Source organism: Persicimonas caeni (assembly GCF_006517175.1).
Lineage (GTDB): Bacteria > Myxococcota_A > Bradymonadia > Bradymonadales > Bradymonadaceae > Persicimonas > Persicimonas caeni.
Genome location: NZ_CP041186.1, coordinates 4,953,373 through 5,010,542 on the forward strand (window position 1 = coordinate 4,953,373; position 57,170 = coordinate 5,010,542).

A 57,170-nucleotide genomic window follows, 5' to 3' on the forward strand; every position below is an offset into this window, starting at 1 on the left:
GCGCCTACGGCCCCATCTTCGAGACCTACCGCGAGGGCTTCGACCGTGCGCTGTCGGTCGTGCCGATCATCTGGATGCCCCATCCGGCCGACAGCTTCGGCGGCAAGCACCCGTTGGCGAACCGCTGCGAAGAGGCGGCGATCATCGAGTCGATCCAGGGGATTCGCCGCTGGGTCGAGAGCGTGCCGCGCGGCAAGCGCTGCATCCCGCAGGTGATGATCAACAGTCGGGTGACCGACAACGCGGTGTTGAGCGTGTGGGACTCGGTGCGTCAGACGCGCGACTTCCTGAATTTCCAGATGCGAAACGATCTGTCGGGCGACCCGTGGCTGCGTCGCACGGCCACTGGCACCAAGGGCGACGACTTTTTCGCCTCGTTTTCGTGCCACGAGATCGAGTTTCCCGCCGAGCGCGCCCGCGAGTACCTGGCGAACCGCTACGCGCGCCACAGCATGAAGCGCATCCGGGACGGCGAGCACGGCCCGCTGCCCGACGTCTCCAACGAGCCCATCGAGCCGCCGCGCATCGACGAGTTGGTCGCCGAGCCCGCCGAGCGCTTGGGCGAAGAGACCGGCCGCGCCGCCGAGCAGATGGAGCGCCAGGTCTTGGGGCGCCTGGAGGCGTCTTCCAAGACGACCGTCGACGAGGTCGAGTCGCTCTTCGACGAAGCCTTCGAAGAACGGCTCCTCGAGCGCATCCACGGGCAGTGGCAGAACTTCACGCGCCGCCGCGGCGAGATGGACGACATGGTCGACGCGCTCCGGCGAGATACCTCGCAGAACCTGAGCGAGACCCTCGGCGTGGTCAAAAAGGCGGGCGACAAGCTCATCGAGGACTACGCGAGCAAAGGGGGGCTCAAGCGCGCCTACGCGGGCTTTGGCGAGCTGCATCACGTCGCGCGCGACCACCTTCGCGGCCGCGAGGGCGAGCGGCGCTCCAAAGAGAGCTTGTGCCTCGACCACAATATCCCCAAGACCAAGAGCGTCGGCAGCACGCGCTCGAGCGTGGTCGCCGAGGGGCAGAAGAAGCCCGACTACTCGGCGATGGTCACCGGCCTGGTGATCTGGGGGCTGATGGCGCCTGCGATGGGCGCGCCGATCGCTTGGGCGATCGCCAAGGCGCTCGACTTGCACCTCGACCCGAACGCGTTCGAGGTCATCTTGGGCCCGCTCGGGCCGTACGTAGGCGGGCTGGTGCTCTTCTTGCCCGTCTTCTTTTTGCTGCGCTGGTATATGCGAAAGCATGTCGAGCAACTCCAGGCAGCCATCGACAGCATGGCCGACGCGGTGCGTCGGGTGGTCGACGGCGGCCAGGCCGCCCTGCAGAGCACCCCGTCGATTCGCTCGTTCATGGAGGCGCGTCTGGTCCACACCGCCGCGCTCGCTACGCGCAGCTACGCACGGCAGGTCTACGAGCGGGTGTTGCAGGACCTGGAGCTCGCCAGTCGCCTCGGCCGCAGCATCGACCTGCAACAAGATGTCTTGATGCGCCACGCCGAGGACCTCGGCGTACAGCTCAAGATGACCGACCTCGACTCCGAAGAGGGCGACGACGACTTGAGCCGGCTCTTCGACTCGCGCTCGCGGGCTCCCATCGACAAGCTCATCGAGCCGGATCGTCTCGTCGATTACTACGAGCGGCGCATCGGCGGTGACCACGAGGTCGACGAGATGCTCGAGCGGTTCATCGAAGAGGTCGGCGGGTTTGCCAACTGGCGGCGCGTCGCGTCGATGTCGGACACGCCCTTGATCTTACGTTACGCGCGCACCCAATTCGACGCGTTGGTCAACCAGCCGGTCAGCGATCAATTCGTCTTCGAGGACGAGGTGCGCGAGCGGCTCATGGACTTCGTGATGGCCAACTTCTCGAATATCGGCTTCGGCGCGAAGTTTGCGGGTTACGAAGGGCTCGACCCCGACGGCATCGACGTGCTGGCGCGCACCGCGCTGGTGATTCATCCCGGGCTCGAGACGGTCTTCAACGAGGCGCGCAACGCGCCGGACGCGCCGGCGCGGCTGCGCACCCTCGATGTGAGGACCGCCTCCATCGAGCCGAACTCGGCGTATATGCTGTCGCTCGTGCAGGGCATTCGCCCGCACAGCGTGCGCAACCTGCGCCGGTTCGAGTCGTTCCACCATCGCGCGCAGATGCCCGACGACCGCACTTTCCCGCTCTCCGGCGAGAGTCACCACGGCGTGTCGAGCGCGCCGATCAACCACCTGACCGGCTACGATTCGCTGCGCCAGAGCATCAACCGCGGCGTCTTCCACATCGCACGCCAGGTCGAGGCCCAGGCCGACGAGGCGGCTGCAGCAGCCGGCGAAGGAGGTAGCGATGAATGATATCGGCTACTTCGAGATGATCGTTCGGCTCATCGAAATGCTCATCGACCAGATGTGGCAGTTCACCGCCGGCGTCTTCGACCTCGCTCGCCATATCGGGCCGCTCGGAAGCGGCATGATCGTCGTGGGCGTCTGCTCGGTGGCGATGGGCGTGGCCTGGGCGATGCAGCGTCGGCTGAACAAGAAGCTCGAGAAGGACCCCAAGGAATCGGTGTCGATGCTCGGCCAGGAGGTGGCGTTTTCGCTGCCTGCGGTGGCTCTGTTCATCGTCATGCTGCCGTTTTTGATCATCCGCTGGGTGGTCGGCGCGGCCGGCAAGTTCATCATGTCGTTGGTCTCGTCGAGCGACGACAAGGCCAAGGGCGAAGAAGAGGAAGAAGAGATTTCGGTCGTCGTCGCCACGATCGGCCCGTCGTTTATGTGGGCGGGGCTGATCGTCGCCGGGCTCTACGTGTTCGGGCGGGTGAGCGAGCCGCTGCTCCGCTACCAATTCGATCTGAGCGACGGCTACCCGGCCTGGCAGTACCTGATCATGGGCGATCGCCCCGAGCTCGAGTGGTACCTGCCGCTGGAGCGTTTCCCGTATTTGGGCGCGCTGGTGGCGACCGGATTGTGGATGACGATCTGGTGGTGGGCCGGGCGAATCGTGCGCATCGTGCTGGGAAGCGAGCTCGGCTCGAACCTGGCGGAGAAGATCGAGAACCGACAGGTCTTGAAGAGCTGGCGCACCTGGTTTGGCAGCCGCATGCTCTTCGAGCCCGACACGTCGTATCGCGCCTGGGCGAAGTGGCTGCCGGTGGCGGCGGTGCCGTTTTTGATTTGGTCGTGGGGGACGCTGTCGACCGAGCCGTACCGCATGGGAAGCTCGATGTTTGCGGTGAGCCTTGTGCTGTGGCTGTCGTGGGTCATCCACGTCAACCTGATCGGCCACTGGCATATGGTCGAGGACGAAGCCGAGCCCGAGCCGGAGCCGGAGGCCCCCGAGGGGCGCGACTGGTCGAACGTGCTCGAGGATTTGCAGGTGCGCCTGCAGGTCGAGGAGCCGTTTGCCTTCGACGCGCCGCGCGTGGTCGAGCCGCTCGAGCCGGCGTCGCGTGCGCCCAAGCACGGGCTGATTTCGCCGCTGCTAGGCGAGGTTTTGCCCGACGAAGCCGGCCTGACGCACATGCAACAGGCGGTGCTCGAGACGCTCTCGCACCAGGCGTACGTGCACGTCGACCCGCCGACGGTCGCAGGTGAGCTCGAGCTCGGGCGCACCGGCGGCGCGGGCATCGAGGACGAGTCGGGCTTGAGGCACCGCAACCAGGTGGTCCTGGCGCCCGACGGCAGCGGTAAGACGACGCTGGCGATGCTGGCGGCGTGCAACCATGTGCTCGTGCACACCCGGGCGACGCTGGTAGTCACCCGCGACGAGGCGTCAGCCGAGCGGTTCTGCTCGATGCTTCGGAGCACGCTCGAGCCGTCGACGCTTCGCTGGACGGTGCGCGTGCGCCAGGCGGGCTCGACGTTGGTCAACGACTTGAGCCAGGGCATCATCCCCGACGTCATCGTCACGAGCCTTCGCCAACTCGTGGTCGGTATTTTGAACGAGCCGCGCACCTACGCCCCGTTTCTGAAGAATCTGGGGCTGATCGTCGTCGACGACGTCGAGTCGTTCTGCGGGCCGGTCGAGATCCACATGCAGCTCGCGTTTCGTCGGCTCACGCTCAGGGTGCGCGAGCTTCTGGGCACGCGCCAGCTCGGCGAAGAGAGCGCGCCGGTGACGCTGCTGTTGGGCGTCGACTCGATGCACGACACGCCCACGTGGGCCAAGACGCTGTGCGGGATCGACGCGGTCACGCGGGTCTTCGAGTACGGCCGCGCTCGTCGCTCCGTTCCCAGGGCTGGAAGCCCTGCCTCCAAAGCCGACGAAACCGCAAAATCGGAGGCAGGCCATCTTGGCCTGGATAGCGGCGGCCTCGCCGCCCTGACTGACGCCGAGCCGGGCCGCTACCACCTGTTCTACCAACTGTCGGACTTTGTGTCGGAGTCGGGCGAGTCGCTGTCGGTGCACGATCTCATCGAGTCGTGCGAGCGCCTCGGGATTCCGTGGCACTATCGCACGTGTGGCGACGCGCACCGGCGAAAGGGGCGGCAAAACCTGAAGCTCGAGCAGGAGCCGCAGCACGACGTGAGTTCGCCGCTGGACGCCGGTGTGGTCTTCTTGGCAGGGCACGTGAGCACGGTGCGCCGCGAGATCGACCATCTGTTGCACGCCGGGGTGCGGTTCCAGCCCGATGGGCAGACGAGTGGGCAGCAGGACGCCGCGAACGACCGGCCGGTGCCGATTGCGTTCGTGAGCGTGGTCGACCCGGATGAGCGCATGGCGCTGACCGAGCTCAACCCGAACTCGTCGCTGGCCGACGTGGTCGAGACCTTGCCGCGACCGGTGGTCCGCGCGCCGTTCGGACGAGCGGTCGAGGCGCACCTGTCGGCCGATTTGGTGGACACGTGGATGGAGGTCGCCGATATCCTCGACGTCTTCGGCAACACCACGGTCCACACGCTGGGTCGACTGGCCGACAGCGGCCTGTTGGTTCACGAGTCGCGCACGGACTTGGACGCCGAGGAGAACGATTACGAGAAGAACATGTACGTGAGGGTGCCGGCCAAGGCGGTGGCCTCGGAAGAGGGCGAGGAGGACCGGGGCAGAACGGACCGGGGCAGATCAGACCGGAGCGAGGGTGTGCTGCTGCCGCCGAAGGTCTCACAGGTCGAGCGCCCGTCGGGCGCCACGGTGGCCATCCGCGACCGCACGAACCTGACGATCGTGGAGGTCACCGACCGCATCAGCGCGCGGCATGTGTACTACCCGGGGCGCATCTTCGAGACCGCGCAGGGACGTTACGTGGTGGTCGGCGCGGCCGCCGACGCGGCCAAGCAGGCCGACGGAGGCGCGGTCAGCGAAAACGACATCTTGGTCGAGCCCTTCCTGAACGACGACGTGTCGAGTCCGCGGCGGCGAAGCTGGTTCCGCCCGCTGCGCGCCTCCGAAGCACTCCCCGGCGAGCGCCAAGAGGGCCGCGACGGCTCGGTCGAAGGCGCCGCCTCGGAGGGCCACGACGCCGAGCCGGTCTTCATCGGCGACTACCCGGTGTCGGTCTCCCTGGGACCGGTCGAGTGTCGCACGCGCCACCTGGCCACATTCCGCCTCGACCCGCACAACTTTGCGGTGCGCCAAAAGCTGCTCTACACCGCCTCCCAAGCGGCCCACACGGTGTCTGACACCATGTCCATGTCGGGCAAAAACACGGTGTCTGATACCATGTCTGCAGGGGCAAAAAACGCGGTGTCAGACACCGTGCGCACGGTCGCGCTGGGCATCATCGCCAACCCCCATCTCGACATCGTCGCCGACGCGGCATGCCCGAAACTCGAGTTGCGCGACGCGCGTCTCATCGCCGCGGCGATGCGCGCGGTGCTTCCCTCGATGTACCGCGGCTCCGACGTCGACATTCAGGTCGCGCTCCACATCGCCGCCGACAACCCGGACACGGAGTACGTGCTCGGCTCCGACGACGGTTTCTACCTGTACGACCCGCATCTTGGCGGCAACGGGGCGGCGCAGGCCATCCATCGCGACGGCGTCGAGCTTTTGCTCCGGCTGTGTCGCGTCTACCTCGAGCGCGTCCTGTACCACGACCGGCTGCGCGCTCGGTACGATTACTGGGCCAACGAAGACGAGCTCGTTGGGCGACGTCGACGCACGGATAAGGGGCCTCAGGATTCGGAGCGTGAGCGCGACCAGCAAGCGCGCAAGCGTGCGCTGACTTGGCTCGACAGCAGGCTTCGCCCTGAAGGCAGCGTCACCGGCGGGAAGCGTCGCGGCAGCTTCGGTGTGGGCTCGGAGGAGGGCGAGGGCGACGTCTTCGACATCGGTCGGTGTTGGTACAGCGAGGACGGCACGGTCACTGACCTCATCTGGACGAAGCATCGCTGGATGCTCGACGACGGCACCGAGGCGATGTGCGACGTGGGCATCGGTCGCAAGACGGCAGCTAAAGCGCGAACGTACACGGCCGAGCCCGACGCTGGCGAAGAGGCATTCGCCGAGCACCTCGCTTGGGTCTCCAAGCAGCTCGATAATCCGGCCTTCGAGCTCGACGACCAGACGATCTGGGGGCGCCCGGCTATGGTTTGGTCGCTCGAAGCGGGTGACGAGATCCCGAGCGGCTCGGACGCCAATCTCCTGCGCGACGAGGCGGTCATCGCCTACCAGAAACTCGCGCTGGCCGTCGCTTGCGATAATTACGCGGCCCTGGGCCCCTTGGCTGACCTCTTGGCACAAGAGAGCGACGCGGACCTGACGACCCCCGAAGGGCGCCTGACGCTCACGCGTTTTGTCACTGATTTCGTGCAGGGCATTCCGTTTGCGTCGAAGCGCCAGCCGCACGCCTTTGAGGGCCCGATTCGCACATTGCTCTATCGCCTGGGTAACCAAGAGTCACAGACTCTGTTACTCGCGCTGCTGTTGAAGCACGCCGGCGTCGACTCGGGACTCTTTTGGCACCCGGAGACCGGCCGGATGATGACGGCGGCCGCGCTCCCCAAAGCCAGCACGGTCGAGACCGGCGAGCAGATGCTCACCTGGCGCGAGCGCTTCGGCCGCGACGACCGTCGGTTGATCTGGGGCGAACTCGAGCCGCAACCGGGCTCGGGAGGCCAATATCCCCGCGTCTACTTGCCGATTGCGACCGACAAGCACGAAGAGATCGCAGGAGCGCTGGTCGAAAAGCCCGAGCAGTGGGTCTTCTTGCCGCTCGCCGCAGCTTGGCTGCGTCTGGGGATCGAGCAGACGGAAATCCCGGGGGGCGAGTGATGAAAGTCGGACTTCTTCACTACTTAGTTGCAACGAGTGTACTGCTCGCGTCGGCATGCGCCCCCGACGGCCCTCGCCAGTTGCCCTTTCCGACATTCGACGCCAGGGCTCCGTTTCCGGAACTCTCGGGGCCCACGGGGAATGAGAAGGGCGAATCCGAGGGAACTCCCGGTAACAGCAACTACGAAAAAGCGATCGCCGAGTCGATGGAGGCGGGTGAGGAAGAGGACGAGGCTGGTGGTGGTGAGGCGCAAACGGTCAAGCGCCAGGATGTGCCTTTGGCCGGCACGCTCGTCTCGTCGGTGCCGCTCGAATTCGACGAGTGGCAGTGGTCGTCGCAGGGCAACGTCACCATCATCACCCACCGCGAGCCCGGCGCGAGCCAGCCCGACGCGCTCGTGTACGTCGAGGGTTTCTCGCCGCTGATCCGCATGTTTCCGTCGGTCGAAATCCGGCGATTTCAGCAGACGGTCGACCCAAACCTGGTTCCGTCCTTGGCCTTGCCAGGTCTCACCGACGGGCTCATGGGCGAGCTGTCGGAGCAAACCGGCGTCGACGTGGGCCGACTGAGCGAGGTGCTCACCCGCGCGGCCAGCCACACCATGGGCATGGGGCTGAACTACCGGTCGGGTGAAGATACGTTCACTGGTTGGCAGTGGGTCGGCCACAACGAGGCTCGCGTCGAGCTACGCCTGGGGCGCACCGAAGGCGCGTGGAGTTCACGCCCCATCTATGACCGCGACATCTCCAGCGCGCTGTCTCAGGTCACCGAGCAAGTGTCCGGGCTGTCGGGCATGCAGACGCGCTACAACGAAGTGCTCGGCGAGCAGGCGTCGCGCAAAGCGTCCGGTTGGCCCGCGTGGATGCTTCTGGGAAGCGCCGTCGTCGAGCGCGACCGCGGCCTGCATATCGCCATGGTCTGCAAGACGACCCCCACCTGCCCGGTCGCGGGCGAACTCTCGGAGTTGCTCGCCAACATCCGACCGGCTGACGCCGCCACGGTCGACGTGCTGCGAGATCACGGCTCGAAGACGAGTCTTCCCGACTTTGCCAAGGAGCAAGGCTTACCATTCGTCGAAGGCGACCAGCTGTTGCAACCCGCCGAGATTGGCGAGCAGCTTCGCAAGGCGCTGGGCGAATGATCCATGTGAAACACGCCCCCACCCAATACGGTGTCAGACACCATGTTTTTTGTGGTCTTTTCGTGATTTAGGACGGTGTCAGACACCGTGTTGAGGGAGGAGCATGTCGCAAAAATTTACTGTTCGACGTGGTGATATTGCTCAATGCGACGCCGACGCAGTGGTCAATGCGTGGAATCGCAACTTCATCCCTCACTGGTTGCTGATTCCTCAGGGAGTTTCCAAGGCGCTGCGAAAGGCTGCGGGGCGCGAGCCGTTCCGCCAGGTCGGGCGAATGGGGTTGCTGCCGTTGGGTGGGGTGGCGGTGACTGGTGCCGGCGAACTTCCGGCCAAGTACATGCTGCATGCAGCCGCGCTGCACGCCTACTGGTCAGCGTCGGAGAAATCGGTGCGGCTTGCTGCCGAGAGCGTCTTCCTCCGTGCAGATGAACTCGACGTCGCTCGTGTCGCAATTCCGCTGCTGGGGGCGGGAACTGGCGGTGTAGATGCAGCAACGTCCTTTCGGCTCATCTTCGAAGCATGGGCCAAACACCCCCGCAAATATGCCTGCGAGTTGTACGTCTTCGACCAGCCCAGCTGGGACGCAGTGCACGGGCGGATCGACGCCGAATATGGGGGGCGCGTAGATCTCGAAATCCAGATTTAGATACCAGCTGCCCGCGCTGCTTCCATCCCCCGTTGGAGGAATCAGGAGGTCTTAGCTGGCGGCTCGCGCCGTATCTTCGTGCTCCCACCCACGCAGAACTGGTGGCCCGGCGGAATTGTGCCGTCGGGAAACTCGACTGTCGACTTTCCCTTTCGCCACTTGGCGATGGCCTCTCGGTAGCCGTTGACGAGCAGGCGTCTGCTTTCTCGATAGGCCTGGCGCTGCTTGCAGTCGCCGCCGTGACACAGCGGGCGGGGCGCTTTCTTGGGGTTCTTTGGGCGCTCGTTCCATTTTACATCGAGTACCTTCTGGGGGCTGGGAAGCGGTCTTTTTCGCTTTTTGGCCAGCTCACCGGCGTGCTCGTGGCACGTCTCGACGATCTTTTGGTGATAGGCCTCATCGTCGAGGTTTTTCCATTGCGGGAGCTTCGCCATCTCGAGCGGGTAGCGCTCGGTGGCCATCTCGATGAGCTCGGCTTCGGTCTTGTACTCGTTCTTGCGTTTGCGCTTTTCCGCCCAATAGGTCTTGCGGTTGACGACTTCTCCCACCATGGGCTCACCAGACTTGTGGATATCCCACGAGCACAGCCCCGGCCACTGCTCCGGGTGGCGCATAAGGCCTGACTCACATGGATTGCACACGATATAGCGCAGTCGGTCGACCATCGCCTCGTCGTCCATCACTTTGGTCGCGGTGTAGCGGCGCTCCCAGAAGGTGCCAGTGCGGTTGCGCAAAGCGTTGATTTTCTTGGCCAGCTGGCTCTGAAAGTCGCGCATGAACAGGTGCAGCTGCAGCTTCTTAGAGCGCGCCAGCATGTGGAAGTGGTTGGACATGAAGCAAAACGCGAAGATTTCGACGCTGTAGCGCCAGGCGTACTTTGCTAGCAACCCCAAGATGATGGCGTTGACCTGCTCCTCGGGCAAAAGCGCGTACATCTGGTGCAGGGTGCGATTGCTCAGCTCGTAGATGACGTCCTTTTCCTGATTTCGAAGCGGGTGTCCCATGTGCCGTTCTCCGTAACGTGGTGAAGGTTCATCAACAGCCCTCACTATGGTTTTCGGCAAAAAGGGGCGATTCGTTGCGTGATCGGGCGAAAAATTTTGGGAGGCGTGGTGATCGAGCGCGCACAAGATCGTGCTCAGACGCGCATAAATACTGGTCCACACGGTGTCTGACACCGTGTAGGGGGTGGGCGAGATCGGGGGGCATTCTCTGTTTGCGAGTGTGCTAAGCTGACCGGCATATTTCGCCATCCGAGCAGCTGCGCCCCCACCCGCCCAATGCGTCGGCGGTACCTGCAAGATTGCCTCGAGCGGCGACGTCTTTTCGCCGTTTTCAGCCCCATCCGCCGGCTGGCTTGTCAAGAAACCCCTTGAGTTTGCCCAGATCTCCCGATTACCATTCCTACAAGCCCTGCTCAGGGAGGAGCGGGCTGCTTTGTAGTTTGTAGCACCACCAGGGATGGCCATGACACGCGACGAGCGAGATCGCTTCGCCGATCTTTTCTGCAGGCTGATGCACGCCGACACGGCGGACTCGGACACCACGACGTCCGACCGCACCTCGGCGTTGCGCCTTCTGAGCCACTCTCTACTCAACTATTTGGGGACCACGGGCACCCACGCGACCGGCGACTTGGCCGAGGCGTTGGGATGGCTCGGTGCGTTTCTCGACTGGACCCGCGGCGATGCCGATGCCGCCCAGGTCGCCGAACGTCTGGCGCGTTCCCGCTCGGTCGACGCCCTCAGCCCGGCCATGATCGAGCGTCGCCTCGCTGCACAGCCGGTCGCCACCGAGCGTCCTGCCCCGCGCGAGCCCCAGCCACCTGTCTCCGACGACCCCGTCGTGGCTGCCATCGCCGAGGTGGTCGATATCGAGCATGCGCTGGCATCGCTCTTGGAGTTGGCCGAAGACAAGCTGCGAAGCCGCCTCATCGACGACTCCGTGGCCTTGGCGGCTTCCCTCGAGCTCTGCGAGGATGCCATTCCAACTCCCCTCGCCGAGCGCTTGTTGGTCACGTTTCCCTCCTGGAATTTCGAAGCACCGGTGCCGGTCGACTCGCGTCGCAGCAATGCCCTGTGGATGCTCGCGGCACTCGAGTCCACCGACGCTCCCAACCCGCTCGGGGAGGGCAGCTTTCGACTTTCGCAGCGCGATCGCGGCTTCGAGCGCGGCTTGGCCCAGAATATGGCTCGCCTCGAGCTCATTCCCGTGGTGCGTGCCGCACTTGCTTTTGGCGGCGACGAAACGCTGGCTACCTTCGAGGCGCGCGAGGCTTTCCTGCGCCAGTTCACCATCTTTCGCTCCCAACCCGCGCTCTTGCAGCTCGCTTCGGCGCTCATCGAGATTCGCGGCCGTTGCATCGACTATGTGTGCGGCGGCATGCCCTTTGCCAGCATGAGCCCTTGGATCGAGTACCTGCGCGGGCCCTGCGTCGAGCTGGCCGAGGTGCGCGAATGCACCCTCCGCGAGGCGATGAGCTACGCCCACTATTGCCTTCACCTGGTCAATGTGTGCGACTTTGCCTCCATGGGGCCCGAGGCTTTCAACCAGAAGACCCGCGACACGTTGACCAGCCTCGAAGAAGAGCTCAAAGAGTTCGCCCTCGCCGGGCAGCGCGAAGGGTTGTCGGACGGAGAGGCCGACCTGGGTCGTTTCGAGCGCGCCCGCTGGCGCCGCGCCGGCGACGCTTCTTACCTCGCCGATCGGCTCAGCCGACTCCGCGGCGCCTGGCGCAGGGGCACCACGCCGGGTCCGATGGGCGCGCCTCCCAGCCTCGAACCCGAGATCACTGCGCACAGTATGGCGCTCGTCGAAAGCTTGGTCGGTCAGTCTTGCGAGGCTGACATCGCCGCGCTCGCCCGGCTGGTCGAGAATGCCTGTCTGAAGAATTTTCACTGGCTCGAGTACCTCGAGCCGGCCCACATCCTCGAACTGCTCGCCATCACCGTCACCGCCGCGCGGGATCTCCCGGGCATCGACGTTAGCCGACGCTTCCAGATCGACCTGTCGCCGCTTGCTCGGTGGGCGACCGACGCCGATCGTGGCCAGCTCAACCGGCGCATTCTTTCCGCCTTGCTCGACCGGCGGCGCATGAGCGAGATCCTCAACGGCACTCGCGAGCCCAGCGCTCTGCGTCGTGGCATTGTCGGCCAAGTCGTGAGTGGCGAAACTCATCAGCCTCGGTTGATCATGCACTTTGTCGCCGATCCCGAGTTGCAGGCATTGCTCGAACTCTTGGGGACGACCACCAGCGACGACGACGGCTTTCACGCGGTGCTCGAGCGCCGACTCGAAGATATGCTGCAACGCCACCAAGCTCCGGCAGCGGAGACGCTCGACCACGCCGACCTCGACGCCGCCGAACTCTCCACCGGTGCGCGTGCTTCGGTGGGAGACGCCGGCGTCTGAGCCGTACCTTCCGTTCGCCCTTCATCATCGATGTCCGCGTAAGATCCGGGGTCGCGACTCTCCAACTTGAAGGCTAGGTGTGACAATCTGTCACGCGTGTCTGGTGGTGTCTTCCTTTGTGGGTGTCTCTCCTACATCCCCTCACAGAGTGTGCATATGTGCCTATAGCGGTTACCCTGTAGGTGGACATGCTCTTTCGTGGGATTTATTCGGAGGCTTTTCGCCCGTTGGCATGGCAGTTGCTCTTTATCCCCAGTGTCCGACGCAACCTGCACTCACGGGAGTTAGCCATGCGGAAAGTCGTCACCATTTTGATCGCTCTTGTCGCCTTCGTCGCTTCGACGCCGGCCTTCGCCGAGTACCTTCCCAACGGAGAGACCCAGCGAGATGTCGTCCCCAGCAGCGACATGTTGACCAAATACCTGGCCGGCAACGGCTTTGTCCTGAGCCGCCTCGAGCTCCGCGAGTACTCGGCCGACCCGGTCGAAGACCTCGTCGAAATCGCGACGACGAGTTCGGAGGTCCAGGTCGTGCGCTCCCGCGCCATTCAGTGCCTCGCGCTGTACCGAAGCGACGACCGCGCTCGGCAGGCGATCAGCGACTTGATGGGCCAGACCCGCACGAAGGACCCGCTCTTCTCGGTCGTGCTCGTCAGCTACGCCCAGGTCGAAGGAGAGCAGGGCGCCGAAAAAGTTGCCGAGTACCTCGATGTAAAGGATGCCGACATCCGCATGGCGGCGGTCGTCTCGTTGGGTCGCTTTGGCGGCTACGCTGGCTACGAGGCCTTGCTCGAGCGTCAAAAAGAGGAGGAAAACGCCCGCGTCCTCGAACGCATCTCGTCGTACGTGCAGTGAGAGGGCGAGAGCGCATAAACATAACGAGCAAGAAAGAGAAAAGCCCCGGCCGCTACTCCCACGGCCGGGGCTTTTGCTATTCCTCAATCGCTCGATTGCTCGATCATTCCGAGCGAAGCTCGACCAAGAGCTCCTTTGCGCGGCTCACCTTGATGTCGCCGCCTTCGATGAGGCGCTCGACGAGCTGGCTCATCTCGTCGCTCGTAGCGCCGGCGGTTGCCGCGACGCTGCGCGCGTGCAGTGACATGTGGCCACGCTGGATGCCCTCGGTCGCCAGCGCCTTGAGCGCACCCAAGTTCTGAGCCAATCCGACCGCGCCCATGACCTCGGCCAGTTCGCTGGCCGTCTCGACGCGAAGCACGCGATGAGCGAGCTGGACCGTCGGGTGCAGCCGAATCGGGCCGCCGACGGTGCCGACCTGCATGGGCACTTCGAGTTCGCCGACGAGGCACTCGTCTTCGATGTACCATACCGCCATGGGGCGATACTGACCGTCACGGCAACAATAGGCGTGGCAGCCGGCTTCGACCGCGCGCCAGTCGTTTCCGGTGGCGATGCACACCGAGCTGATGCCGTTCATGATCCCTTTGTTGTGGGTCGTCGCCCGGTACGGGTCGGTCTCGGCGAACTGGCTGGCGTAGGCGATGCCCTCGGCGACTTCGCGGCCGCTGTAGCCTTTCCAGGCCAACTCGCCGAATGGGATCTTGCAGCGCGATCGCACCAGGCGCTTGTCGGCCAAGTTCGAAAGAATCCGAAGGAAGACCTTGCCGCCCGTCAACTCCTCGACGCGCGGGGCGATGCCCTCGGCCATCGTGTTGATCAGGTTGGCGCCCATGGCGTCGACGGCGTCGATGAGTAGGTGGACCACCAGCATCTTGCGGTAGTCGCCGCCGTCGAGGATGCGCACCTCGATATCTTTGGCGCCGCCGCCGCGCGCCACCATGTTCGGCTCGAAGGAGTTGGCCAGCTCGACCAACTCGCTGCGATGGGCGAGGATCGCCTCCTGGGCCGCCTCGAAGTCGGTGCAGCCGACCACCTGGACCTGGCCGATCATCACGTTCGATTTGCACTCGGACTCGAACCCACCGCTTTGCCGCACAATCTTGGCGCAGTGGCTCACCGCCGCGATCACGCTGGGCTCCTCGACGGCCATCGGTACCACGTAGTCGTTGCCGTTGATCGTAAAGTTCAGTCCCAGGCCCAACGGCAACTCGAAGACGCCCACGCAGTTTTCGACCATCTTGTTGGCCGTCTCGCGGTCGAGGCCCCCGTCGCGCTCACGGAGAATGCTCGCGTCCTCTTCGTCGATGATCCCATGGTCGAGCAGACACTCGAGACGCTCGTCCATCGACATTCGGTAAAAGCCCGAGATGCGGCTAGACGGCCGCGACTCTTCGGTCGTCGAATCGATGTCGGGATCGACTTTGCTCATCGGTGAATCTGATCGCAACTGCAACATGTTAGTTGTCCTATTTTCAACGCTCGGGTAACCCGCCGGGCCGCTTGGGCCGTCGTTTTCAGAAGCTAAGATGCAGCCGGGTCACCGTCCGTGACACATTTGTTCCACGGTAGGAACTAGTGCACTGTCGCGCACTGTCTCAACGACTTTCCGACGAGTGGTCGATATCGGCCGATGAGTCGTCAATGCGCGTCACGAGTCGTCGAGACTCTGCAGGACAACGCAGTTCAAAAAAGGTTCGTTCCCGAACCAAATCAGCGTTTGAACCGCCGGATATACAATTGCGGATCAATCCCCTTCGACCAGCGTACCAGCACCTGAACCGCGCCTTGGTAGGGTTGTTTTTGGTCGAGGTTGACGTGGGTCCAGACGTCCTCGATCTCGCACACCTTGGTCTGGCCGCGCCATTTGACGAGGATATGCTCGCCGATTTGGGGCACGCGAAACTGGTGGTCCGAGCGGGCGCCGGGAACCGGGACTTCGGCGTTTTCGTCGACAATCACAATCTGATACATATTGACACCGAGAGATCGGCAAGATGGTAGCTTGAGCATGACTTGCGTGTCGCGTCGAGTATACGGCGTTTCACGCGCGCGCGGAAGTTTCCCGCAGATGACTGGCATTTGTAGGGATATTTGCGGCGCAGCATGCCTGATGGATGCCTGATAAGTGAGCGATACGGAGTCCTCGATGCGATGTCCGACATGTGTAGGAGGCTGTCTACTGGCGCTGTTCGCAGCGCTCGGTGTTCCGGCCTCGGGATTTGCTCAATCTGACGGGGCCGCTCCTGCGCCCGAGACACCCGAGTCTGTGGAGGCCGAACAGACCACCGACAAAGCTCGAAGTGACAAGCCAAAAGCAGACAGTGTTCCCGCTGGTGTCCGGCCCAATGTGTTTGTGTCGGGAAAACTCGCGACGACTCCCCGCGATCCCGACTTCGGGCGCCGAGGAGCCGCGAGCGCCGATCAGTTCTACACCGAGAATCTAGGTCTTGCTCCGGTCGACCAGCGCCGAAAGATCAGCGCGGTGGCTGACCGTAACGTGCTCGTGCCGATGGCACAGACCGTCTCCGAAGGGACGCTCTCGTACTCCAACTACAATTTTCTGGGCAACTTGATCACCTACGGGGCGAGCGACAGACTCGCCGTGACCGCGGGCGTGGTGCTGCCGGCCGGCGATGGCGATCTCATTACGTCGGTGTCGGGCAAATACAAACTGCACGAATCGAGAAACTGGATCGTTTCGGTGCTCCCCTTTGGCGTCGCGGCCAACGGTTCGATGAACCTCGACACCTACCAGTACGGATTGGGGAGCGGCGTGCTCGCCGACTTCCACGCCAGCGATACGGTGGTCTTGAGCGGCGGGCTGCTCGGATTTGCCACCCTGTTCGCCGGCTACGACCGCTACGGCGACGATTGCACGCGCTCGGAGTTCCAGGCAGAGAGCTGCCCGGTCGAAACGGTCGACCTCACCTTGCCGGCCGGTGGCCACTGGATCGCCGCCACGCTCGGCGCCAATTGGTTCGTGAGCGACCGCTTTTCGGTCAATCTCGAGTATATCCTCGGCGGTAGCTGGGGGACGTTTTTCGGCGTCGAAGACAACAGCGAGTGGAATGATCTGGAGTCGCGGCGCGCTCGCTTCGAGGATCCCGAGTTCGACTCGAGCTTTCCCCATGGGCAAGGCCCGACGATCTCGTTGGGAGGCACCTGGTCGAACGGGAGCAGCGCGCTGCAGTTCGCCTTGGTCTTCATTCGTCGCCAAGACGACCAAAATACCTTGGTGATCGACGAGAGCCGTGAGTTTACCCCGGTGCCGATGCTATCGGGGGCGTTCAACTTCTAAGCTTGTGCCCCACAGGCCTTCCTGTACCACGACTGGCCCCTCCTATGTCTGAGACAAGTTCCGCGTTCGGTGCACTGTTGCCGTCGCTGCAAACCGAGATCCCCGGCCCCAAATCGATCGAACTGGTCAGTGACCTCGCCCAGAGTGAGTGCCCGGCAATCACCGCCCGGCGAGCTCGCCGCGAGCGCGAGACCGGTGTTCCTCAGGACCCGATTGTCTGGGAGCGATCGCTGGGCGCCAATATCGAAGACGTCGACGGCAACGTCTATGTCGACCTGACCGCGGCCTTCGCGGTATGCGGGTTGGGCCACAATCCGCCCCAGGTCGTCGAAGCGGCCCGCGAGCAGGTCGGACGGCTCACCCACGCCATGGGCGATGTCTACCCGAGTCGCGTCAAAGTCGAACTGGGCAACTTGCTGGCCGAGATCGCCCCGGGCGATTTGCGCCAGTCGATCTTTGGCCTCTCGGGCGCCGATGCCGTGCAGGCAGCGCTCAAGACGGCGGTGATGCACACCGGAAAGCCGGGCGTGATCGCGTTTTGGGGCGGCTATCACGGCCTCTCGTACGGCGCGCTGAGCGCGACGGCCTATCGCAAAGAATTTCGTGAGCCGTTCCTCGATCAGTTGAGCCCGCACGTCCAGCACGTGCCCTTTCCCGATCCGTATCGGCCGCCCTTTGGGCTCGATCCCGAAACGCCGGCCGAGGAAGTCTCGTCGGCAGTTCTTACGCACCTGCGACAGATCCTCGCCCACCCGGCAAGTGGCGGCGAGGGGATTGGCGCCATCATCGTCGAGCCTTTGCAAGGCCGCGGCGGCGAGGTCGTTCCTCCGCCCGGGTTTCTGGCGGGGCTTCGCGAGCTGTGCGACGAGTTTGGTCTCGTGTTGATCTTCGACGAGATCTACACCGGCCTGGGACGCACGGGTGATCTGTTCGCCTGCGAGCACGTCGACGTGATTCCCGATATCATGTGCATTGGCAAGGCCATGGGCGGCGGCTTTCCTATCTCGGCGGCGATCGGCCGCCCGGAGGTCATGGGCTCGTGGGGCCTGAGTTCCGGAGAGGCGATTCACACATCGACCTTCCTGGGGAACCCACTCGGTTGCGCGATGGCGAAGGCGGCGATCGCCACGATCGTCGAAGAAGAGTGGCCGCGCAAAGTGCGCGAGCGTGGCGAAGCCTTGCTCGATCGATTGAATGGGTTGGCTAGGCGTTTTCCGACAGTCATCGGCGACGTGCGCGGGCGCGGATTGATGCTCGGTATCGATTTGGTCGAGGATGCGGCGACACGCGAGCCTAACGGAGCGCTGGCGTTGGCGCTGACCGACTATTGTCGCAAACACGGCTACCTCGTACTCCCCTCGGGGGTGTACGGCAACGTGCTCGCGCTGAGTCCGCCCTTCGTCATATCTGACGCGCAGTTGGACGGGTTCTTCGAGGTCTTCGAGCAGGGCCTATCGACGTTGGCACAATGAGACAAAACTTGACGTGTCGCTGACTTCGCCTTAATCAGAAGGGGTTGAAATAAGCTTCCACTCACCTGCATCCATCTTCCGAAGCAGCGCATGGCGACCAAGTCCTCATCCCAAAGCAACGAACAAGAACACTCCTCTGGGGGCGTCCTCGTTCGCCAAGTCGAAGGCGAAAACCTCGTGTGCCTGGTTCAGATCCCCACGCGCGGTGGAAATCCGAGCTGGCGGCTGCCGAAGGGATGCATTGAGGAAGGGGAGACGCCCGAAGAAGCTGCGATCCGTGAGACGCGTGAGGAGACCGGATGCAACGGCGACGTGCTCTCAGAGTTGAGCGACGTCGAGTACTGGTACACCCGCCGTGACGATGAGAGCGGCAACCGCATTCGCGTGCGCAAGACGGTCGATTTCTTCTTGATGAAGTACACCAGCGGCGATGTGGCCGACCACGACCACGAGGTCGACGAGGCGGTGTGGTATCCGTTCTCGGAGGCACTTCGCACCATCAGCTACGACGCCGAGCGTCGGGTGCTTCAAGAGGCCATCCACGCTTGGGATGCTTACCTGTACCGCAAAAGCTTCGAGGAAGAGGGTGTCGGCTCTAGTCTGTGACTCGGCCTGCGCAGCTCAACAGAGATGACGCCAATCCGGTCGGAAGCGCCTCATCGGTCGCCTCGAGGACCTCGTCATCCACCTTCGGGTACTCACTCGCCTCCCCGGCGGTGATCTTCGATTCCAAGACAAACCGGCCGTCGCGGCCGCTCACCACCAGCCAGACGGGCCAGGGCTGATCGCGCTTTCGCTCGTCGAGCTTCTCGTCGGGGACGGGCGTCGAGAAGAGCTCGAAGCGCGGCTCTTCGATCTTCACCAGTTCTTCATCGTCTTGTAACCACCGGAACCCCTCGTCGGTCACCTCGATGTCTCGGCGCACCTCGACGGTGCGGAGCGCCTGACGAGTGAAGAATCCTCGTAAAAAGTAGAACAGCACCATCCACACGATCACCACGATCGCCGAGATGATCAGCGCGTCGAACGGTGCGGATCGCACCCCCTCGAATGCACGCGCCACCGCAAACAGCACGGCGGCCAGTCCACCGACAAGTCCCGCTAGAATCGGGTGTTTTCCCATCCACCGCAAAGCCTCGCCCAACCACCCTGTGCGCGGCTCTTCGAGGACCGTCGTATATGCGATTCGAACTTCTGTCATACGTCTCCAAGGCGCGGTGCCCGAAGGGTATTTAGAATCTCTCTAACTCGTGCTTGACGCTAGTCGACTCGAGCATAGCTTGATGCCGCAACGATCTTTAACAAAGGTTTGACCACCAACGAAGCACACACTTGCAGTACGGAGGAAAAGATGGCGACCGAAAAGACGATTGAGCATCTGAACACGCTTCTGGCTGACTATATGGTGTACTATCAGAAGCTGCGCAACTACCACTGGAACGTAAAGGGCCACGAGTTCTTCAAGCTGCACGAGAAGTTCGAAGAGGGCTACCTGATGACGGCCGAATGGGCCGACGACATCGCCGAGCGCATTCTGGCGCTGGGCGGAAAGCCGCATTCGACGATGGGCGAGTTCGTCGAGAACGCGCGCCTCAACGAAGAGACCGGCACGCCTAACTGGCGTGAGATGGTCCAGAACCTTGTCGACGACATCCAAGCGCTCAACGAGAACAGCATCGACCTGATCGAGAGCGCCGAGGAAGATCGCGATCGCACCACTGCAAACGTGATCGACGGGATCGTCGATGCCCAGGAGGAGAACCTGTGGATGTATCGCACCTTCCTGAAAGACTAAACCCGAAGGGTTGAATCAGCCTCAGGTCGTACACGCCCGCCGTCGGTTTTGACGGCGGGCGTGCTGCGTTCTTGGTGATGTATCTGGGCGGCGCAGTTCTACAGGCGTAGAAGCGCCGTGCCCCACGTATAGCCGCTGCCGAAGGCGGCCATCGCCACCATTTGGCCCGAGCGGGCGCGTCCATCTCGCCGAGCGATATCGAGCGCCATCGGCAAGCTTGCGGCGGTGGTGTTGCCGAATTGATCGATCGTATGCACGACTTGATCGTCGCGCAGCCCCAGATTCTTGGCGACCATCTCGTTGATGCGCCGATTGGCTTGGTGGGGGACGAGCAAAATGTCATCGAGCGCGGTTGCAGCGTCATGCTCGCCGACCCCGTGCCGGTCGAAGAGTGCCGTGATCTCACGCTCGAGCGTGCGAACGGCGTCTCGGAAGACCGTGCGTCCCTTCATGTGGGGAAAGTGGCGACCGTCCTCGAGATCGTCCGACGAGATATGCGGCCGGCTCGTCGAGCCTGGCGCCTCGCACCACAACGCCTCGGCGCCCTTGCCGTCGGCGCCCAGCGACACCTCGATGACCCCGGCATCGCCGTCGTCTCGCCACTCGAGTACGGCGGCGCCTGCGCCGTCCCCGAACAGAAGCGAGACGGAACGTCCTTCCGGGCTCAAGTCGAGCCCCGGCGAGTGTGCCTCGCTGCCGACGACGAGCACCCGTTCGTAGGTGTGGGTCGCCAGCCAGGCGTTCGCCACCGAAAGGGCGTACAGAAAGCCCGAGCATTGGTTGCGCACATCGAGCGCAGGGATCGGTGCGAGTCCCAATTTTCGTTGTAAGAAGACGCCGCTGCCAGGGAAGGTGACATCGGGAGAGAGCGTAGCGAAGATGATCGCGTCGATGCTCTGCGAAGAGCACCCCGCGTTCTCGAGCGCCGCACGAGCAGCGTGCTCGCCCATTGTCGAGGCCGATTCGCGAGCGCCCAGATAGCGGCGCTCGCGAATGCCGGTGCGTTCTTCGATCCAGTCGGCTGTCGTACCCAACAGCGGGGCGAGCTCTTCATTGGTCACCACACGCTCGGGCACGTAGTGTCCGGTACCGGCGATCACAGTGGGCATGACGCTCCGTGGGCAAAGGCGTGACTGCAGGTTTCCAGTCTAACCACCTCCGCCCACCCTCGGCAACCAGAGCTCAATCGCTCGGCCACGGGTTGGGCGGCTGCCCGACCTCTTCCTCGCCGCCAATCTCCTCGATGTTTTCGATGAGCTGGTACATCAACGCGAGATCGGCCTCGATGTCGGCATCGGCCTCTTCCTGGGCGGCAAGCCACGCTTCGACGTTGGCGGCCAGTGGCACCAACACGTTGAGCGCCGCATTCGGCGCACCGTGGGAGGCGCGATCGGTCGCCATCTTGAAGCCGGCGTAGATGTTGAGCGTCACAAAGGCCTTTTCGACGGTGAAATTCTCGAACTCACCTTCGGCCGGCGTCTCGCCCGGAGCCAGCGGGTTCGACAACGAGATCGTCTGCTCGACGAAGTCTTCGGTGCCCGGCTTGCGGTAAGTCAGGGTGAGATCTCCCACCGGCGCGCCAGCCGGTGTCTGGGCGAGCATGTCCGGATCGTTGGTCGGCACGAGTTCGAGCAAGATCACACCACCACCGCCGCGTCGTCCGCCGCCCGGGCCGATGTCGTCGATGCTCTGGCGACTCGCCATGAACATGGCCGGGATATAGATGCTGGCGTCATGATCGTCGCCCATCCAGTCGCGGGTGCCGTAGGCGGCGCGGAAACGATAGGCCTCGGCGCCATCGAAGGTGACGCTGACATCCTCAGCCAGCGGGACCATAAAGGAGCTGATCTCCTCGACGAACACCTCCTCGACGGTGGTGAGGTCTTCGATGAAGTAGAAGTTACCCGCGCCCGCCTCGCTGAGCTTGCGCATCAGCTCGAGGTCGAACTCGCGGCCCACACCGATGGTGGTCAGCCCAACGCCATTTTGAGCGTAAGAGGCGCCCAGGTTGATGATGCGATCGGTGTGGGTGATCCCGGCGGTGGCCAAACCGTCGGACAGCAGGATGACCCGGTTTTGGCGGTCGCCGGCAGCGTGAGTGGTGACCTGCTCGGCGGCCTTCTTGAGCCCGTCGTAGATGTTGGTAGAGCCACCCACCGACAAGTTGGCGATCTGTGTCTTGAGCTCGGCGCGATCAGGATCGTTTTCGGGCGTCGACCGGAAAACGAGCTGCGCGTTGTTCGAGTAGGTGACCAGCGCCACTTCGTCCTTGGGCGCGAGCTCGTCAGCCATCAGCTGCAAGCCCTGGCGCACCGAATCGATGGAAGCGCCGTGCATCGAGCCGCTGGTGTCGATGGCGATCGCCATGTTGAGCGGCGGGCGCTGGAAGTCATCGGGCTGGTGCGGGGTGTTGAACCCGATCGCAACGGTGGTGCAGTTCGACCCGTTGATCATGTTGCCCTGCACGCCGAACATGCCGTGCAGGCAGATGTCATCGCCGCAGTCAGCCGGCGGCAACTCGAATTTGTGCTCGTTGAAAAAGCCCACGGCGTCGAGCGTGCTCGGCGCAGGAATCTCGCCCTGCTCGACGAGCGTGCGGAAGCGGCCGAAATCCTGTGCGCCCGACTGGCCCACGCCGGTCGAGCCGCCGGAGTTATTGGCCGGTGCCATCGCACGGCTGTCGAATCCGGCGCTGGAGTCATCGGCGCAGCCGGCGGCGCAGAGCAGGGCGATGGCGACCAAGATCGCCGACAGGCGGCCAACGGGGAGCTTGGGTATGGGTGCACGCATGGTTCTTCTCCAACTTCGGTGAGCGTTCATCATCCAATCAGTAACGGATCACTGAGACTGCTTCGATATAGCCATAGCCGCGGACGCCGAGGCGCTGCGAGACTTCGTCTGTGGTGCATTGCGGGTCGAGCACGGGGCGCTCGAGCGCGCGTACCAGGTGCAGGGTGCGTCTTCCGTCGTCGAACGCGAGGGACTCGCCGGGAGCGAGCACCTCGGTACCCTGTCCGGTCTCGGCGAGGCGCAAATCGGCGGGCAGATCGATCTGGCCGCACTGTGTTTCGATCGGCTCGCACCCAGTTCGAAGAGCGGTGCGCGCATCGACGCCCATGTCCGACGGGATAGCGGTGCCACGGGTCAGAAACAGATGGGCGCTGCCGTCGACGAACCCTTCGGGGCTGACGTAGTCGGCGCGGATCGACAAGCCATCGAAGCCGCCCTGGCGCGACAAGGCGCGCAACTCGAGGACGACGTCGTGTTGCTGGCGTAGTTCGATGGCCGACAGCGCCTCCAGCGGCGCGCAGAGCAGATAGCTCTGGCGCGCTTCGGCGTCATAGCGTCGCTCGAGTTCGAGGGTATGGCATCCATCGATGCCGGCGTCGATGTGCCGCAGGGCCCACTCTCCATTGGGAGGCTCCTCCCAGACCATCGACTTGCCTGCGCCGGGCATCTTGCACTCGTCGGGAATCTGTTGGGGCTCGTCCGGCCGCCAGGCGCGCTCGAAGTGCAGCTTCTGTGCGCCCACCGACTCCCAGGAGTACGTAGCGCCCGGCGGAATCTCGGCCGCTTCGGCTTCACCTTCGGCACCGCACACCTGCGATTCGCCGCAGGGTCGAAACCGGTACGATTTGATCTGGTCGGGATCCACGTCCTCGTAGTCACCGCGCAGTACCACGGTCTGAGGATCGGGCTTGATGTACTCGGGGATATTCGGGTCGAACGCGAAAGTCTTGGGCTGCAGGCTATCGTCCCAAAAGACGATGATATCGTCGACGGTGTCGCTCTCAATCAGACTCGCCGCACATGGCCGGCCGCCCAGATCATCGACGCCGCGCCAAGGATCGGTGTTGTCGATCCCCATGCCGAGTTCCTGGTCGGAGTAAAGCGGCCAGCGCACCGGCGCCCCGAACGCATCGTCAGGAAGAAAGCGATCGGGCGACTCGGCGACGCGCTCGCAGTCGAGTTGGACCTCGGGGCGCAGGTTTCGCACCCGAAGCACATGCATCTCACGCGACTTGTTGAGCACGGAGACCCGCGACTGCAGTTCGGCCGAGATCAACGGCGGCGTGGGGTTGGGCCCGCAGGAGCCCACCGCCATCGCCAGCGCGACGACGGAGGTGAGACGAGTGCCGGTTGAAAGATGTCGATTTGTACGATGCATACGCGCTTTCTTGGCTCTCATCGTGCTCACTCTCTCGGGCGGCCCCGAGGCGGACGGTGGTTGGGTGTGCAAGCTTTGGGCCACAGTGTAATCGACACGCGAGCGTGCGCAAACGGGCGTGTGAGACGGGCCGGGTCGGACATTCAGATCACGAGGCTGACGTCGATGTCATAGGTGCCACGCGATGGGCACAAAAAAGCCCGGGGCCGAAAGCCCCGGGCTCGTTACTCACGACAAGCAGCTACCGTCAGCCGATCCACCGGCGACGGCGCCACAGCGCCGCACCACCGAGCAACGCGGCTCCAAGGAGCCACACAGGCGCCGTCGGCTCTTCATGCTGCACGTTGGTGCACGCACAGCTCGAGCCGGACAGGTCGCCCGCGTTGTTGTCGATGGGCTGGCCGACGTCTTCGAAGCCGATATCATCGCCGGCGTCGGGGCCGGCGTCGGGGCCAGCATCAGGGCCAGCATCAGGGCCGACATCGTCGCCACTACCCGGCTGTACGGTTACGTCATGTAGCACGGGAGCGCTGTTCGCGCTGCCGTCGTTGACCACGAGTCGGAAGGTGTAGGTGGTCTCCTCAGTGATCCCGTTGCGGAAGCGGACTTCGAATTCCTCGCCCGTCGTATCACCGAGGTCCGGTGTCGGCTGGCCAGAAGCAACACTCCAACTGTAGGTCAGCGAATCGCCGTCGGGATCGGAGCTTCCCGTTCCACTTAACGTGATCGTCTCACCGGCGACCGCCTCGGTCGGTCCGTCGATGGCTGCCGTGGGTGCCTCGTTGGGCTGATTTTGCACGAGCACGGTGACCGTGTCCGGTGCGCTGCTCGACTCACCGTCATTGACCACCAGTTGGAAGGTAATCAGGTTGTTGCCGGGTGCGGGCTCGGGAGCCGTAAATGACGGCGTGGCCGTGTCGCCGTCGGTAAGGGTGACCGGTTCGCCACCTTCATGCGACCAGACGTACGTAAGGTCGTCACCATCCGGATCGCTGCTTGCCGTACCATCCAGAATCACGGTGTCGCCGGCGGTCGTGACTTGGTCACTGCCAGCGTCGGCTTCAGGCGCGCGGTTATCCGTGCTGCACTGGTTAGACATCGGGTCACACCATGCACCGTCGGCGCAATGGCCATCATTGGTGCATGAGGTGCGACAAGCGCCTTGGCCGCTGTGGCACTTAAACGGCGCACAGTCCTCGACGGTCGGCACCAGGCACATGCCTGCGCCGTCTTCGTCGGGATCGCCGTCACAGTAACCCGCAGCCACGGCCTCGGTGTCCGACACGCAAGTCGCTGCCGCACATTCGGTCGTGGCGGCGAGTCCTCGCGTCTTGCACAGGCCATCAGCGGGGTCGCAGAAGCCCTCGGTGCACGCTTCGGGGGTCGTGAGCGAACAATCCTTGGTCGTACCGGTACAGACACCGCCGACGCAGACATCGCTTTCGGTGCAGAGGTCTTCGTCGTTGCACGACTTCATCAATGAGTCGGCCACGTTTGTCCAGCCGGTGGTGCTGCCTTGCGAGGCATCGCAGACTTGGCAGGGGTTGTTCGGGTTCTCGGCGCCGTCGCTCCAGAATTGACCGTCGGCATAGCAGGTGGGGGCGCCGGAGTAGACGAAGGCCTTGCCGGCTTGTGTGATCGTGCCGCCTTGGCCGTCTGGAATTGCAGCACGGTTCGCGCCGACAAAGAAATCGTCATAGCCGTCGTTGTTCGTATCACCCATGCCATTGACGGCCAGTCCGTACTCGTTAAAGCTATTCAGTCCTTCACTACCACCAGTCTGCTTCCACGTGTAGTTGCTGGGCGTGATGCCCGAGGCCGAGCCCAAAAACAAATATGCGGCCCCCTCGCGGGTGACTGTGTCCGTGTGTCGGTAGGCACCGACCAAGAGGTCGTCATAGCCGTCTGCGTTAACATCGCCCACATTTGCCGTCGATACGCCGAATCGTTCGGCAGCGGAGAACGCCGAAATGATCGCGGAGGGGGTACTGGCCAGCGAACTTCCGGTGGACGAGACTCCGTCAAAAATCAGCACCCGCCCTTCGTCGAGTGACAGGTTTCCATCGTAGAGGCTGGCGCCAATGATGACTTCGTCGGATCCGTCTCCATTGAGGTCAGCAGCGGCGAGAGCGGTGCCGTTACGGCTTCCGGCTTGGGCTCCATTGTACTCCCAATCAGGTTGTGAAAAGGTGCGCGTCGAATTGCCCAAAAATAAGAGCACTCGTCCCAAATCATCATTTGGAGAACTGTCAAATTGTGGCGCACCAACCAAGATGTCGTCACACGAGCCGGAGGCTTCGGAGTCTCCGTTGAAGTTGCCGGCAGCCAATGTCGTTCCGAGTCGCTCTCCCGAGCCAGTCGGGCTCGAATAGACGGTCGGAGTTGCATCAAAGCCATTCGCGTTTCCGAAATAAATTGCCACTTCACCCGAGAAGTTGTCCGCGGCGATGCCTGATGTTGCAAGGTCGGTGTGTCCATCACAATCGAAGTCGCCTGAGGCAAGACTCCAGCCGTAGGCCACGACTCCAGTGCCGTCGAACTCTGCATACGGCGTGGGAATAACCGCCTGAGGCGAAGATGAAGTAGTGGCGGAGCCGAGAAAGATTTGAGCTTTGCCGGCATATGAATTGGCGTATGGCGAGCCGACTGCAAAGTCGGCCATGCCATCGCCGTTGATGTCGCCGACAGGCTCGATGCTCCAGCCCATGCGTCCAGGGTTCTGGTCGCTCTCAATGGCCATGTTCGCCGTGGCCTGCACGCCATTGGCGCTTCCCAGAAAGATGAGAATCCTTCCTTCCTCGGTTTCGGGGTTCGTATAGTACGGCTCGCTGACGACGAGATCGTCAAATCCGTCATTGTTCAAGTCGCCGACGATCGCACCGTTGTAGCCGAAGTTGGCCTCCGCGTTTGCGTCGGCGCCAGCGTCAAGTTGAACGGATGATCCGACCAGCAGGGGATCGACGTACAAAGGATATTCGGCACCACTGGCGTCGATTTGGATCCCGTACGAGTCTTCGTCTAAATAGAAACTCGAATCGATCGGGTCATCGTTTGCGTCGAAGACGTGTAACTCGTCCCACGAAAAGCCGTGGCCATTCTCATCAATGAATGTGACGCTCTTACCGTCGCTGCCAAGCTCAGCGTGAAAAGGATTCGGGTTGCGAAATTGCAGTCGAATCGTGTCCGGTGAACTCGATGGCTTGTCAATGTAGAAGCCCTGTTTGAGGCCGCGTGGGGTCCTCTCGTAGAATGCGCTTACTCCCTGGGTATACTCGTGCTCAACACGCACCCCGCGGAAATCCACGTGCTGCAGTTCCAACGGGATCGTGCGAGCGCCGACCTGGAGAGCCGGCACAGGAATTTCGAAGCGTACGTCCTCGCGCTTGGCTACTCCGTCGGTCGAGTAGGTCGGAGTCGCGTTAAGATGGACCAGTCCAGTTGAGGAAAAATGCGCGTCGAAGCTAGTTCCGAGCAGCGTTGCCGACGCACGGCCCGCTTCGAAGTCGAAGCCCTCGAATATTCCGTGACCAAATTTTGGCGTTGCCGGTCGAGTGTCCCCGATGACTGGCTTCGTCACTTCGGATGGTGGATCCACCTCGATCTTCGACTTGCGTGTGGTCGTCTCCGGTGTGTCTTGGTTTCCGCAACTTGCGGCCAAGAGGAGCGCCAGAGCGCCCACTGAGAGCGATGCAATCTCCCACCGATGGTTTGTGAGTTTCATTCAGGTACTCTCCACTGGTATCGCCAGATCTACGACTCAGCACGCATCGTACAACCGACATGTTGTCACGTTTTGTCACGTTGCGTACGTGATTAGCTGTGTTTTCAAAAAAAGGGACCGTCGCTCAGGCAGCTTGACGAGACGCTCATCTCGGCGTCGTGTTTCGTCGTGAAGCAATGTGAATGATTGTGCCTCGCCGCGCTCTCATCGGGACTGGTCGACTCTTCAATCATTTTATGAAAAGCTAGCATAGGTGGGCGTGCCGTTACAAGAATTCGTCACGAGCGGCCCATTCGAGGCCCGTGCTATTTTCAACATCACTCTTTCGTTGGCTGCAGAGCTGCCCGCACGGTGAGTCGACTCACGGAAGTTTTCACAGATGCTTGGTGTTGATTTGCATGCAGGCACCGAAGAGATGTGAGCTACAACAGAATGACGCAGCTAGACGTTTACATTGAGCCGATTGGGGCGACTGAGAGAGCTTCGGGGGCGTGGCTCTACGGGGCGTCACGAGGGAAATCGGAGGGAAGAGGCGCGCATTGCATCATCGGTGGCTTTGCCGTGGAACTACGCGCTGGCGGCAGTTCAAGCAGCAGTGTTGGAGCGTGGAGTGGCGGAGCATTTGGGTGGGTCGGTTCGGCTCACAATATCGACGAACTCGCCGGCGCCTGCGGACTCGATGGTGAGGCATGCCTGGGCCAGGTGCTGAAGGCGGGGATTGAGCAGTTTGGAGGCCGCTTTCTTGAGCGTTTGGAGGGGCCGATTGCTGCGGTTGTGGCCGACCAGCGTCTGCGTCTTGTGCGGTGGCGGCGCGATCGCTTTGGCCACGTGCCGACGCAGTATCGTCTAACCGAAAGGCAAGGGCTTTGGATTGGCACAGAACTGCTGGATTTGTACGACTCTCGACAGAGGCAACTGGAGCAAAATCCATCGAGGCTAGCATCGCATTTGGCGTTTGCTTGGGATGATGCCGGCGAAGAAGATTTCCTGGTGGGGGTCAGTCGCCTCAAGCCAGCACATGAACTAAGGGTCCATGTGGGCCGTAGACTCGAGACGACCGCCTCTCGTTACTGGAATCCGACACACGAGGACACGGCTAAGAGTGGCAAGACATGGCTCGAAGAAATGCGCCAAGCGCTCCGGATCAACTTACAGAGCACAGCAGGACGCGGGGGGAGGGTGGCAATCGCCTTGAGTTCGGGCCTGGATTCGGGGTTGCTCGCTGCGATCATGGCTCGCATGCCCAACTTGAATCCAGTTGCTGCAACCAAGTCATTTCCTTCCTATCCGGAGTTCGATGAGTCGGTCGCAGCCGCCAGACTTGCGTCTGAGCTGGGCTTGGAGCATCACCAAATCGAACTCGAATCAGATGAGCCGACAGATGCTTTGCTGGAGGCGCCTCAGTCGTTCTGGGGGTTGGGGCCCTATTTCCATCCGGGAGAGACATACGAAACAATCTTCTTGGAGCGGGCGCGGGATATTACCGGTGCTACCGCGATCGTCGGTGGCCATGGTGGAGAGTTCGCCGTTCAAGCGCGAGGGATTCGGCGCCGTGATCCTCTACTAAACATGGTCGATGCGCTGCCACTTTCTTCGGGGGAGGTGCTTCGGCAATTCATCGAGAAGGGCTTTGATTCGTATTGGGAATTACGTAGCCGCCAGCAGATTCTACATCGTCTGAACTACGGCTTTATGCCCTTCGACCTGCTGCTTGGATTCCTTTATCCGTCTGTGTTGGTAAGCGTACTTCGTAAGTACACGTCTCCTACGGGACCGTTGGAGGGCTGGAGCTACGAGATGTCGCGCCGCATGGCTTGGCGAAAGTACGTGCGCACGGGGCTGGTGCGTCATTCCCCGTATCTGAGCAAGAGGGTATTTGAGCTTGGGATAAACGTTCCTCCCGAACTCTGCACTAGCTTTCAAGAATCTGACTACCGGCCTGTGATGAGGAGGCTTTGCAATGGCCTCCTTCCGGAGGATCTGTGCTCGAAACCAAAGCATGGGTTGTTTTGTCCCTTCGTTCGCGCCAAAATGGAAGCGCAGGAGCGGAAGCTTCTCGACCTCGCGTGGGATGCCTACTCGACCTCGCCCGTTGTCGAACGTTTGTTAGATTATCGGTCGCTGTCGGACTTTATTAGTCGGTATTTGAAAGCTTCGCGTCAGTCGAGGACTCGACAGCTGCCAGGAAGCCTTATTCTATGGTTGCCCCTTGCCGCAATGGCTTGGAGTCGAGGTTCAAACCACACGCCTCAGTGTATGAGTTGAGGCTCACTTTACTTGTGATGTGCGGGAGTTGCGCTGCGAAGGTTGCGTAGCCGGCATATATGAGCGATTGTCCTGCTGTCCCACGTATCGGAGACGAATATGAAGAAGAGTGAAGAAGAAAAGAAGAGCGAAGCTAAGACTGCCAAGCGTCCGGCCTCCAAATCTTATACACCACCGGAATTGACCGCTTTTGGACAGTTGCGTCATCTCATCCTTGGAAGCTCGGGGTTTCCCAGTGACGGCGGGGACCCGGCAGGGGATCGTCCGCTTTAGCGCGGACCCGCTGCTTATCAGCGCTCTGGTCACTATAATGCTCACAAGGACGCTGCGTTGTGCGCAAGTAACTTGACCAAAGGGTAAGGAGTTTCTTGACTTGGCTTGAGTTCTTTAGTCGGCTGTTGTCGGTGGTGAGCAGGACGCCGCGGTGGAAAACTTTCGCGGCCGGGGGGGCACTGGTGCTCGCGGCAGCGACTCCACTGTTTACACCTTACCTACTCAAACTCTTTGTCGATATCGCAATTCCTCGGCGAGACCTCAATCTTCTTTGGAGCTTGGGTGTCGCTGCTGTCGTTGTGTATGCCGTCGCTTCCTTGACCCGTCACTATGGGCGCATGGAGGTCGCGCGGTTGGCCGAGGATTTTCGGCGGCGACTCACGTGTCAAGCGTTCTCTCACCTTCAAGGTCTCTCCCTTTCTTACCACCGCTCACGTGGCATTGGAGATCTTTCAGCTCGTATACTGTACGATACGTACTCGCTCAAAAGTTTCATCGCATCAACCCTCCCCGCAGCGGTCGAATTGGCGGTCACCATCGGTGGAACCGCTATCATTTTGGTCATTCTCGCTCCGTCCCTCACCTTGCTCGCTTTCGCCGCACTTCCGGCAGCCTTGATCATCGCTTATCTGTTTCGGGACAAGATCCGCCCACTATCACGTGAGCTCAGCGAACACCATGGAAAGGTATACGCCACCGTTCATGAAGCGCTGACTAGCATCGAAGAAAGTAAGGTCTATGGCGGGGCCGCCGAATTTGATCAACGACTTGCTGAGCAGAGTCGGCGTCTGGCGGATACAGAGGTGGAGATTGCAAGGCACCGCAACAAGTTGCTTCCCTTGCTAAACTTTGGAATCTCCTTGGTGTTGGTGGGAGTACTCGTCGGGGGCGGCTACATGATCATCGCCGGCACCGTCAGTGTGGGAACAGTGGTTGCCTACTATTTCTACATTTCCAAAAGCCTTGGACCTATTCGGTCAGCGTCAACGTTGATGCTAAGTTGGCATCGAGCGGTAACGGCGATGGAGCGCTTACAGGAACTATTCGACTCCGAAGAACGTCTCGAGCAGACGGGAAATCCTCGAGAGTTGTCGGAGATCCAGTGGGATATCGCTTTCGAAAATGTCTCGTTCCGGTATTCGGATTCGCAGACTAATCGTTCCTTTGTGGCGTTAGAGAATCTGACGTTCAACATTTCTCACGGACAACGCATAGCGCTGCTCGGGCCTTCAGGCGCCGGAAAGAGCACTACTGGAAAGATGGTCCCTCGCCTCTTCGACCCAGATCATGGTCAGATCACCGTTGGCGGGGTATCTCTAAAAGATCTCGCGCTGGATGAGTGGCGGCAGCGGGTTGGATACGTGGGCCAGAATGTCTTCTTGTTCAGTGGTTCAATTGAGCAGAACATTCGCTTTGGCTTAAAGACAACAAGCGCTGAGGATGCCTTCAAGTTAGCGATTCGCGCGGCTCGCGTTGACGAGGTCATTGCACAGAAACCGGATGGACTTGCGACTCAGGTTGGTGAGCGGGGCACATGTCTGTCCGGCGGACAAAAAAAACGCATCGCGCTTGCTCGGGCTCTACTGAGGTCTCCGGCTGTCTTGGTCATTGATCAACTCGCAGCGGATCTTCAAGAGGATCTTTGTCGTGAGATTTTCGAAATGATACGACGCGAATATCACGTTTCCATATTGTACCTTGGCCACCGAGTACCCGCTGGTTTCAACCCTGACGCGGTCTACTGGATGGAAGAAGGGCGAATTAAAAGGCAGTTGCAATCCCACGAAGGTTCTTCCGCTCGATGTGAGGTGGATTCTTCCATTGGGGAGACTGGTTCATGAGCAAAAGTATCGGTACAACAGAACGTTTCGAGCCTCGAGATGGACTAGTATTGGAGGAGATCGACGATGAGGTTGTGGTCTTGGATCTCCAACAGAACTCCTACTTTGGCCTGAACGAGGTCGCAAAGCAGGTGTGGAAGGGACTTGAAGACGGCCTGTCCATTGGCGAGATAGTCGACCAACTCGATGAGCAGTTTGCAGTGGAACGTGACGAACTCTTCGCCGACGTCTGCGCCTTCGTTTCCGACGCACTCTGCCACGGTCTGATCACTCGAACGGACGAAAGTTAGAGACTACTTGCTCGAGGGGTTGGCTTGCGAGAAGACGGCGGTCTACAAATTTACGGGCTCTTCGGGTGTCGACTCATATCCGATCGTGTGCTTCCGTTTGAAAGGGACGCCGATCGCGAAGACGTTGCCTCCCTGACTTTGATTGAAGCAGCAGGTCTCCAAGACGCCATCAAGGACAAAGCGCTTTCTTGCTTTCACGATGTCGAAGATTATCCTGGCGGACCACGACTCAGGGTTTCTCGCGCCGATGACAGCTTTCTTGTCGAGCATGGCGATTTTGCGCTCCAGCTTAAGCCTGCACAGCATCTCATCGAGTATTCGATCGATGACTGTGGCAGAGACAATTTAAAGCTTGGTGCTGTGGTGGAGCGTGTCGCTCTACCGCTGTACCTGCTATTGGCGCATCGCACCATGTTAGGAATTCATGCCAGCACGGTTCAGATCGACGAGCAGGCGTGGAGTTTCGTTGGCTCCTCTGGGGCGGGAAAATCGACAACCGCCGGAGAGTTGCTGAAGCATGGTGGAAGGCTCGTTGCAGACGATTTGACCCTTTACGACACTTCGACCGGTTCTCTCCTCCCTGGCGCCCCGGCCCTTCGATTGTGGAGCGCGCCAAACGAGGTGCCGGAAGCGATTCATGCCGTTCAATTGCATGAGGAGAGCGAAAAGCGCTGGTTTCGACTTGCCGCTCAGTATGCTCAGTCCAGACCAACACGCTTGTCGGGACTCATTGTCCTTGAGCCCCTTCCTGCTGAGCGACACAGAACAGGAAATTTAAAACTCGGGTTCGACGCATTAAGCGGTCAAACCGCGTTTGCTGCCATCATGCCTCATGTCTTTAGTTTTTCGGCCGCTTCGTCCGAGTATCAGACTCGACTGTTTCGGAACGTACTCGATCTTGCTGGAATGGTGAGAGTGATCCGCTACAGATATCTGCGCTCCCCTTCCGGCGACCCTACACATGTACCGTCGCTCCGAGAGTGTCTAAGAGACTTAGAGTGTCTAAGCGAGAGTGCCGAAGACAGAAAAGATTCCGCCTGACACCACCAAATCCACTATAGGGTCAATGAAACCTCTCCATCCGATCGCCCAAACCGAAATGCTGATCGCAATTGCCATCGCGCGCTTGGCGACCGAAGTCTTCAGCATCGAGCAACTCCTGAAGCTTGCCGGCGAAGCGGCGCAGTGGGCCGAACGCTTCCCGTCGTTCGACAGGCGGAGTCCTGACGAGTGGGCCGAGATCGCCGATCTGCTCGCCAACCGTGCATCGCGCCTGGTGCCGGGCGCTCAGTGCTTGCAGCGAGCGCTCGCCAGCAGGGTATGGCTCGCTCGTCGGGGGATCGACGCCCAGATCGTTGTCGGTTTTCGAAAGCGCGGGACCCTCGAGGGGCACGCCTGGCTCGAGTTGCAACTGTCCGGAGGCCCGAGCACCCTCTTCAAAGGCTTCGAAGACGGCTACCGCGAGTCGTTTCGCGAGGCCGCGGCGTGACACGAGGACGCACCAACGAAGCGTTTCCGATCAACGCTCCGATCACCTCGCTGGTCTCCCGTAGGATAGTGGAGGGAGGCTCTCGCCAACCCCGGGCCCCCGAACTCCTCATCCACCGGGCTGCCGAGCGCGGCGTCTTTCCCTTGATCTATCGTGTTCTCCTCGGGCGCGAAGGCGAGCTTCCACACGCGGCTCGTCGCTACTGGATCGAGCATGGGGCGCGTCTGGGACTCTATCGCACGGAGCTGGCGCGTGTGCACGAGGCGCTCGAGCACATCACACCCGTGGTCGTGCTCAAGGGAGAGCCGCTGTCGGTCCTGCTGTACGGAGATCCTCGGCTGCGGAATACCACCGATTTGGATTTGCTGAGCGCTCCCGAAAGCCTCCCCCAGGCAATCACAGCCCTCGCCGAGCTCGGCTATCGTCCAACGGACGGCCCGAAGGCTAAGACCTGGGCCAGCAATCAATGCGCCCTGCTGCACGAGACCTACGGCACCCTTATTGAATTGCACTGGCGGATCGCCTTTCCCTATCTGCCCAGCCCAGAGATCAGCCAATTGCTGCGCGAGACGATCGCGGTCGAGATCGGCGATCGCACCTACCGCTCGCTTCGCCCCGAGTTGCTCTTTTTCCAGCTCTGTTACCATTTCCACCAGCATCGCGGGTTTCTGAAGGGGCTATTGGACATCACCGGCTGGATCGATCGCTTCGAGAGTTCTGCAGATCTAGACGAGATCCGTGCGATGGCCGATCGGCTGGGCCTGAACGGGCTGATCCAGTGGCCGCTACACGTCCTGAACCTCTTCACGGGCCATAAGAGCCGGCTTTACGAGCCAACAGCGGACCCTTTTGTTCGGGCCTGGGCTGCATGGACGGCTGCCAAGCTGGAGCGCGACTTCATCGAGTTGCGGCCACGGACGCGGGTCGAGAGGTGGCTGGATGAACAGAGTTTTGGCGCCAAATTGGTCACTTCCATGCTCCAGGGGGCGAGTATGACGGTAGCTGATGGGATCTTCCCGAAGATCTCCACCGCCGTTCGCCCGGTGATCTTCGGCCCGCACCGGCTCGGAAGGGGCCTGTTTGGGGCCTTGGAGCGCCTGGGGGCGGTCGATCGCGACCGGCTTTACGAGTCGCGGATACTTGGCTGAAGCCTACACTTGACAAGCCTTCGGAAAGCTCTATTATCCCGCCTCCTAAAGTCCGCTCGTCCCGCGTGTGCGAAATTCGAACTCGTGCAGGTGTGTTTTGGCGTGCGGAGAAGAGTTTGACGCACAGACAGTGGCCCTGAGCTGCAGTGGCGACAGGCCCGCGCAATGTGAATCTTACAGGTAGAAGCAGATGCCCACGATTAATCAGCTCGTCCGCAAAGGACGCAAACAGGTCAAGAAGAAGACCGACGCCCCGGCGCTCAAAGGGTGCCCGCAGAAGCGCGGCGTGTGCACTCGCGTGTACACGACGACCCCCAAGAAGCCGAACTCGGCGCTTCGTAAAGTCGCACGTGTGCGGCTGACCAACGGGATCGAAGTGACCAGCTACATCCCGGGTGAGGGCCACAACCTGCAGGAGCACAGTGTTGTGCTCATCAGGGGCGGCCGTGTCAAAGACCTCCCCGGTGTGCGCTATCACATCATCCGCGGCACGCTCGACGCCATCGGCGTCCAAGAGCGTCGCCAGGGTCGCAGCAAGTACGGCACCAAGAAGCCGAGATAAGCAGCCCCTTTGCGGCTGTGGAGCGGCGGTCAAAACAGAACAGGTTAGAAGATGCCCAGAAAAGGACCAGTCCCAAAGCGTGATACTCTGCCGGATCCGAAGTTCGGCGAGAAGAATATCACTCTCTTCGTCAATGTGATGATGCGCGACGGCAAGAAGAACGTCGCCGAGCGTATCCTCTACGATGCGATCGACATGATCGGTGAGAAAACCGGTGCCGATCCCGTCGAGGTCTTCAAAGAAGCCCTCGAGAACGTGCGTCCCTCGGTTGAGGTTCGCTCGCGTCGCGTCGGTGGATCGACCTACCAGGTTCCCATGGAGATCCGCGGCGAGCGCCAGATGGCCCTCGCGATGCGTTGGGTGGTCGGTGCCGCGCGCAACCGCAACGAGTACACGATGGTCGAGCGACTGACCAACGAGTTGCTCGACGCGTCGAACAACCGCGGCAACGCGGTGCGCAAAAAGGAAGACATGCACCGCATGGCCGAGGCCAACAAGGCCTTCGCCCACTACCGGTGGTGATCACCGCGGGCTCTTCGTAGGGGGCGGCCTTCCGCGTCGCCCCCGAGCCCCCGGCCCCCTTGGCTGCGCCCGCCTGGCTTCCTCCGCCAGCACCTCGGGATACTTGCAGTCTCCTGAGTTCACTTGACATTTGTGGCGTAATCCTGATGATGCGCCCGAAGAATGCTCGAGTTCGCGCACTCCTCCGGCGACGGTGGAGCAGGTTTATCTGTATCGGCGGAATTCCGGTCGGTCGCGCGGCGTTTGTGGGCAAGCAGGCGAAAAGCCTTTCGTAACAAGACACAGTGAGTCGCCTTGGCGTCGACCTCCCCACCGAAGTGGGGCGCGGGCGCGGGGGCGAAAATCGAACCAGATAGATTCTCTAGACAAGGCAGGGATCAAAGGTGGGACGCAGTATACCTCTTAGGCGAGTTCGCAATATCGGCATCATGGCGCACATCGATGCCGGCAAAACGACCATGACCGAGCGCGTGCTCTACTACACGGGCGTCTCTCACAAGATTGGTGAGACGCACGAGGGCACGTCCGAGATGGACTGGATGGATCAGGAGCGTGAGCGTGGCATCACCATTACGAGTGCTGCGACCACCTGCTTCTGGCAGATGAACAACGAAAACTACCGCATCAACATCATCGACACCCCCGGCCACGTCGACTTCACGATGGAAGTCGAGCGTTCGCTGCGCGTGCTCGACGGTGCTGTGGCGGTGTTCTGCTCGGTTGGCGGCGTCGAGCCGCAGTCCGAGACGGTGTGGCGCCAGGCCAACCGTTACAACGTCCCGCGCATGGCGTTCGTCAACAAAATGGACCGTACCGGCGCGAATTTCGAGAACGTCGTGCAGCAGATGCGCGATCGTCTCAACGCCAACCCGGTGCGCATGCAGATCCCCATTGGCAAGGAAGACCACTACAAAGGTGCGGTCGACCTGGTCAAAATGCAGGCGATCGTGTGGAAGGAAGAGAACCTCGGCGCCGAGTACGAGTACGTCGAGATTCCGGAAGATATGATGGAAGCCGCTGAAGCCGCTCGTGAAGAGCTGGTCGCCGCGGCCGCTGACTTCAGCGAAGACATCATGATGAAGTACCTCGAAGGAGAGGAGATCTCCGAGAAGGAGCTTCATGATGCCATCCGTCAGGGCACCCTCGATCTCGAGATCGTGCCGGTCTTCTGCGGTACCGCGCTCAAGAACAAGGGCGTCCAGCCGGTGCTCAACGGCGTCGTGCAGTATCTGCCGGCTCCGATCGACATCCCGCCGGTCCAAGGTGTGACTCCGGACGCGTTCCGTCGCATCACCGAGCAGCACGTCGAGGCGACCGAAGAAGACCAAATGACCCGTCAGGCCGACGATGATGCTCCGTTCTCGGCGCTGGCATTCAAGATCATGACCGATCCCTACGTCGGTCACCTGACGTACTTCCGCGTCTACTCGGGTACGCTCGAGTCGGGAAGCTACGTCTACAACTCGACCAAGGACCAGCGCGAGCGCGTGGGTCGTATCCTCCGCATGCACGCTAACAAGCGTGAGGAGATCGACGACGTCCTCGCTGGCGACATCGCCGCGGCCGTCGGTCTGCGTAACACCACCACCGGTGACACGCTGTGCGACGAGAACGAGCCGATCGTCCTCGAGGCGATGGACTTCCCGGATCCGGTCATCGAGATTGCCGTTGAGCCGAACACCAAGGCCGACCAGAGCAAGCTGAGCGAGTCGCTTCAAAAGCTCGCCGCCGAGGACCCGAGCTTCCGCGTGCACGTCGACGACGAGACCGGCCAGACGATCATTGCTGGTCAGGGTGAGCTCCACTTGGAGATCATCGTCGACCGCCTGCTCCGCGAGTTCAAAGTCGAGGCGAACGTCGGTAAGCCGCAGGTCTCGTACCGCGAGAAGATCACCAAAGAGATCGAGCACCGCGAGCGCTACAAGAAGCAGTCCGGTGGTAAGGGTATGTTCGCCGATGTGTACCTGCGCATCGAGCCCCTCGAGCCGGGCAGTGGCATCGAATTCGAAGAGACCATCAAAGGTGGTTCGGTGCCGAAGGAATTCTTCAACGCCGTCGAGCAGGGCGTGCGTGAAGCCGCCGAAGGTGGCGTGCTGGCCGGCTTCCCGCTGGTCGACGCCAAGATCACGCTGTACGACGGGTCGTACCACGAGGTCGACTCGAGCGAGATGGCGTTCAAGATCTGCTCGTCGATCGGCTTCAAGAAGGCCGCGCGCAAAGCAGGCGCCGCTCTCCTCGAGCCGATCATGGCCGTCGAGATCGTCACCCCCGAAGAGTTCATGGGCGATGTCATCGGCGACCTCAACGGCCGTCGAGGCAACGTCCTGGGCATGAACCCGCGCAGCGGCGCTCAGGTTATCGACGCCGAAGTACCGCTGTCGGAGATGTTCGGTTACTCGACCGATCTGCGAAGCCGTACGCAGGGCCGCGCGAACTACACCATGCAGTTCTCGCACTATGATACCGTCCCGAAGAACATCGCGGACGAGATCATCGAAAAGGCCACTGGCGGCGCCTGATCTCGGCATCGTCAGCCTAAAATAAGCAGGAAAACGCCTCAATCGTACTGATTCAGGCGTTTTCCTGCGTTTGAGGGGCTTGGACAGTTGAAATTTAGCGCTCGAGATGTAAGAACCGGCGCGTCGTGAACGAGCCGACTCGGAGGGTCGCATCGCCGGCCTCCCGCTCGTGCCAAACATTCAGAAGACTCTAGCAACGCCTGCGAGCGATCGGCTGTCGACCGCTCGACGGAGCAATCGAAAGGAGACCAAAATGGCCAAAGAGAAATTTGAAAGAACAAAACCGCACCTGAACATCGGGACCATCGGTCACGTCGACCACGGTAAGACCACCCTGACCGCGGCGATCACCCGCGTGCTCAGCGACAAAGGTCTGGCGACCAACGTCGACTTCGAAAACATCGACAAGGCTCCCGAAGAGCGCGAGCGTGGTATCACCATCTCGACGGCGCACGTCGAGTACGAGACCGACAACCGCCACTACGCTCACGTCGACTGCCCCGGCCACGCCGACTACGTCAAGAACATGATCACCGGCGCCGCCCAGATGGACGGCGCGATCCTGGTGGTCTCGGCTGCTGACGGCCCCATGCCCCAGACCCGCGAGCACATCCTGCTCGCCCGTCAGGTCGGCGTGCCGGCGATCGTCGTGTTCCTCAACAAGGCCGACATGGTCGACGACGAGGAACTGCTCGAGCTGGTCGAACTCGAGGTGCGCGAGCTCCTCGAGAAGTACGAGTTCCCCGGCGACGAGCTTCCGGTTGTGACCGGCTCGGCGCTCATGGCGCTCAACGGCGAGACCGGCCCGATGGCCGATGAAGCCATCATGAAGCTGATGGACGCCGTCGACGACTACATCCCCGAGCCGGAGCGTGAGACCGACAAGCCGTTCCTGATGCCCATCGAGGACGTCTTCTCGATCTCGGGCCGTGGTACGGTCGTCACCGGTCGCATCGAGCGCGGTCGTGTCTGCCCGGGCGACGAAGTCGAAATCGTCGGTCTGTCGGACAAAGCCGAGAAGACCGTCGTCACCGGCGTCGAGATGTTCCGCAAGCTCCTCGACGAGGGTGTGGCTGGCGACAACGTCGGCTGCCTGCTTCGCGGCATCAAGAAGGAAGACGTCGAGCGCGGCCAGGTCCTGGCCAAGCCGGGCACCATCACCCCGCACACCAAGTTCAAGGGTGAGGTCTACATCCTGACCAAAGAAGAGGGTGGACGTCACACCCCGTTCTTCGACGGCTACCGCCCGCAGTTCTACTTCCGTACCACCGACGTCACCGGCACGGTGCACCTGGGTGAGGGAAGCGAGATGGTCATGCCGGGCGACCGCGTCACCATCACCGGTGAGCTGATCACCCCGATCGCCATGGACGAAGGTCTGCGCTTCGCGATCCGCGAAGGCGGCCGCACCGTCGGCGCTGGCGTGGTCACCGAGATCGTCGAATAAGCACGGCGATCCTTGCGGCCCCTGCAGGAAGCTGAAATGCCTCTTGATCTGAGGCAAGGCTTCTTGTAGGGTCCGCGCTCCCGCCTGACGACAGCCGGGATTTTTCCAGAATGACTGACGCGACTTCATGCGTTGTTCGTCGACTCGTGAAGTCGTTTTGTTTCGAGAACAGGTTCACGCTGCGCTGGCCGAGCCAATCGGATACCGGCGGGCCAACGCAGACTCAGGGTGAGTCATGGCAAACGACAAGATTCGCATCAAACTCAAGGCGTACGACCACACGCTGCTCGACGCCTCGGCAGCCGAAATCGTCGAGACCGCGCGCCAGACCGGCGCACGCATCTCCGGTCCGGTGCCGCTTCCGACCCGCGTTCGTCGCTGGACGGTGCTTCGTGGTCCTTTCAAGGACAAGAAGTCTCGCGAGCAGTTCGAGATGCGCACACACAAGCGCCTGCTCGACATCCACGAGCCGACCCAACAGACCCTCGACGCGCTGATGCGTCTGGATCTGGCGGCCGGCGTGGACGTAGAAATTAAGACCTGATCTGGCACATCGCAGCTGTCGGGCATCGGGCTCGCCGGCTGTGGCCAGGTCGCTTCACCACACTCTTTCGCGCGGTCGAGCTCGAACCAGACCGGCGCAGGAGTCGAAAGATGAAATTTGACGTTGTTGATCTAAAAAACGAAAAGGTCGGCGACGCTGACCTTGACGACGCGATTTTCGCCGCCCCGGTGCGCGAATACCTCTTTTGGGAAGTCGTCAATTGGCAGCGCGCTCGTCGCCGCGCCGGCACCCACAAAGTCAAGGGTCGCTCGGAAGTCCGCGGTGGCGGTAAGAAGCCCTGGCGCCAGAAAGGCACCGGGCGCGCCCGTCACGGCACCATCCGCTCCCCTCTGTGGGTGGGCGGCGGTACCGTTCACGGTCCTTCCCCTCGTGATTACAGTTACTCGATGCCGAAAAAGAAGCGCAAAGCCGCGCTTCGTTCGGCGTTGAGCATGAAGGCTCGCGACGGCCAACTTCGCGTCGTCGACAGCCTCGAATTCCCCGAGATCAAAACCAAGTTCGCCGCCCAGGTCCTCGAGACCCTCGAGGCTCCCAGCGCGCTGTTCGTCGACGCGACCAGCCGCGACGAGGAGACCAACGCGGTTGCTCACAACGACAAGCTTCGCCTGTCCGTGCGCAACCTCAAAGACGCCAAGTACCTCGCCAGCGAGGGACTCAACGTCGAGGACGTGCTCCGGTACGACGTACTGGTTCTGAGTCAACAAGCACTCGACCACATCCAAGAGGTCCTGAAGCGATGACTACTCCATACGACATCATCATTCGCCCGGTGATGACCGAAAAGAGCACCGAGATTCTCGAGCTGGAGAACAAGGTGACCTTCCGGGTGAAATTCGAAGCCAATAAGCCCCAGATCAAAGACGCCGTCGAGCGACTCTTCGACGTCAAGGTCGACCGCGTGAACACGATGATCATGCCTGGCAAGCCCAAGCGGGTCGGTCGCTTCTTCGGACGCCGCAAGGCTTGGAAGAAAGCGGTCGTTCAACTGGCCGAAGGCGAGATGATCGACTTCTACGCGCTCGAAGATGCCGGCGAAGAGCACGGCGTCGTCTGAGATTACTGAGGTGACTCGAGATTCGCGGCCGGGCCCCTGCGGCCCGACGCGCGATTGAGGGAGAAGCAAAGATGGGAACTAAAAATTACAAGCCGACAGCGCCGGGTCGCCGTTTCGCCCGCCTGCAGGACTTCGACGAAGTCACGAAGGGCGCGCCGGAAAAGGGCCTGACTCAGGCGCTCACCAAGAGCGGCGGCCGAAACAACAAAGGTCGCATGACGGTGCGTCGTCGCGGCGGTGGCCACAAGCGCCGCTACCGTACGATCGACTTCAAGCGCAACAAAGTCGGTGTTCCGGCCAAAGTTGCCGCGATCGAATACGATCCGAACCGCTCGGCGTTCATCGCGCTGCTGCACTACGCAGACGGTGAGAAGGCCTACATCCTGGCCCCGCAGAAGCTCAAAGTGGGCGACGAGATCGTCTCGAGCAAGAATGCGGACATCACCCCGGGCAACGCGCTCAAGCTCAAGCACATGCCGGTCGGTACGGTCGTGCATAACGTCGAGCTCAAGCCTGGTAAGGGCGGCCAAATGGCCCGCTCGGCCGGCTGCTGGGCCCAGTTGATGGCAAAAGAGGGTAAATACGGCCTCATGAAGCTGCCTTCGGGCGAGCTTCGCCGTGTGCTCCTCGAGTGCCGCGCGACTGTCGGTTCGGTGAGCAACCGCGAGCACGAGAATGTGTCGCTGGGTAAGGCGGGTCGTGCCCGCTGGCTCGGACGCCGTCCCAGTGTACGTGGTGTCGCCATGAACCCGATCGACCACCCCCACGGTGGTGGTGAGGGTCGGACCGCCGGTGGCCGCCATCCGGTCACCCCGTGGGGTAAAGGGACCAAAGGTCTCAAAACCCGCAAGAACAAGCGGACCGACAAGTTCATTCAGCGTCGCCGCAAGACGAAAAAGAAAAAAGGTTGAGTTGACGGCGGCCTCTTAGCAGGTCGCCCCAACCACACAGGAGATAGACGTGCCACGTTCAATTAAGAAAGGCCCGTTCGTAGACGACAGCATTCTGAAGAAGGTTCGCAAGGCCAAAGAGGCCGGCGACCGCCGCGCCATCAAGACCTGGAGCCGCCGCTCGATGATCGTGCCCGAATTTATCGGCATGACCTTCGCGGTGCACAACGGTCGCGAGTTCGTTCCGGTGTTCGTCACCGAGAACATGGTCGGCCACAAGCTGGGCGAATTTGCGCCCACGCGGACCTTCTACGGACACATTTCCGACAAGAAGGGTAAGCTTCGCGGTCGGTAATGCCGTCCAAGCGGGCTCACGGTTGGCAAGTCGGGCGGGGGCCAGATGGGTCCTCGCCAGTCACGATTCCGATTTTGAAAGTTTTGAGTCAGAGCCATGGGTAAAAATAATCAAGGACACCGGGCCAATACGGCCAAGGCTCGTAACGTCCGTATCGCGCCGCAGAAGGCTCGACCGGTCATCGACCTGGTCCGAAATAAGCCGATTTTGGAGGCGCTCGACATTCTGCAGTTCACGCAGAAAAAAGCCGCACCGATCATCGCCAAGGTGATCGAGTCGGCGTTGCACAACGTCGAGCACAGCGACGAGCTAGACTGGGATGTCGACGAGTTGATCGTCGCGCAGGCCTACGTCGACGAAGGCCCGACGCTGCGCCGCTTCAAGCCGCGGGCGATGGGACGCGCCACTCGTATCAACAAGCGAACCAGTCATATTACCGTGGTGCTCGAGCCGCGCTAAAAAGCCTCTAGGAGGTCGTTTTGGGTCAAAAAGTACATCCAACAGGATTTCGCCTCGGAATCATTCGACCGTGGACGTCGAAATGGTATGCCGAGAAGAACTACGCCGACTGGTTGCACGAGGATCTGCGCATCAAGGAGTTCCTCTACAACCGGCTCAAGCACACCGGTGTGAGCAACATCGAGATCGAGCGCATGGCCAAGAAGGTCAAGGTCACGATCCACACGGCCAAGCCGGGGATCGTGATCGGTAAGCGCGGCAGCGGCATCGAAGGGCTCAAAAACGAGCTCAAGAAGCAGACCGACTGTGAGATCTTCCTGAACATCCAGGAAGTGCGCAAAGCCGAGCTCGACGCCAAGCTCGTCGCCGAAGGCATCGCCACTCAGCTCGAGCGGAGGGTCAGCTTCCGCCGCGCGATGAAGAAGGCGGTCCAGACGGCGATGAAGTTCGGCGCCAAAGGCATCCGCGTGAACTGCGCCGGTCGCCTTGGTGGAGCCGACATGGGCCGTCGCGAGTGGTATCTCGAGGGTCGCGTTCCCCTGCACACGCTGCGGGCGGACATCGACTACGGCCTCGCCGAAGCCAAGACCACCTACGGCATCATTGGTGTCAAGGTTTGGATCTTCAAAGGCGAAGTCCTCGAAGCCGAAGCTAGATTTTAATCGACGAGGCGCTCGCCTTGCGGGCGCCCGAAAGTGGTGCGCTCGCGCGTCGCTTTCACTACTAAGGAGTCAATCATGCTGAGTCCGAAACGAGTACGGTGGCGCAAGCGCCAGAAAGGTCGCATGCGTGGCAAAGCCTACCGTGGGAGCAAGATCTCCTTCGGTAAATACGGCCTGGTCGCGCTCGACCCGCATCGGATCACCGCCCGACAGATCGAGGCGGCGCGTATCGCGATGAACCGTTATATCCGCCGTCAGGGCAAGATCTGGATTCGGATCTTCCCGGACAAGCCGATCACCAAAAAGCCTGCCGAAGTCCGAATGGGTAAAGGTAAGGGTAGCCCCGAAGAGTGGGTCGCCGTGGTCAAGCCCGGCCGGATCCTCTTCGAGATGGACGGCGTGCCGCGTGAAGTGGCCGAAGAAGCCTTCCGTCTGGCGAGCCACAAGCTTCCCGTTAAGACGAAATTCGCGGTGCGAGGAGAGACGCTATGAAAGCCGCCGAGCTCAGAGAAAAGAGTGATGACGAGCTGCGCGACCTCGAGCGCCAGGTGCGCGACGAGCTGTTTCGGCTGAAGATGAAGCACTTCACCGGCCAGCTTCAAAACGTCGCCGACATCCGCCAACGCAAGCGCGATGTCGCCCGCATCAAGACTGTGCTGCGCGAGCGCGAAAGCGCCGCCGGCCAGTGACAAGCGCCCGAGTCAACCAGCCCCAACGGGTAATCGAGTAAGGGACCGGTGCTCGGTCGGGCGGCCTTCGAGGCTCGCCCGCCCACGGCGCCCCCAGGAGAACAAGTATGGCCGAAGAGACGCAAACGGGTAGAGGTCGCAGCAAGACCCGCGTCGGCGAGGTCGTCAGCGACAAGATGGAGAAGACCATCGTCGTGGCGGTCACCCGACAGTACATGCACCCGAAATATAAGAAGTACGTTCGTAAGCAAAAGCGCTACAAAGTGCACGACGAAGAAAACGAATGTCGTGTCGGCGATCGCGTCCTCATCGAGGAAACGCGCCCGCTGTCGAAGCACAAGCGCTGGAAGCTCAAAGAAATTATCGAAAAGGCACCCGTGGTCTGAACGGGTCGCGAGGTCCAAAATGATTCAGATGCAGACGAAACTGGCGGTGGCGGACAACTCCGGCGCCAAGAAGGTCCAGTGCATCAAAGTACTGGGCGGTTCGAAGCGTCGCTACGCATCGATCGGCGATGAAATCATCGTGTCGGTCAAAGAGGCGCTGCCGAATTCGAAGGTCAAGAAAGGCGACGTCGAGCGCGCTGTCGTCGTGCGAACCCGCAAGGAGATCGCCCGCGAGGACGGCACCTACATCCGGTTCGACGACAACGCTGCCGTGCTCATCGACAAGCTGGGACAGCCCCTGGGCACCCGCATTTTCGGGCCGGTCGCGCGCGAACTTCGGGGCCGCAACTATATGAAAATCATCAGCCTGGCGCCCGAGGTTCTCTGAGCCGCGCGTGTCAGCCCCTGATACTACAGATAGAACTCGGGAGTTGTCCGATGCATGTAAAGAAAGGAGATGAAGTAGTGGTTCTCTCCGGAAAAGACCGGGGCCTCCGTGGTGAGGTCCTCGAGGTCGATCCGAAGAAGAACCGCGTCAAGGTGGCTCGCCGCAACATGGTGGTCAAGCACCGTCGGCCCAACCCGCTGACCGGTGAGTCCGGTGCGCGTGTCGAGGTCGAGGGATGGCTGAACGCCTCCAACGTTGGCCTGTACAGCGAAGAGAAGGACGGGCCCGTGCGCACCGGCAAGAAGTTTGTCGGCAAAGGCGGCGAGTTGTACGACACGAAGAACGAAGCGGTCGACAGCTTCGGCGGTGAGCAGCCCGAGCGCATTCAGAAGGTGCGCGTGGGCAAGCAGACCGGTGAAGTCTTCGACGAAATCAAGACGGCCTAAACGGTCCATGCCCGAAGTGGTGGGTTAGCGCCTTGACACCAGTTATTGGGTCCGCTAGGTAAGCCCACCCTCACCGGCGGTGCGCGGCATCGTCGATTTTTTTGTGACGGGTCCGATGGCCAACATGGACCAGAAGCCGGCGGCACAGAAACCTGTCGGCAATGGAGAGTCCGAAGATGTCATTTTTGCAAGAGAAGTATCAAAAGGAAGTCGTACCGGCTCTGATGGAAGAGTTCGGCTACGAAAACCACATGACTGTGCCCGCGATCAAAAAAGTGATCGTCAACATGGGGCTCAGTGAAGCGGTTCAGAACCCGAAGGTAGTAGAAGCCGCCGTGGGCGAGCTGCGCAAGATCACCGGCCAGGAGCCGGTGGTGACCCGCGCACGCCGCTCCATTGCCGGCTTCAAGCTGCGCGAGGGCATGCCCATCGGCACGAAGGCCACCCTTCGCGGCCAGCGCATGTACGAGTTTTTGGAGCGCTTGATTTATGTGGCGCTTCCCCGAGTGCGCGACTTTAAAGGGATCAGCCCGAAATCTTTCGACGGCCACGGCAATTATACCGTTGGCGTCACCGAGCAGATCATCTTTCCGGAAATCAACTACGACGAAGTCGACAAGATTCGCGGCATGAGCATCACGGTCGTTACCTCGGCCGAAAACGATGACGAAGCCCGCAGTCTGTTGACCAAAGTCGGCATGCCCTTCCGGAAGTCGGCGGCTTCCTAACCTAAAGGAGACTAGCTTTGGCACGCAAAGCGCTCGAAGAAAAAGCGAAAAAGAAGAAGAAGTTTAAGGTTCGCGAGTACAACCGTTGTCCGCTGTGCGGACGCTCGCGCGCCTACCTACGCAAGTTCGACATGTGCCGGATCTGCTTCCGTTCGTTGGCCCTCCAGGGAGAGATCCCCGGTGTGGTCAAGGCAAGCTGGTAAAGCAAGCAGACCCGTGTACTCGCCGCTTACGTGGGTTCACGTAAAAGTCGAGTCAGGCCCGCCACGAAGGTAACTTCGCCCCTTGGCCGGGGAGAAGCGTGCCTGCGGGAACCAATTCGTCAGAGAGGAGACAATGGCCAACACCAACGATCCGATTTCGGATTTCCTTACCCGTATTCGAAACGCCCAGATTGCCCACCACGCAAGCGTCTCGATCCCTGGTAGCAAGCTGAAGCGTTCCTTGGCAGAGATCTTGGAGCGCTACGGTTACGTCGCCGCGACTTCGTGGCGTGATGAGGGACCGCAGGGCTTCCTCGACATCGAACTGAAGTACGATGACGAGGACAAGCCGATGATCACGTCGCTCAAGCGCGCCAGCCGTCCTTCGCGTCGGCGTTACGTCAAGGTCGACGAGATCCCCAAGGTCCTCAACGGCTTGGGTATCGCCATTTTGTCGACATCCAAAGGTTTGCTCACCGACAAAGAGGCTCGCGCAGCCAACGTCGGTGGCGAACTTCTTTGCGAGGTTTACTGAGCATTCGCTCCAGGGAGGTTTGTAATGAGTCGCGTTGGAAAACGACCGATTGAAATTCCAGACGGCGTCGACATCAAGATCGACGGTCAAACCGTCACCGCCAAAGGCCCCAACGGCGAGCTGAGCCGCGACGTCTCCGATGTCGTGAGCATCGAGATCACCGACGGCGAGCTGATCGTCAGCCGCCCCGGTGAGTCGCGTCAAGCGCGCAGCCACCAGGGCCTGGTGCGCAGCCTGTTGGCCAACATGGTCGACGGGGTGTCCAAAGGCTTCACCCGTGAGCTCGAGATTCACGGCGTCGGCTATCGTGCCGAGCAGCACGGTCAGTATATTCGTTTTGATCTGGGCTTCAGCCACCCGGTCCTGTTCGAACTTCCCGAGCAGATCGAAGTGGCAATCGAGCGCCAGACGCAGCTGAAGTTGACCAGCCCCGACAAAGAGCTTCTGGGACAGGTGGCCGCCAAGATTCGTGGTCTGCGTCCGCCGGAGCCGTACAAGGGCAAAGGGATTCGCTACAAAGACGAGCGAATCATCCGGAAGGTCGGTAAGGCTGGAGCTGCTTAAGGATGATGGCTGGCCCGTGTCGGCGCTGTTTGGCAGCGTCGGCGCGGCCGCCGCGAAATGGCAGAGGATAGCAATGCTTAAGAAACGTGAATTGAAGAGCAAGCGGCAGCGCCGCAAGCGCAGCATCCGAAAGAAGATTTTGGGCACGCCCAATCGCCCGCGCCTTTCGGTGTACCGCTCCAACAAGCACATTTATGCGCAGGTGATCGACGACATCAATGGCCACACAGTGGCCAGCGCCTCCACGGTAGATAAGGAGATGCGTGACGATGTCGCCGACCTGGAAAAAGAAGAGCAGGCTCGTCAGATCGGCAAACGATTGGCCGAGCGAGTCAAAGAGAAAGGAATTGAAAAAGTCGTCTTCGACCGAAACGGCTTCATCTATCATGGCCGCGTCGCGGCCGTGGCGGACGGAGCGCGCGAAGGCGGGCTTGAATTCTAAAGGGAGTCACTGTGGCTTACGGAAGAAGAAGAGACGACAATAATCTTGTCGACAACGTCATCGACATCAACCGCGTCTCGAAGGTCGTCAAAGGCGGCCGTCGGTTCAGCTTTGGTGCGCTGGTGGTCGTGGGTGATACCGACGGAAAAGTCGGCGTCGGCCACGGCAAGGCCAACGAGGTTCCCTCGGCGATTCGCAAGGGAAACCAGGCGGCACAAAAGGCAATGATCGACGTGCCGTTGGTCGAAGGCGGTACGATTCCGTACGCGGTCATCGGCCAGCACAACTCGGGCCGGGTGCTGTTGAAGCCCGCCAGCCCGGGTACCGGCGTGATCGCCGGCGGTGCGGTGCGTGCGATTCTCGAGGCGGCCGGGGTGCAGAACATCCTGACCAAGAGCTTGGGGTCGAATAACCCGCACAACGTCGTCGGTGCGACTATGGACGCGCTCAGGCAGCTGCGCCACCCCGACGAGTATCGTCGGCGCTTGGGTCAGCCCCTGGACGAAGAACAAGAGTAAGTGCGTCAGCCTCGCCGTGGCGGGGCGCGCCGATGAGTGCGAATGGTCTTCGGCCCTATGGTCGGAGACTCGAGCACGGGATGAATTATAATGGCACAGTTGAAAGTAGAACTGCTGCGCAGCCTCTCGGGCCGCACGCAGTCGCAGCGTCAGACTGCCAAGGGCCTGGGGCTTCGCAAGAGGCACCAAACCGTAATTGTAGACGACACGGCCGCCAATCGCGGGATGATCAACAAGATCTCGCATATGGTCAGTGTCGAAGAACTAGAGGAGTGACCAATGGATCTGAGCGAACTCAAGCCGCCCCAAGGCGCCCGTCACAAAGACAAGCGCGTCGGTCGCGGAACAGGTAGCACGCTCGGCAAGACGAGTGGTCGCGGTCAGAAAGGTCAGAAATCCCGCAGCGGTGGCAATGTGCACCCGCGTTTCGAGGGTGGCCAGATGCCGCTGTTCCGCCGTCTTCCCAAACAGGGATTCCGCAATTGGAATGCGAAGCGGGTGGCTGTCGTTAACGTGCGGGCCCTCGACCGAGTCTTCGAAGACGGCGCGACCGTCGATCTGGAGACGCTGAGCGAGCAGGGCCTCATCAAAGGACAATTCGACGAAGTCAAAATCCTCGGTGACGGCGAATTGACAAAAGCGCTGACCGTCAAGGCGCACAAGTTCAGTTCGTCGGCTCGCCAGAAGATCGAGTCTGCCGGGGGCACCGCAGAGGGCGTCTAACGTGGCTACAAAGTTCTCCGATATTACGAAGGTTCCCGAACTCCGACGACGGATCCTGTTTACGCTGGGCGTACTCGCCCTGTACCGGGTCGGTGTGTTTATCACCGTCCCGGGCGTCAATAGAGCCGCCATGTCCCAAATTGTGGGCGGAGCAGGCGGGGGCTTTCTCGGGCTGGTTAACCTGTTTACCGGAGGTGCCATCGAACTGATGAGCATCTTCGCGCTGGGTATCATGCCCTACATCTCCGCCTCCATCATCTTGCAGCTGATGACGGTGGTCGTTCCGGCTATCGAACGGCTCAAGAAGGAGGGGCAACAGGGCCAGAAGAAGATTACGCAGTATACGCGTTACGGCACGGTCCTGCTGGGCGTGATCCAGGGTTTCGGCATCTCGCTGTATCTGGAGAACCTCAACGACACCAACCCCGAGCTCGGCCTTTTGCTCGAGCCGGGGTGGGGCTTCCGACTGCTGACGTGTCTGACGTTGACCGCAGGCACCGTCTTTGTGATGTGGCTCGGTGAGCAGATTACCGAGCGAGGAATCGGTAACGGTATCTCCCTGATCATTACGGGAAGTATCATTGCCTCGTTCCCGACCACGATCATTCAGACGTACTCGCAGTTTGAGACCGGAGCGATCTCTACGTTTACGATCATCGCCATCCTGGTGATCGCGTTGGTGGTGACTGGGTTCATCACCTTCATGGAGACCGCGCAGCGGCGCATTCCGCTGCAGTACGCCAAGCGTATGGTCGGTAGGCGCATCTATGGTGGTCAAACCCACCACTTGCCGCTGAAGGTCAATATGGCCGGGGTTATCCCGCCGATCTTCGCCGTCTCGATCATGATGTTCCCGACGACCATCGCCAGTTACTTCCAGGATCACGCGATCGGGCAGTGGATTCAGACGGTGCTGGTGCCAGGCGACTGGCGCTATAACCTGCTGTACTCGGCGATGATCATCTTCTTCTGCTTCTTTTACACGGCGGTCCAGGTCAACCCGGTCGACATCGCCGACAACCTCAAGAAGTCGGGAGCCTTCGTGCCTGGGATTCGTCCCGGCAAGAAGACTGCCGAGTACATCGATGATGTGCTCAGCCGCTTGACGATGGCCGGTTCGGTCTACCTGGCTGCCGTGTGTGTGATGCCCTTTTTCCTTCAGGATCAATTGGGCGTGAACTTTCACTTCGGTGGCATCAGTTTGGTGATTGCAGTCAGCGTCTCGCTCGACACGGTCACCCAGATCGAGAACCATCTCATCACGCGGCACTACGACGAGTTCGGCTCCGGCAGGCAGCGCACCACCCCCAACGGTCAAACCGGTGGTGGAGGTGGCGGCATCAAGGGCCGCGATCGAACCGATACGTAGCCGAAGCCACGCGCCGGTTGGCCGGTGCAGGCTGAGAGACAAGAGCGGTAAACCGGTCTCGTTTACGGGCCGGTTTGCTGCGTTTTTGAAATGCGACGGATTGAGATATGGCCAAGACGAAATTGATGATGTTGGGACCTCCTGGTGCCGGCAAAGGTACTCAGGCGCAACAGTTGGCGGAAAAGTTCGACATTCCCCAGATCTCCACCGGAGATATGCTGCGAAGCGCGCGGCGAAAGGGGACCGAGTTGGGCAAAGAGGCCGCCAAGTTCATGGACGCCGGCGAACTCGTGCCCGACGAAGTGGTCATCAGGATCGTCAAGGAGCGATTGAGCGAGCCGGATGCCGAGGGCGGTTTTATCCTAGACGGATTCCCGCGCACGGTCGGCCAGGCCGAAGCTCTCGACGAGATGGGTGTCGAACTCGAGGCCGTGCTTAACATCGAGGTCAGCGAAGAGGAGGTCGTGCGACGATTGGGCGGGCGGCTGAGCTGCCCGAACTGCGGCGCGACCTTCCACGAAGAGTTCAAGCCGCCCACTGAAGAGGGCGTGTGTGACGAGTGCGGCAGCGATTTGGTCAAGCGCCCCGACGATCGCCCGGAGGCGATTCGAGAGCGGCTCAAGGCCTACCATGCTAAGACCGCACCGCTGGTCGACTATTATCGCGACCAAGGCGTGTTGATCGACGTCGACGGAGAGGGAACTCCCGACGAGGTCTACGGGCGCGCCGAGGCGGCGATCAGCGACTGATCAGGCGATCGCCGCAGAGGCGATCGGCGAAGGCGACCTGGCGGAGGACGCGATCCCGCCAATGAGGGCGTCTGGAGAGGGGTTGGCTTTCCGAAAACGGGAAGAAACCCTCTTGGGCTTGACTTTGTCGGCCCGAATATGTATGTAACGCCCCCTTCCCGGGAACCTTGTTCTCGAGTGGGGAACAAACGAAACATCGCATCAATCACATCGGGTGAGCGATAGATGGCTAAAGAAGAAGCAATTGAGGTCGAAGGTACAGTGGTCGAGCCGCTGCCCAATGCCATGTTCCGTGTGGAACTGGAAAATGGGCACACCGTGCTCGCTCACATCTCCGGGAAGATGAGGATGCACTACATCAAGATCCTCCCCGGGGACACCGTGACGGTAGAACTGTCTCCGTACGATTTGACGCGCGGACGCATTGTCTATCGCCAGAAGTGACCTGCACGATAATCGAAGCTTTCAGATACAACGCCTGCCCGGGCCCGACGGCTCGGTGTGGGCAGTGAGGTGAGAAAATGAAAGTCCGTCCGTCTGTCAAAAAGATCTGCGACAAGTGCAAGATCATTCGCCGCAAAGGCGTGGTCCGGGTCATCTGTGAGAACCCTCGCCACAAGCAGCGCCAGGGTTAAGCCCCGGGCACGACGAAACTGAGGCGGCGGTCGACGCACATGTCGGCTTACGCATAATTGAGAATTAGGAGTCTTACCGTGGCACGCATCGCTGGTGTCGACTTGCCGCGCCGGAAGCGGCTCGAAATCGCTCTGACTTATATCTACGGCGTGGGGCATTCCCGCGCGAAAGAGATCGCCGAAAAAGCGGGGATCGACGGAGCGACCAAAGTTCAAGAGTTGACCGAGGAGGAGGTTCGCTCCATCCGTACGGTCATCGACAACGACTACAAGGTCGAAGGTGACCTGCGTCGTGAGGTGCAGATGAACATCAAGCGCCTCAAGGACCTGGGTTGCTATCGCGGCCTGCGTCATCGCAAAGGCCTGCCGGTGCGCGGCCAGCGCACTCGCACCAACGCGCGTACCCGTCGTGGTCCGCGTCGTGCGATGATTCGCAAGCGCCGATAAACGGCGGCGAGTCGAAAAGAGAAGTTACACGAAGAGATTCGTACAAAATATCAGTCGGTTCGCCCGGGCCGGCGCGCACCCTGGAGGCCAAGATGGTGTCCAGGCAGTGGCGTGCTGGCTGAGTGCGAACGAACGGAGAGAGAATGGCCAAGGGCAAGGGAAAACGAGGAAAGCGCAAAGCCCGCCGCACCGTGCAGGTGGGAGTGGCGCATATCCAGGCGACGTTCAACAACACGATCGTGACCATCACTGACACCAACGGCAACGCGTTGTCGTGGTCGAGCGCCGGCGCACGTGGCTTCAAAGGCTCGCGTAAGTCGACGCCGTACGCCGCTGGCGTGGCCGCCGAAGACGCTGCCAGAAAGGCCCAGGACGAGTACGGCCTCAAGAAAGTGTCGGTCAATCTGAAGGGACCGGGTACCGGCCGTGAGTCGGCGCTTCGTTCGCTTCAGTCGGCGGGTCTGAAAATCACGAAGATCCGTGACGTCACGCCCCTGCCTCACAACGGATGCCGCCCGCCCAAGCGTCGGCGCGTCTGAGCTGAGCCTGTAGAGAAATTTAATCGATTGAACCTCGGTGCTGCGCGCTCATGGAAGCGCGCCGGCGCCGAGGCTTACCTTAAGTACGTGGTGCGGAGGCAAATTCCATGTTTCACCGAAACTGGCGAGACCTGATCAAGCCTCGCGAGGTGTCCATCGACCAGCGCTCCAAGAGCGAGACGTATGCGAAGTTCGTATGCGAGCCGCTCGAACGAGGCTACGGAATCACGGTCGGCAATGCACTTCGGCGAATTCTGTTGAGTAGCATCGTCGGTTCGGCGGTGACGAAGGTCAAGATTGAGGGTGCGCTGCACGAGTTTACCAGCCTGCCCGAGATCAAAGAGGACGTGGCCGACATCATCCTGAACCTCAAGGAGCTTCGCCTGAGTCTGAACACCGATGAGGCCCAGACCGTCGAGATCGACGTCGAGGGTCCCAAGGTGGTCACCGGTGAGGATGTCGCTGGTAGCGGCAACGTGAACGTGCTCAACCCCGACCACGTGATCGCGACTGTCTCCGAAGGCGGACGGCTGCAAATGCAGCTTACCGTCGATCACGGCCGTGGCTACGTGCCCGCCGAGGAGAACAAGGATGAGGACGACCCGATTGGGACCATCCCGATCGACAGTCTCTTCAGCCCGATTCGCAAGGTCAACTACAAGATCACCAACGCGCGTGTCGGTCAGCGTACCGACTACGACAAGCTGACGCTCGAAGTGTGGACCGACGGCTCGGTGCACCCGGAGGACGCGGTTGCCTACGGCGCCAAAATCCTCAAAGAGCAGGTGACCATTTTCATCAACTTCGACGAGACCGTCGAGCCGGATCTTCCCGAAGAGGAAGAAGAGCCAGAGTTCAACGAGAATCTGCTCAAGCCGATCGACGAACTCGAGTTGTCGGTGCGAAGCTTCAACTGCCTCCAGAGTGCAGGTATCAAGTATGTCGGTGACTTGGTCCAAAAGACCGAGGCCGAGATGCTGAAGACCAAGAACTTCGGGCGCAAGTCCCTTAAAGAAATCAAAGAATTGCTCGCTGAGATGGATCTCGAGCTCGGAACGGACCTGGAAAACTGGCCGCCGAAAGATCTCGAGAAGAAGTCCGCAGAGGGCTAAGCTAGTTTGGAAGGATAAAGAGCCATGCGACATCGCAAAAGAGGACGAAAGCTCGGCAGAGACGCGGCCCACCGCAAAGCCACTCTGCAGAACCTGGCCAAGAGCTTGGTTCACTACGAGATGATTCAAACGACCGACGCGAAGGCCAAAGAGCTTCGCAAGCTTGCCGACCGGCTGATCACGCTGGGTAAAGACGGCACCTTGCACGCTCGCCGTCAGGCCCTGGCGGTGCTCCAAGACAAGGAGCTCGTGGGCAAGGTCTTCGACGACCTCGCTCAGCGCGAGGAGATTGCCGGACGTCAAGGCGGTTACTCCCGCATCATCAAGGTCGGCAACCGAAACGGCGACAACGCCCCGATCTCGCGCATCTCGTGGGTCGGAGCTACGCTGGAAAGCACCGAAGATCTGCGCTACCCGGCGCACATCCGTGAGCTCATCGAGACCGAAGAGGTCGTCGAAGAGGGCGAGGAAGAATAATCTCGCCACCAGAACGATTTGGAAGACGCCCCGGCTATGAACTAGTCGGGGCGTTTTTTGTTTCGACAAACGTGACGGTGATGTCACACAGTCTTGTCGGCGTGCGCTATAATGGGCGCGGATTTAGATCGACTCGACGATCCCGCCGTTGATACCACAAGAAGACAGTCCTCCGGCTTCCCTGACGGATCGCAGCTATGAAACTCCGCAAGTATGTTCTCTCCATCGCATTGTTGGCCGCAAGCGTCGCCGCGGGTTGTTCGAGCCAAAAGGCCTCGAGTCCCTCCGAGGACGAATCGGCGACGCGGCAGCCGGCGACGGAGCAGAAGGCGCCTGAGGGGCTCGACAAGCCCAAGCGCATCATCTTGCTCATTGGAGACGGGATGGGCGTCCCGGCCGTCAGCGCGGCGAGCTATGCGCACGGTGAGCCCCTGGCGATGTTGGGAATGGAGAAGATGAACTGGATGACGACTCATTCGTACGAGTTCGTCACCACCGACTCCGCCGCGTCGGCCAGCGCGATCGCGACGGGAAAGAAGAATCACTACGAGGGCGTCTCGGTCAAACCCGGCACGACCAAACAAAACGAAGAAGACAAAAAGCAGCACCTCAAGACGGTGCTCGAGAAGGCAGAAGAGTCGGGTTGGCGCACCGGCCTCGTGTCGACCAGCAAGATCGTACACGCCACGCCGGCCGCCTTCGCAGCGCACCGTGCGAACCGACGCAGTTATGACGCGATCGCCCGCGATATGTACGCGTCGGGGGTCGACGTGCTCCTGGGTGGCGGCCCACGCTACTTTAGCAAGCGCGCCGACGGCGAGGACCTTCTCGCGGCTTTCGAGAAGAAGGGATATAAGGTCGCGCAAACCAAAGAAGAGATTCAGCAGGCTAGCGAGTTGACCACCAAACTCATCGGCCTCCCCCACGATCCCGATTTCCCACCTGCTGGCGATCCCAACCGGGCGATGACGCTGGCGGAAATGACCCAAAGCGCGTTGGCCGTCCTCGATAGGGATAACGACGACGGATTTTTTCTGATGGTCGAGGGCTCCCAGATTGATTGGAGGGGCCACGATCTCGATGGCGAGGGCGTGGTCAAAGAGACGCTCGACTTCGACGGCGCCGTAAAGGCCGCGCTCGACTACGCCCGCGAGCGTGACGACACGCTGGTCGTGGTGACGTCAGACCACGAGACTGGCGGGCTGGCGGTGTTGGACCCTCCGTACACGGATCGCTTCTCGGGCGCGCTCGGTGGTTCAGAAAAGGCAGAGGGGCTGGTCAGCTTTCCGAAGGAGGCCGGTGAGCAAGAGGTCCCGAAACTCGCAGCAGAGATCGCGCTCGGTCGGGACGGAAAGACGAAGACATTCGGTCCGGCCTACGCTGAGAGCGGGTATATGAATACGGTGTTTGGTCACCTCTCGCTGGCGAGCCGCTCTCAGTGTGCGTCCGCCAGGGAGTTTACGGGCCTTCACACACCGTCACTTGTGCCGGTGTTCACCCAGGGCAAGGCCGCCGAGTATGTCGCCGAGAGCGAAGACAACGCCGAGCTCGGTCAGCGCCTCTTGAAGTTGGTCGGCAGCGAGTTTGTGGCCGCACCGAACCCGGTCGGCCCGGCGAATCCGAAACGTGCGGCTCAGAAGCCGCAGAATATCATCATCATGGTGGGCGACGGGATGGGCATTGGCGCGTTGACCGCGGCCGAGTATGGCCGAGGCTCGCTGGCGATGCGCAAGCTGCCGGTCGAGGGGCTGGTTTCGACACACGCCGCCGATCGGCTCGTGTCGGATTCGGCCGCTGGCGCTACGGCGCTGGCTACCGGCAAGCGTACGAACTCGGGCGCCGTGGGGATGGCACGGAATGCTGAAGGCTTGGTGTCGGCCCAGACGCTCATCGAACAAGCCGAGGCCAAGGGGATGGCCACGGGTTTGGTCACCACCACCACGCTCACCCATGCCACACCGGCGGCATTCTTCGCCCATCAGGCTGATCGTGGCGAGGAATCCAAGATCGCCGACCAGTTTGTCGACCTGCCCACGCGAGTCGCGGGCTCAGACGGTGTTGACGTGGCCTTCGGTGCAGGCGCTCAGATCTTTGGCGAGGCTCGCATTGCGAAGCTCGAGGAACGAGGGGTCGTCGTGGAGTCTGCCTGGAGCGACACGTTGCCAAAGG

At 61.2% G+C, this 57,170-nt stretch carries 58 protein-coding genes (2 of these 58 only partly in view); 50 read left to right on the top strand and 8 right to left on the bottom strand.

Features of this window, described 5'->3' with window-relative positions:
• From FIV42_RS18255 to FIV42_RS18270, 4 genes are all read left to right on the top strand, one after another.
• Positions 1–2,342 carry the 3' portion of a hypothetical protein gene (locus FIV42_RS18255; RefSeq protein WP_141199073.1) on the top strand. 1,801 nt of this gene lie to the left of the window's left edge, so only the last 2,342 of its 4,143 coding nucleotides appear in the window; its start codon lies beyond the left edge, outside the window; it ends in the stop codon at positions 2,340–2,342.
• Complete coding sequence (locus FIV42_RS18260) at positions 2,335–7,200, top strand: DEAD/DEAH box helicase (protein WP_141199074.1); 4,866 nt, start codon at positions 2,335–2,337, stop codon at positions 7,198–7,200. The genes FIV42_RS18255 and FIV42_RS18260 overlap by 8 nt, the downstream gene beginning before the upstream one ends.
• Positions 7,200–8,342 (top strand): hypothetical protein, encoded by a 1,143-nt coding sequence (locus FIV42_RS18265; protein ID WP_141199075.1) that lies wholly within the window; start codon positions 7,200–7,202, stop codon positions 8,340–8,342. Before FIV42_RS18260 ends, FIV42_RS18265 begins: the two co-directional genes overlap by 1 nt.
• A 103-nt stretch (positions 8,343–8,445) precedes the next feature.
• Positions 8,446–8,988 carry a macro domain-containing protein gene (locus FIV42_RS18270; protein WP_141199076.1) on the top strand — a complete coding sequence of 181 codons (543 nt, stop codon included), beginning with the start codon at positions 8,446–8,448 and terminating at the stop codon, positions 8,986–8,988.
• Positions 8,989–9,029: 41 nt separating this feature from the next.
• Here FIV42_RS18270 and FIV42_RS18275 read toward each other — a convergent pair whose 3' ends face one another.
• Positions 9,030–9,992: a transposase gene (locus tag FIV42_RS18275; RefSeq protein WP_168210744.1), complete on the bottom strand. Its 963-nt coding sequence runs from the start codon at positions 9,990–9,992 to the stop codon at positions 9,030–9,032.
• 463 nt (positions 9,993–10,455) lie between these two features.
• Between FIV42_RS18275 and FIV42_RS18280 the strand changes: the two genes are divergently transcribed.
• Complete coding sequence (locus FIV42_RS18280; RefSeq protein ID WP_141199078.1) at positions 10,456–12,399, top strand: hypothetical protein; 1,944 nt, start codon at positions 10,456–10,458, stop codon at positions 12,397–12,399.
• A gap of 290 nt (positions 12,400–12,689) precedes the next feature.
• Positions 12,690–13,253 carry a hypothetical protein gene (locus FIV42_RS18285; RefSeq protein WP_141199079.1) on the top strand — a complete coding sequence of 188 codons (564 nt, stop codon included), beginning with the start codon at positions 12,690–12,692 and terminating at the stop codon, positions 13,251–13,253.
• A 103-nt stretch (positions 13,254–13,356) separates the two neighbouring features.
• Here FIV42_RS18285 and FIV42_RS18290 read toward each other — a convergent pair whose 3' ends face one another.
• Complete coding sequence (locus FIV42_RS18290; RefSeq protein WP_141199080.1) at positions 13,357–14,685, bottom strand: hydroxymethylglutaryl-CoA reductase, degradative; 1,329 nt, start codon at positions 14,683–14,685, stop codon at positions 13,357–13,359.
• A 281-nt stretch (positions 14,686–14,966) separates the two neighbouring features.
• Positions 14,967–15,227 (bottom strand): hypothetical protein, encoded by a 261-nt coding sequence (locus FIV42_RS18295; RefSeq protein WP_141199081.1) that lies wholly within the window; start codon positions 15,225–15,227, stop codon positions 14,967–14,969.
• Positions 15,228–15,609: 382 nt separating this feature from the next.
• On the opposite strand from FIV42_RS18295, the gene FIV42_RS18300 reads away from it, so the two are divergent.
• The 3 genes from FIV42_RS18300 to FIV42_RS18310 all read left to right on the top strand — a co-directional run bounded on the left by FIV42_RS18300 (position 15,610) and on the right by FIV42_RS18310 (position 18,632).
• The gene (locus FIV42_RS18300; RefSeq protein ID WP_141199082.1) at positions 15,610–16,554 is read left to right on the top strand and encodes a hypothetical protein; all 945 of its coding nucleotides are present in this window, start codon (positions 15,610–15,612) and stop codon (positions 16,552–16,554) included.
• A gap of 44 nt (positions 16,555–16,598) precedes the next feature.
• Complete coding sequence (locus tag FIV42_RS18305; RefSeq protein WP_141199083.1) at positions 16,599–18,026, top strand: aspartate aminotransferase family protein; 1,428 nt, start codon at positions 16,599–16,601, stop codon at positions 18,024–18,026.
• Between the two features lie 90 nt (positions 18,027–18,116).
• Positions 18,117–18,632 (top strand): NUDIX hydrolase, encoded by a 516-nt coding sequence (locus FIV42_RS18310; protein WP_141199084.1) that lies wholly within the window; start codon positions 18,117–18,119, stop codon positions 18,630–18,632.
• Here FIV42_RS18310 and FIV42_RS18315 read toward each other — a convergent pair.
• Positions 18,622–19,227: a hypothetical protein gene (locus tag FIV42_RS18315; protein ID WP_141199085.1), complete on the bottom strand. Its 606-nt coding sequence runs from the start codon at positions 19,225–19,227 to the stop codon at positions 18,622–18,624. The two genes, FIV42_RS18310 and FIV42_RS18315, sit on opposite strands and share 11 nt — an antisense overlap.
• A gap of 150 nt (positions 19,228–19,377) precedes the next feature.
• Here FIV42_RS18315 and FIV42_RS18320 point away from each other — a divergent pair, with 150 nt between their 5' ends.
• The gene (locus tag FIV42_RS18320; RefSeq protein WP_141199086.1) at positions 19,378–19,821 is read left to right on the top strand and encodes a Dps family protein; all 444 of its coding nucleotides are present in this window, start codon (positions 19,378–19,380) and stop codon (positions 19,819–19,821) included.
• Between the two features lie 98 nt (positions 19,822–19,919).
• On the opposite strand, the gene FIV42_RS18325 is transcribed toward FIV42_RS18320, so the two are convergent.
• The 4 genes from FIV42_RS18325 to FIV42_RS18340 all read right to left on the bottom strand — a co-directional run bounded on the left by FIV42_RS18325 (position 19,920) and on the right by FIV42_RS18340 (position 27,710).
• Positions 19,920–20,930: a 3-oxoacyl-ACP synthase III family protein gene (locus FIV42_RS18325; RefSeq protein WP_141199087.1), complete on the bottom strand. Its 1,011-nt coding sequence runs from the start codon at positions 20,928–20,930 to the stop codon at positions 19,920–19,922.
• Positions 20,931–21,003: 73 nt separating this feature from the next.
• Positions 21,004–22,611, bottom strand: a complete 1,608-nt coding sequence (locus FIV42_RS18330) for a vWA domain-containing protein (RefSeq protein ID WP_168210745.1) — start codon at positions 22,609–22,611, stop codon at positions 21,004–21,006.
• Positions 22,612–22,648: 37 nt separating this feature from the next.
• Positions 22,649–23,989 carry a hypothetical protein gene (locus FIV42_RS18335; protein ID WP_141199089.1) on the bottom strand — a complete coding sequence of 447 codons (1,341 nt, stop codon included), beginning with the start codon at positions 23,987–23,989 and terminating at the stop codon, positions 22,649–22,651.
• Between the two features lie 247 nt (positions 23,990–24,236).
• Positions 24,237–27,710, bottom strand: a complete 3,474-nt coding sequence (locus tag FIV42_RS18340; RefSeq protein ID WP_141199090.1) for a PKD domain-containing protein — start codon at positions 27,708–27,710, stop codon at positions 24,237–24,239.
• Between the two features lie 561 nt (positions 27,711–28,271).
• Between FIV42_RS18340 and FIV42_RS18345 the strand changes: the two genes are divergently transcribed.
• The 40 genes from FIV42_RS18345 to FIV42_RS18535 all read left to right on the top strand — a co-directional run.
• A complete protein-coding gene (locus FIV42_RS18345) occupies positions 28,272–29,975 on the top strand; it encodes an asparagine synthase-related protein (RefSeq protein WP_168210746.1) in 1,704 nt (567 codons plus the stop codon).
• A gap of 99 nt (positions 29,976–30,074) precedes the next feature.
• Complete coding sequence (locus tag FIV42_RS30225; RefSeq protein WP_168210747.1) at positions 30,075–30,248, top strand: hypothetical protein; 174 nt, start codon at positions 30,075–30,077, stop codon at positions 30,246–30,248.
• A gap of 95 nt (positions 30,249–30,343) precedes the next feature.
• A complete protein-coding gene (locus FIV42_RS18350) occupies positions 30,344–32,089 on the top strand; it encodes an ABC transporter ATP-binding protein (protein WP_141199092.1) in 1,746 nt (581 codons plus the stop codon).
• Complete coding sequence (locus tag FIV42_RS18355; protein ID WP_141199093.1) at positions 32,086–32,379, top strand: PqqD family protein; 294 nt, start codon at positions 32,086–32,088, stop codon at positions 32,377–32,379. The genes FIV42_RS18350 and FIV42_RS18355 overlap by 4 nt, the downstream gene beginning before the upstream one ends.
• A gap of 24 nt (positions 32,380–32,403) precedes the next feature.
• Positions 32,404–33,420 (top strand): hypothetical protein, encoded by a 1,017-nt coding sequence (locus FIV42_RS18360; RefSeq protein ID WP_141199094.1) that lies wholly within the window; start codon positions 32,404–32,406, stop codon positions 33,418–33,420.
• 58 nt (positions 33,421–33,478) lie between these two features.
• Complete coding sequence (locus FIV42_RS18365; protein ID WP_168210748.1) at positions 33,479–33,868, top strand: lasso peptide biosynthesis B2 protein; 390 nt, start codon at positions 33,479–33,481, stop codon at positions 33,866–33,868.
• Positions 33,869–33,936: 68 nt separating this feature from the next.
• Complete coding sequence (locus FIV42_RS18370; RefSeq protein ID WP_281285836.1) at positions 33,937–35,016, top strand: nucleotidyltransferase family protein; 1,080 nt, start codon at positions 33,937–33,939, stop codon at positions 35,014–35,016.
• 190 nt (positions 35,017–35,206) lie between these two features.
• Positions 35,207–35,578: a 30S ribosomal protein S12 gene (gene rpsL / locus FIV42_RS18375; protein WP_141199097.1), complete on the top strand. Its 372-nt coding sequence runs from the start codon at positions 35,207–35,209 to the stop codon at positions 35,576–35,578.
• Between the two features lie 51 nt (positions 35,579–35,629).
• Positions 35,630–36,100: a 30S ribosomal protein S7 gene (gene rpsG, locus FIV42_RS18380; protein ID WP_141199098.1), complete on the top strand. Its 471-nt coding sequence runs from the start codon at positions 35,630–35,632 to the stop codon at positions 36,098–36,100.
• A gap of 383 nt (positions 36,101–36,483) precedes the next feature.
• Positions 36,484–38,619 (top strand): elongation factor G, encoded by a 2,136-nt coding sequence (gene fusA / locus FIV42_RS18385; protein WP_141199099.1) that lies wholly within the window; start codon positions 36,484–36,486, stop codon positions 38,617–38,619.
• A gap of 253 nt (positions 38,620–38,872) precedes the next feature.
• Positions 38,873–40,066, top strand: coding sequence for an elongation factor Tu (gene tuf / locus FIV42_RS18390; RefSeq protein ID WP_141199100.1), 1,194 nt, complete (start codon positions 38,873–38,875; stop codon positions 40,064–40,066).
• Positions 40,067–40,301: 235 nt separating this feature from the next.
• Positions 40,302–40,610, top strand: a complete 309-nt coding sequence (rpsJ, locus tag FIV42_RS18395; RefSeq protein WP_141199101.1) for a 30S ribosomal protein S10 — start codon at positions 40,302–40,304, stop codon at positions 40,608–40,610.
• A 110-nt stretch (positions 40,611–40,720) separates the two neighbouring features.
• Positions 40,721–41,371: a 50S ribosomal protein L4 gene (gene rplD, locus FIV42_RS18400; protein ID WP_141199102.1), complete on the top strand. Its 651-nt coding sequence runs from the start codon at positions 40,721–40,723 to the stop codon at positions 41,369–41,371.
• Entirely contained in the window at positions 41,368–41,685 is a 318-nt protein-coding gene (locus FIV42_RS18405; protein ID WP_141199103.1) for a 50S ribosomal protein L23, read from the top strand. The genes rplD and FIV42_RS18405 overlap by 4 nt, the downstream gene beginning before the upstream one ends.
• 71 nt (positions 41,686–41,756) lie before the next feature.
• Positions 41,757–42,596 (top strand): 50S ribosomal protein L2, encoded by an 840-nt coding sequence (rplB, locus tag FIV42_RS18410; protein ID WP_141199104.1) that lies wholly within the window; start codon positions 41,757–41,759, stop codon positions 42,594–42,596.
• A gap of 49 nt (positions 42,597–42,645) precedes the next feature.
• Positions 42,646–42,930, top strand: coding sequence for a 30S ribosomal protein S19 (rpsS, locus tag FIV42_RS18415; protein WP_141199105.1), 285 nt, complete (start codon positions 42,646–42,648; stop codon positions 42,928–42,930).
• A 96-nt stretch (positions 42,931–43,026) separates the two neighbouring features.
• Positions 43,027–43,389: a 50S ribosomal protein L22 gene (gene rplV / locus FIV42_RS18420; protein WP_141199106.1), complete on the top strand. Its 363-nt coding sequence runs from the start codon at positions 43,027–43,029 to the stop codon at positions 43,387–43,389.
• A 20-nt stretch (positions 43,390–43,409) separates the two neighbouring features.
• Positions 43,410–44,051: a 30S ribosomal protein S3 gene (gene rpsC, locus FIV42_RS18425; RefSeq protein ID WP_141199107.1), complete on the top strand. Its 642-nt coding sequence runs from the start codon at positions 43,410–43,412 to the stop codon at positions 44,049–44,051.
• 75 nt (positions 44,052–44,126) lie between these two features.
• Positions 44,127–44,543, top strand: coding sequence for a 50S ribosomal protein L16 (rplP, locus tag FIV42_RS18430; protein ID WP_141199108.1), 417 nt, complete (start codon positions 44,127–44,129; stop codon positions 44,541–44,543).
• Complete coding sequence (gene rpmC, locus FIV42_RS18435) at positions 44,540–44,740, top strand: 50S ribosomal protein L29 (RefSeq protein WP_141199109.1); 201 nt, start codon at positions 44,540–44,542, stop codon at positions 44,738–44,740. The genes rplP and rpmC overlap by 4 nt, the downstream gene beginning before the upstream one ends.
• 107 nt (positions 44,741–44,847) lie before the next feature.
• The gene (gene rpsQ, locus FIV42_RS18440; RefSeq protein WP_141199110.1) at positions 44,848–45,126 is read left to right on the top strand and encodes a 30S ribosomal protein S17; all 279 of its coding nucleotides are present in this window, start codon (positions 44,848–44,850) and stop codon (positions 45,124–45,126) included.
• 19 nt (positions 45,127–45,145) lie between these two features.
• A complete protein-coding gene (rplN, locus tag FIV42_RS18445) occupies positions 45,146–45,514 on the top strand; it encodes a 50S ribosomal protein L14 (protein WP_141199111.1) in 369 nt (122 codons plus the stop codon).
• Between the two features lie 50 nt (positions 45,515–45,564).
• Positions 45,565–45,960: a 50S ribosomal protein L24 gene (rplX, locus tag FIV42_RS18450; protein ID WP_141199112.1), complete on the top strand. Its 396-nt coding sequence runs from the start codon at positions 45,565–45,567 to the stop codon at positions 45,958–45,960.
• Between the two features lie 176 nt (positions 45,961–46,136).
• Entirely contained in the window at positions 46,137–46,688 is a 552-nt protein-coding gene (gene rplE / locus FIV42_RS18455; protein ID WP_141199113.1) for a 50S ribosomal protein L5, read from the top strand.
• Between the two features lie 17 nt (positions 46,689–46,705).
• Positions 46,706–46,891 (top strand): type Z 30S ribosomal protein S14, encoded by a 186-nt coding sequence (locus FIV42_RS18460; RefSeq protein WP_141199114.1) that lies wholly within the window; start codon positions 46,706–46,708, stop codon positions 46,889–46,891.
• 133 nt (positions 46,892–47,024) lie between these two features.
• Positions 47,025–47,426: a 30S ribosomal protein S8 gene (gene rpsH / locus FIV42_RS18465; protein ID WP_141199115.1), complete on the top strand. Its 402-nt coding sequence runs from the start codon at positions 47,025–47,027 to the stop codon at positions 47,424–47,426.
• A gap of 24 nt (positions 47,427–47,450) precedes the next feature.
• The gene (gene rplF / locus FIV42_RS18470; protein WP_141199116.1) at positions 47,451–47,990 is read left to right on the top strand and encodes a 50S ribosomal protein L6; all 540 of its coding nucleotides are present in this window, start codon (positions 47,451–47,453) and stop codon (positions 47,988–47,990) included.
• Positions 47,991–48,063: 73 nt separating this feature from the next.
• A complete protein-coding gene (gene rplR, locus FIV42_RS18475) occupies positions 48,064–48,432 on the top strand; it encodes a 50S ribosomal protein L18 (RefSeq protein WP_141201360.1) in 369 nt (122 codons plus the stop codon).
• Positions 48,433–48,443: 11 nt separating this feature from the next.
• Positions 48,444–48,950, top strand: a complete 507-nt coding sequence (gene rpsE / locus FIV42_RS18480; RefSeq protein WP_141199117.1) for a 30S ribosomal protein S5 — start codon at positions 48,444–48,446, stop codon at positions 48,948–48,950.
• Positions 48,951–49,040: 90 nt separating this feature from the next.
• Positions 49,041–49,226 (top strand): 50S ribosomal protein L30, encoded by a 186-nt coding sequence (gene rpmD / locus FIV42_RS18485; RefSeq protein WP_141199118.1) that lies wholly within the window; start codon positions 49,041–49,043, stop codon positions 49,224–49,226.
• A 3-nt stretch (positions 49,227–49,229) separates the two neighbouring features.
• Complete coding sequence (gene rplO, locus FIV42_RS18490) at positions 49,230–49,673, top strand: 50S ribosomal protein L15 (protein WP_141199119.1); 444 nt, start codon at positions 49,230–49,232, stop codon at positions 49,671–49,673.
• Between the two features lies 1 nt (position 49,674).
• Positions 49,675–51,042 (top strand): preprotein translocase subunit SecY, encoded by a 1,368-nt coding sequence (secY, locus tag FIV42_RS18495; RefSeq protein ID WP_141199120.1) that lies wholly within the window; start codon positions 49,675–49,677, stop codon positions 51,040–51,042.
• A gap of 107 nt (positions 51,043–51,149) precedes the next feature.
• Positions 51,150–51,791 carry an adenylate kinase gene (locus tag FIV42_RS18500; protein ID WP_141199121.1) on the top strand — a complete coding sequence of 214 codons (642 nt, stop codon included), beginning with the start codon at positions 51,150–51,152 and terminating at the stop codon, positions 51,789–51,791.
• Positions 51,792–52,016: 225 nt separating this feature from the next.
• Complete coding sequence (gene infA / locus FIV42_RS18505) at positions 52,017–52,235, top strand: translation initiation factor IF-1 (RefSeq protein ID WP_141199122.1); 219 nt, start codon at positions 52,017–52,019, stop codon at positions 52,233–52,235.
• Positions 52,236–52,312: 77 nt separating this feature from the next.
• On the top strand, positions 52,313–52,426 hold the full coding sequence (gene rpmJ, locus FIV42_RS18510; protein WP_141199123.1) for a 50S ribosomal protein L36: 114 nt from the start codon (positions 52,313–52,315) through the stop codon (positions 52,424–52,426).
• Between the two features lie 78 nt (positions 52,427–52,504).
• Complete coding sequence (gene rpsM, locus FIV42_RS18515) at positions 52,505–52,873, top strand: 30S ribosomal protein S13 (RefSeq protein ID WP_141199124.1); 369 nt, start codon at positions 52,505–52,507, stop codon at positions 52,871–52,873.
• A 143-nt stretch (positions 52,874–53,016) separates the two neighbouring features.
• Positions 53,017–53,412: a 30S ribosomal protein S11 gene (gene rpsK / locus FIV42_RS18520; RefSeq protein ID WP_141199125.1), complete on the top strand. Its 396-nt coding sequence runs from the start codon at positions 53,017–53,019 to the stop codon at positions 53,410–53,412.
• Between the two features lie 107 nt (positions 53,413–53,519).
• Positions 53,520–54,524: a DNA-directed RNA polymerase subunit alpha gene (locus FIV42_RS18525; protein ID WP_141199126.1), complete on the top strand. Its 1,005-nt coding sequence runs from the start codon at positions 53,520–53,522 to the stop codon at positions 54,522–54,524.
• 24 nt (positions 54,525–54,548) lie between these two features.
• A complete protein-coding gene (gene rplQ / locus FIV42_RS18530; RefSeq protein ID WP_141199127.1) occupies positions 54,549–55,001 on the top strand; it encodes a 50S ribosomal protein L17 in 453 nt (150 codons plus the stop codon).
• Between the two features lie 197 nt (positions 55,002–55,198).
• Positions 55,199–57,170, top strand: partial view of an alkaline phosphatase gene (locus FIV42_RS18535; protein ID WP_141199128.1) — the 5' portion only. Its footprint extends 656 nt past the window's final position; the window shows 1,972 of its 2,628 coding nt (coding positions 1–1,972); it begins with the start codon at positions 55,199–55,201; its stop codon lies off the right edge, out of view.

Coding starts and splice junctions, on each gene's coding strand:
- FIV42_RS18405 (WP_141199103.1), top strand. CDS start 41,368: ATGACTACTCCATACGACATCATCATTCGCCCGGTGATGACCGAAAAG.
- FIV42_RS18285 (WP_141199079.1), top strand. CDS start 12,690: ATGCGGAAAGTCGTCACCATTTTGATCGCTCTTGTCGCCTTCGTCGCT.
- rplX (WP_141199112.1), top strand. CDS start 45,565: ATGCATGTAAAGAAAGGAGATGAAGTAGTGGTTCTCTCCGGAAAAGAC.
- rplR (WP_141201360.1), top strand. CDS start 48,064: ATGCTTAAGAAACGTGAATTGAAGAGCAAGCGGCAGCGCCGCAAGCGC.
- FIV42_RS18325 (WP_141199087.1), bottom strand. CDS start 20,930: ATGCCCACTGTGATCGCCGGTACCGGACACTACGTGCCCGAGCGTGTG.
- infA (WP_141199122.1), top strand. CDS start 52,017: ATGGCTAAAGAAGAAGCAATTGAGGTCGAAGGTACAGTGGTCGAGCCG.
- FIV42_RS18305 (WP_141199083.1), top strand. CDS start 16,599: ATGTCTGAGACAAGTTCCGCGTTCGGTGCACTGTTGCCGTCGCTGCAA.
- rpsL (WP_141199097.1), top strand. CDS start 35,207: ATGCCCACGATTAATCAGCTCGTCCGCAAAGGACGCAAACAGGTCAAG.
- rpsK (WP_141199125.1), top strand. CDS start 53,017: ATGGCCAAGGGCAAGGGAAAACGAGGAAAGCGCAAAGCCCGCCGCACC.
- rpmJ (WP_141199123.1), top strand. CDS start 52,313: ATGAAAGTCCGTCCGTCTGTCAAAAAGATCTGCGACAAGTGCAAGATC.
- rplQ (WP_141199127.1), top strand. CDS start 54,549: ATGCGACATCGCAAAAGAGGACGAAAGCTCGGCAGAGACGCGGCCCAC.
- FIV42_RS18315 (WP_141199085.1), bottom strand. CDS start 19,227: ATGACAGAAGTTCGAATCGCATATACGACGGTCCTCGAAGAGCCGCGC.
- rpmD (WP_141199118.1), top strand. CDS start 49,041: ATGGCACAGTTGAAAGTAGAACTGCTGCGCAGCCTCTCGGGCCGCACG.
- FIV42_RS18320 (WP_141199086.1), top strand. CDS start 19,378: ATGGCGACCGAAAAGACGATTGAGCATCTGAACACGCTTCTGGCTGAC.
- FIV42_RS18295 (WP_141199081.1), bottom strand. CDS start 15,227: ATGTATCAGATTGTGATTGTCGACGAAAACGCCGAAGTCCCGGTTCCC.
- FIV42_RS18525 (WP_141199126.1), top strand. CDS start 53,520: ATGTTTCACCGAAACTGGCGAGACCTGATCAAGCCTCGCGAGGTGTCC.
- rpmC (WP_141199109.1), top strand. CDS start 44,540: ATGAAAGCCGCCGAGCTCAGAGAAAAGAGTGATGACGAGCTGCGCGAC.
- rplF (WP_141199116.1), top strand. CDS start 47,451: ATGAGTCGCGTTGGAAAACGACCGATTGAAATTCCAGACGGCGTCGAC.
- rpsG (WP_141199098.1), top strand. CDS start 35,630: ATGCCCAGAAAAGGACCAGTCCCAAAGCGTGATACTCTGCCGGATCCG.
- tuf (WP_141199100.1), top strand. CDS start 38,873: ATGGCCAAAGAGAAATTTGAAAGAACAAAACCGCACCTGAACATCGGG.
- rplE (WP_141199113.1), top strand. CDS start 46,137: ATGTCATTTTTGCAAGAGAAGTATCAAAAGGAAGTCGTACCGGCTCTG.
- rpsQ (WP_141199110.1), top strand. CDS start 44,848: ATGGCCGAAGAGACGCAAACGGGTAGAGGTCGCAGCAAGACCCGCGTC.
- rplN (WP_141199111.1), top strand. CDS start 45,146: ATGATTCAGATGCAGACGAAACTGGCGGTGGCGGACAACTCCGGCGCC.
- FIV42_RS18275 (WP_168210744.1), bottom strand. CDS start 9,992: ATGGGACACCCGCTTCGAAATCAGGAAAAGGACGTCATCTACGAGCTG.
- FIV42_RS18280 (WP_141199078.1), top strand. CDS start 10,456: ATGACACGCGACGAGCGAGATCGCTTCGCCGATCTTTTCTGCAGGCTG.
- FIV42_RS18500 (WP_141199121.1), top strand. CDS start 51,150: ATGGCCAAGACGAAATTGATGATGTTGGGACCTCCTGGTGCCGGCAAA.
- rpsH (WP_141199115.1), top strand. CDS start 47,025: ATGGCCAACACCAACGATCCGATTTCGGATTTCCTTACCCGTATTCGA.
- rplB (WP_141199104.1), top strand. CDS start 41,757: ATGGGAACTAAAAATTACAAGCCGACAGCGCCGGGTCGCCGTTTCGCC.
- FIV42_RS18270 (WP_141199076.1), top strand. CDS start 8,446: ATGTCGCAAAAATTTACTGTTCGACGTGGTGATATTGCTCAATGCGAC.
- rplV (WP_141199106.1), top strand. CDS start 43,027: ATGGGTAAAAATAATCAAGGACACCGGGCCAATACGGCCAAGGCTCGT.
- FIV42_RS30225 (WP_168210747.1), top strand. CDS start 30,075: ATGAAGAAGAGTGAAGAAGAAAAGAAGAGCGAAGCTAAGACTGCCAAG.
- FIV42_RS18330 (WP_168210745.1), bottom strand. CDS start 22,611: ATGCGTGCACCCATACCCAAGCTCCCCGTTGGCCGCCTGTCGGCGATC.
- rplP (WP_141199108.1), top strand. CDS start 44,127: ATGCTGAGTCCGAAACGAGTACGGTGGCGCAAGCGCCAGAAAGGTCGC.
- FIV42_RS18340 (WP_141199090.1), bottom strand. CDS start 27,710: ATGAAACTCACAAACCATCGGTGGGAGATTGCATCGCTCTCAGTGGGC.
- FIV42_RS18310 (WP_141199084.1), top strand. CDS start 18,117: ATGGCGACCAAGTCCTCATCCCAAAGCAACGAACAAGAACACTCCTCT.
- FIV42_RS18365 (WP_168210748.1), top strand. CDS start 33,479: ATGCTGATCGCAATTGCCATCGCGCGCTTGGCGACCGAAGTCTTCAGC.
- rplD (WP_141199102.1), top strand. CDS start 40,721: ATGAAATTTGACGTTGTTGATCTAAAAAACGAAAAGGTCGGCGACGCT.
- rplO (WP_141199119.1), top strand. CDS start 49,230: ATGGATCTGAGCGAACTCAAGCCGCCCCAAGGCGCCCGTCACAAAGAC.
- FIV42_RS18265 (WP_141199075.1), top strand. CDS start 7,200: ATGAAAGTCGGACTTCTTCACTACTTAGTTGCAACGAGTGTACTGCTC.
- FIV42_RS18355 (WP_141199093.1), top strand. CDS start 32,086: ATGAGCAAAAGTATCGGTACAACAGAACGTTTCGAGCCTCGAGATGGA.
- FIV42_RS18290 (WP_141199080.1), bottom strand. CDS start 14,685: ATGAGCAAAGTCGATCCCGACATCGATTCGACGACCGAAGAGTCGCGG.
- FIV42_RS18260 (WP_141199074.1), top strand. CDS start 2,335: ATGAATGATATCGGCTACTTCGAGATGATCGTTCGGCTCATCGAAATG.
- FIV42_RS18335 (WP_141199089.1), bottom strand. CDS start 23,989: ATGCATCGTACAAATCGACATCTTTCAACCGGCACTCGTCTCACCTCC.
- rpsJ (WP_141199101.1), top strand. CDS start 40,302: ATGGCAAACGACAAGATTCGCATCAAACTCAAGGCGTACGACCACACG.